Origin of the sequence: Pseudomonas reidholzensis, from assembly GCF_900536025.1 — a bacterium.
Lineage (GTDB): Bacteria > Pseudomonadota > Gammaproteobacteria > Pseudomonadales > Pseudomonadaceae > Aquipseudomonas > Aquipseudomonas reidholzensis.
On record NZ_UNOZ01000031.1, the window covers coordinates 1 to 55,199 of the forward strand.

Genomic DNA, 55,199 nt, shown 5'->3' on the forward strand with positions numbered 1-55,199 from the left:
TCTGTACCGCCCTGATAACCCCGCGAGAGCGACGAGATTCGCCAGGCGTTGCCCTGGCCCTTGATCTGGCCGTTGATCTTGATCTGGCTTGTGATCTTGATCTACTGCGACTTCAGGAGGCCGAACGGAGGTCTTGCGAAGCGAGGTGACGGCCAGGAAGGCCGGCAAGGGCTGCGGGCCAGGAAGGCCCGTACAGCCCGGTCCTCGCGGGAGCAAGACCGGAGTGAGGGAACCCGTAGCGCAGCGAAGGGCCGTATGTAGGAGCAAGCGGTTTTTGGTTACTTTTTTCCAAGAAAAAAAGTGACCCGCCGTAAGGGCGGAAGGGGCCAGTGGCCGCACCACAGCGAACGGATAAACTCGATAATCGAAACGCGCCACCACCGGCATCTATCCCAAGAATCCGTGAAGAACCCTTTTTTAGCATCTATGTTTTCCTCAATGACCACGGAGGATCACCGGGATGCAATCGGCATTAACGCTGCAAACCCCACACCTGAGCGACTACCCGAAACTGGTTCAGGTCTGGGAAGCCTCGGTGCGCGCTACCCACGACTTTCTCCCCGACGCCTACATCGTGCTGCTACGCGACAACGTCCTGGGCAAGTACCTCGACGCGGTGATGCTGATCTGCTGCAAGGACAGCCGCCAGCGCATCCTCGGCTTTGCCGGGGTCGCCAGTGGCCGGGTCGACATGCTCTTCGTCGGCCCCGAGCACCGCGGCAAAGGGGTTGGCAAGCGCCTGCTGCACTACGCCATCGATGAGCTCAACGCCCACTGCCTGGACGTCAACGAGCAGAACCCGCAGGCAGTGGGTTTTTACCTGCACGAAGGTTTCGAGATAACCGGGCGTTCGCCGACCGATGGCCTCGGCCAGCCCTACCCACTGCTGCACCTGCGCCTGAAAGCCCCTACGCTGAGCCACTGCGGCTAGGAAACCGGGCAAAGGGTACAGATTCCCAGCCCCAACCCCGTTCGGGCAGGTACAATGTCAGGTCTTCCCCTGCCTTTAGCGAATTGTCTCCATGTCTGAACCCGTACGCCTGTCCAAACGCCTCATCGAGCAACTCGGCTGCTCCCGCCGCGAGGCCGAGCAGTACATCGAAGGCGGCTGGGTGACGGTAGACGGCGTGGTCGTCGAACAGCCCCAGTTCAAGGTCGAAGGGCAAAAAGTCGCCCTGCTCCCCGGGGCCAGCGCCGAAGCGCTGGAGCCGGTCACCCTGCTGCTCAACCAGCCCGCCGGCATCGACGCCGAGACGGCCCGCGCCAGCATCGGCATGGACAACCTCAGCGAGCTGCACCGCGAGGGCGTTCGCCCGCTGCACGGTCACTTCATCCGGTTGTCCTGCGTGGCGCCGCTGGAGCGTGGTGCCAGCGGCCTGCAGCTGTTCACCCAGGACTGGCGCGTGAGCGGCAAGATCGAACGTGACATGCGCAAGCTGGAGCAGGAATACATCATCGAAGTGCGTGGCGAGACCACCCCACAGGCCCTTGAGCGCCTGGCCCGTGGTGTCACCCGCAATGACCGTGAGCTGCCCAAGGCCAAGGCCAGCTGGCAGAACGAAACCCACCTGCGCCTGGCCCTGAAGAACCCACTGCCCGGGCAGATCAGCGAACTCTGCGCCAGCCTGCGCCTGGAGATCGTCAGCATGCGCCGCATCCGTGTCGGCGGCGTGTCGATGGGCAAGACGCCGCTGGGCCAATGGCGCTACGTGGCCGCTACCGAACGTTTCTAAGCGATACCCCCGCGCCATTCGGCGCGGCTTTGAACAGGATTTGCAGCAATGAACCACAATGACGTCCTGCGCAGCATGCGCTACATGCTCAAGGTCAATGATGCCGAGATCGTCAAGATCATCGGGCTGTCGGGCCTTGCGGTGTCCGCCGAAGCAGTCGCCACCCACATGAAGAAAGAAGAAGAACCCGGCTATGTGCGTTGCCCGGATGAAGTCATGGCGCACTTCCTCGACGGCCTGGTCATCCACCGCCGTGGCCGCGACGAGAGCCGTCCGCCGCAGCCGATCGAAGTGCCCGTGACCAACAACGCCGTCCTGAAAAAACTGCGCGTGGCCTTCGAGCTCAAGGAAGACGACATGCACGGCATCCTCAAGTCGGTCGACTTCCCGGTGACCAAGCCGGAGCTCAGCGCCCTGTTCCGCAAGGCCGGCCACGACAACTACCGCCCTTGCGGCGACCAGCTGCTGCGCAACTTCCTCAAGGGCCTGACCCAGCGCGTGCACGGCTGAGTGAGCATGCAGCACACGGTCTCGCCTGTCGGCATCGTCCGCTCCTGCTTCAAGGAAAAGTTCGCCATCCCGCGCCAGCAGCAACTCGCCCCTGCGGCGCGTGGCGTGCTGGAGCTGCTGCCGCCGTTCGACCACGGCGATGCCGTGGCCGGCCTGGAGCACGTCAGCCACGTGTGGCTGCTGTTCCTGTTCCATCAGGCGCTGGAAGACAAGCCACGCCTCAAGGTGCGCCCGCCACGCCTGGGCGGCAACAAGAGCATGGGCGTGTTCGCCACCCGCGCGACGCATCGGCCCAATGGCATTGGCCAGTCGGTGGTGCGCCTCGAGGGTGTCGAGCCGGGGCGCCTGCTGCTGTCGGGGATCGACCTGCTCGACGGCACGCCGGTGCTGGATATCAAACCCTATGTGCCGTATGCCGACCGGGTCGCTGACGCCTGCAACCTGATGGCCAGCGAGGCCCCTGTGGCGATTGCCGTGGGCTGGGAGGACAGCGCCCTGCTGCAAGCCGGGGCGCATGCACTGCGCCTGGGTGAACCGCTGGTGGAACTGATCGAGCAGTGCCTCGCCCAGGATCCGCGGCCGGCCTACCAGGTGCCGCCGGTGGAGCGGGTGTATGGGGTGAAGTTCTGGGACGTGCAGGTGCGCTGGCATTACCCGCAGCTGGAGCGGATTCAGGTGCTCGAAGTGACCCTCGACAGCTGATCCAGCGCCCGCGTGGCGCACCTCCAGGCATAAAAAAACGCAGGCCAAGGCCTGCGTTTTTTTATGGGGCGTTCGCCTTACTTCTCGACGAAAGCGCGCTCGATCAGGTAATCACCCGGCTCACGCATACGCGCCGACACCTTCAGGCCGAAGCTGTCGAGCACTTCGCTGGTCTCGTCGAGCATGCTCGGGCTGCCGCAGATCATCGCACGGTCGTCCTGCGGGTTGATCGGTGGCAGGCCGATGTCGCTGAACAGCTTGCCGCTGCGCATCAGGTCGGTCAGGCGGCCTTGGTTCTCGAACGGCTCGCGGGTCACGGTCGGGTAGTAGATCAGCTTGTCGCGTACCGCCTCACCGAAGAACTCGTTCTGTGGCAGGTGCTCGGTGATGAACTCCTTGTAGGCCACTTCGTTGACGTAGCGTACACCGTGGACCAGGATCACTTTTTCGAAGCGCTCGTAGGTTTCCGGGTCCTGGATGACGCTCATGAACGGCGCCAGGCCAGTGCCGGTGCTCAGCAGGTAGAGGTGCTTGCCCGGGTTCAGGTCGTCGAGGACCAGGGTACCGGTAGGCTTCTTGCTGATGATGATCTCGTCGCCTTCCTTCAGGTGCTGCAGCTGGGAGGTCAGCGGGCCATCCGGCACCTTGATGCTGAAGAATTCCAGGTGCTCTTCCCAGTTCGGCGAAGCGATGGAGTAGGCGCGCATGAGCGGACGACCGGTCTCCTGCTGCAGGCCGATCATCACGAACTGACCGTTCTCGAAGCGCAGGCCCGGATCACGGGTGCACTTGAAGCTGAACAGGGTGTCATTCCAGTGGTGAACACTGAGGACACGTTCGTGGTTCATGTTGCTCATCTAAGGTGGCTCCTGAAGAAAGACGCAGCGCGGACCAAGCGCACAGTTGCGCGATAGTTTAGGGGTAGCGACGATATCTGTTAAATTGATTATCAAGATATGTCTTATCGGTTATATAGATATGCGATTCACTCTACGTCAGCTTCAGGTGTTTGTCGCCGTGGCCCAGCACCAAAGCGTGTCCAAAGCTGCGGGGGTGCTGGCGTTGTCGCAATCGGCGGCGAGCACTTCGATCACCGAACTGGAGCGCCAGTCCAGCTGCCAACTGTTCGACCGCGCCGGCAAACGACTGAGCCTCAATGCCCTGGGCCATCAGTTGCTGCCCCAGGCAGTGGCGCTGCTCGACCAGGCCAAGGAAATCGAAGACCTGCTCAACGGCAAGTCCGGCTTCGGCTCGCTGTCGGTCGGGGCCACCCTGACCATTGGCAACTACCTGGCCACGTTGTTGATCGGCAGCTTCATGCAGGTGCACCCGGAAAGCCAGGTCAAACTGCACGTGCAGAACACCGCGCACATTGTGCAGCAGGTCGCCCACTACGAAATTGACCTGGGTCTGATCGAAGGCGACTGCAACCACCCGGACCTCGAAGTGCAACCTTGGGTCGAGGATGAACTGGTGGTGTTCTGCGCACCGCAGCACCCGCTGGCGAAGATCGGCCGAGCCGACATCGAGACGCTGACCCAGGAAGCCTGGATCATGCGCGAGCAGGGCTCCGGCACGCGGCTGACCTTCGACCAGGAAATGCGCCATCAGCGCGCCAACCTGAATATCCGCCTCGAGCTGGAACACACCGAGGCGATCAAGCGTGCCGTCGAGTCCGGCCTGGGCATCGGCTGCATTTCCCGCCTGGCCCTGCGTGACGCCTTCCGCCGTGGCAGCCTGGTGCCGGTGGAAACCCCCGACCTGGACCTGTCCCGGCAGTTCTACTTCATCTGGCACAAGCAGAAGTACCAGACCTCCGCCATGCGCGAGTTTCTCGAGTTGTGCCGCAACTTCACCGCCGGCGTGAGCCGCAGTGACGAGATCGTGTTGCCGCCGATCGCCTAGAGCAGGATCACGCCCCAGACCAGCGCGACCATCACCAGCGACACGAACTGAGCTGCGCTGCCCATGTCCTTGGCGTTTTTCGACAGCGGGTGGCGCTCCAGCGAGATGCGGTCGATGGCCGCCTCGACCGCCGAGTTGAACAGCTCGACGATCAGCCCGAGCATGCACACGGCAATCATGATCGCCCGCTCGGCACGGCTGACCGGCAGCCAGAACGCGGTGGGCACCAGCACCACATTGAGCAGCACCAGCTGGCGGAAGGCGGCCTCGCCCTTGAAGGCGGCGCGCAGGCCGTCCAGCGAGTAGCCGGCGGCATTGAAGATACGTTTGAGGCCGGTCTGGCCCTTGAATGGCGACATGTGCGTGACTTTACCGATGAAAGCCCAGGAGGCTAGACGAGTAGGGATCAAAAAAGCGTGAAGCTGCCGGGCTTTAGCTGCTGGCAACTGATTCAAGTTGTTGCAGAAGCAGTGCCGCCTGGGTCCGCGTGCGCACCCCGAGCTTACGGAAGATCGCGGTCACGTGGGCCTTGATAGTGGCCTCGGAGACACTCAGCTCATAGGCGATCTGCTTGTTCAGCAAACCTTCGCAGACCATCGTCAACACCCGGAACTGTTGCGGCGTGAGGCTGGCCAAGCCTTCGCTGGCGGCCTTGGCTTCGGCCGAGACATCGACTTTTTCGAATGCCTGCGGCGGCCACCAGACCTCGCCATCGAGGACTTTGTGCACCGCGTCCTGGATCTCTTCGAGGGTGCTCGACTTGGGAATGAAGCCACTGGCACCGAACTCGCGGGACTTGACCACCACGGCCGCCTCTTCCTGGGCCGAGACCATCACCACCGGAATCTGCGGGTACTGACCGCGCAGCAGGACCAACCCGGAGAAGCCGTAGGCGCCTGGCATGTTCAGGTCCAGCAGGACCAGGTCCCAGTCGGACTTTTCCGTCAGGCGGGTTTCCAGCTCGGCGATGCTCGCCACTTCAACCAGGCGCACATCCGGGCCAAGGCCGAGGGTAACGGCTTGGCGCAGGGCGCTGCGGAACAGCGGGTGGTCATCGGCAATCAGGATTTCGTAAGTGGCCATCGATCTGTTGATCCTGTTCTGAGCCAGGCGCGCGAGGGGTAAATGAGGCGCCTGGCAGGCAACACAAGCCGCGAACGGCAGGGCCGCGGCCGGTATGGCACGGCGAAGTCCGGGGTAGCAGCAGCTTCGTCGTGCCCGAATCGGCGCCAAGAATGCAGAGCACGGTGCGGGTGGTCAAGCCAAAGCCCCGCCGTACTCGCCCACCCTGGCTGCCAGCCCGCTCATTATGACGCAATCCGCCGTGCCTGCCCCTTGGACTATAGGAAGGTAGCCAAACGCTGGTGGGCGTCATCCTGCAAGTCCAGTGGCAGGTGCCGCTTGGCGCTCAGGTAGTGCAGGCTGAACACGTCCAGGTAGGCATCCAGGGCCTGCGAGGCGCGTTGATCGCCCGCCAGGTCCAGGCACATGGCGGCCACTTCGGCGGTGCAGAAGTGGTCGTCACGCTTGGAGCGACGCAGGCGGTAGCGGGACATCTGCTCGGCCTCGAGGCTCAGCACCGGGAAGCGATCCAGGTACGGGCTCTTGCGAAACATCTTGCGCGCTTCGGTCCACGTCGCATCCAGCAGGATGAACAGCGGCCGCTTGCCGGGCGCCAGGCTGACCTGGTTGACCACCCGCTCCTCGGCGACGAACTCGCCAGGGAAGACGATGTACGGCTGCCACTCGGGCTGCTCGAGCAACGCCAGCAGGTTGGGGTCGACCGCTGTGCGCTGCCAGCCGAACGCCGAGGTATCCTCCACCAGGTCGGCGATCAGCCAGCCGGTGTTGGTCGGCTTCAACGGCTCGGTGTCGTGCATCAACAGGCAGACGCCCGCCTCGGCCGCGACCGTGGGTTTCAATGCACACAGGCAATGGCTGGCGATCACCCGGCACTGGGCGCAGCGCACGGCCCGCGAGCCACGCGCAATGAACGGTTTGACGCTGCGCGCCAGGCGCTCGGCGCGCAGGCGCGCTACCGCATGGCTCATGATGGCGAACCGCTGTAAGGGGCTGGAATGGACACTGCGACAACTCGACGAAAAACAGGCCGACAGTCTACCAGAGCGGTCGTCATTTGCCGTGCAGGGTGACCGTTGCGCGCTTTATAATCGAGGATTGGGCGCTCACGGAACGCCAACCGACGGCGCAGGTCAAACCGCCAGTCATCGAACCAGGAGAGATTCATGCTGCGTCTTATCGTCCCGACCCTGAGCCTGTTGCTCACCCTGCCACTGGCGGCCCAGGCGGCCTCGAAGCAGGACTACGAGCTGAGCCAGATGCTGCAGAAGGTCGCCAAGGAAAGCAGCGTCGGCACCCCGCGAGCGATCAACGAAGACATCCTCGACCAGGGTTACACCGTTGAAGGCAAAGCGCTGGTCAACCACCTGAGCGTGCGTCAGGAGCATGCCGAGCGCATGCAGTCCAACCCGGCACAGGTACGCAGCCAGCTGGGCGACAGCGTCTGCCGCAACAACGGCTACCGCAACCTGCTCTCCAAAGGTGCCGTGCTGGTCTATCGCTTTACCGTCTACAAGAGCAACCAGCCGGTCATGGACCAGGCCTTCGATGCCGCCAGCTGCACGGCGGGCAGCAAGAAGAAGAAGTGATCCTCACGCACTGAGCGTTCAACCCTCGCGGCGTGCTACTTGGCACGCCGCTGCTCTTCCTCGGCGTGCAACTCCGCCAGCAGCGCCTGCAGGTAACGCGAGTGCACCTCGCCGCTGCCGAGCCTGCGCCGGCACTCCGCCTCGAGGCTCAGGTGATGGGCCCGGGCCGCGCTCTCCAGCAGCTTGTACAGGTGCTGGTCCACCTCGATGACCAAACGATGCATGTGGCCACCTCCCGCATCGAGCCCTCTGCCCCCAGTTAACCAAAGCCGCGCAGCCGTGGTGTGCCGTCCGACCAGCGGCCTTGGCCCCTGCATGCGGCAGGATCAGGCGTCAGGGTCTAGATTGATAACCAACACCTGCGCATTTCCGGCACACCTGGCCGGCCACGCGGCGTTGCACTATCGGCACAGACAACAACAACGAGATGGACTTATCACCCCTGCACCATGGCCTTGAAGGCCTACTGCAACGCTCGGGATGCACACTCGAGCCACAGCAGCCAGCGACACACGCAGTGTCGTGGCCAGGCATCGCCATCGGCCCGGTCAGAGGTTTTGCTGCAGAAGGAGACGTTGAATGCCTTATCAACCCAATGAGCTTTTGTTCAAGCATTTCAGGGACAGCGGAATCGACCTGAGCAAGATCGACGAACAGCTGCAACAGGTCGCGCCCAACAGCGTCAACCTGCCGTTGTACCGCGACATGATGCTGACCGTCCTGCGCATGGCCCACGACGACGGCAACCGCTGGAACGCCAAGATCACCCTGCAGGCGCTGCGCGAGCTGGACCATGCGTTCCGTATGCTCGAACGCTACCGGGGCCGGCGCAAGGTCACCGTGTTCGGCTCTGCCCGAACCCCCATCGAGCACCCCATGTATGCCCTCGCCCGAGAACTGGGCGCGACCCTGGCACGCTCCGACCTGATGGTCATCACAGGCGCTGGCGGGGGCATCATGGCCGCCGCTCACGAAGGCGCGGGCGCCGATCACAGCCTTGGTTTCAACATCACCCTGCCCTTCGAACAGCACGCCAACCCCACGGTGGATGGCACCGACAAACTGCTGCCGTTCCATTTCTTCTTTATCCGCAAGCTGTTCTTCGTCAAGGAGGCCGACGGCCTGGTGCTGTGCCCGGGCGGCTTCGGCACGCTGGATGAGGCGCTGGAAGTGCTGACCCTGATCCAGACCGGCAAGAGCCCACTGGTGCCCGTGGTGCTGCTCGACTCGCCGGGCGGCAGCTTCTGGCGCGACTGCCTCGACTTCATCAGCCGACAACTCGAGGAAAACCGCTACATCCTGCCCACCGACCTCAAGCTGGTGCGCCTGGTGCACAGTGCCGACGAGGCCGTGGAGGAGATCAACCAGTTCTACAGCAACTACCACTCCAGCCGCTGGCTGAAGAATCAGTTCGTCATCCGCATGCATCATCCGCTCAGCGATGCAGCGCTGTACGACATTCAGGAGGGGTTTGCCGACCTGCGCCTGAGCGGCAAATACCACCAGCAGGCAGACACCGGTGTCGAACATGAAGTGGGCAACTACAACCACCTGACGCGCCTCACCTTCGCCTTCAATGGTCGAGACCAGGGGCGCCTGCGTGAGTTGGTGGACTTCATCAACCTGCCGGAAAACTGGGCCAAACCTCAGCCGATGCACACCACCCAGCGGGCCCGGGAAGCCCTCAAGGTCAGTTAGTAGTCATCCAGGTCTCGGCCGCTCAACAGGCGGCCGATCATCTCCATGGAAAACCCACGGTAGGCCAGAAAGCGTGTCTGCTGTGCGCGAGTGCGCGGGTCGATTGGCCGCTGCCCGGCAAACTTGCGCTGCCAGACATCCTGTAACCGGGCCGCCCAGTTCACCCCGCTTTCGCGCAGCGCCTGTTCGACATCACCACGGTCCAGGCCACGCTGACCGAGCTCCTCACGAATACGTGCGGGGCCATAGCCGGCGTTGGAACGGTAGGAAATGAAACTTTCGAGGTAGCGGGCTTCACTGAGGAGCCCTTCTTCGGCGAGCCGATCGAGCGCGGGCTCGATCAGTTCATCCGTTGCACCGCGCTGACGCAACTTGCGCGTCAGCTCCACGCGACCATGCTCGCGGCGTGCGAGCAGGTCCATGGCTGTCCGCCTGACGGCGACGGGGGTGTCGAGTACGGCGGACATGCGATCAATCAATAACCGGCTTCGGCGTTAGCCAGGTCATCCGCAGGGGCATCAGCAGCGGCGGCTTTACCCGCGGCGGCGGCAGCGCCGACGTTCAGCAGTTTTTCGCGGATCAGCCTCTCGAGCTCGGCACCAATGGCCTGGTTCTCTTGCAGGTACTTGGCGGCGTTGGCCTTGCCCTGACCGATCTTGTTGCCCTGGTAGCTGTACCAGGCACCGGATTTCTCCAGCAGGCCTTGCGACACGCCCAGGTCGATGATCTCGCCGTTGCGGTAGATGCCCTTGCCGTAAAGGATCTGGAACTCGGCCTGGCGGAACGGTGGCGAGACCTTGTTCTTGACGACCTTGACGCGGGTTTCGCTGCCGACCACTTCGTCGCCTTCCTTGACCGCGCCGGTACGGCGGATGTCCAGGCGAACCGAGGCGTAGAACTTCAGCGCGTTACCACCGGTGGTGGTTTCCGGGCTGCCGAACATCACGCCGATCTTCATCCGGATCTGGTTGATGAAGATGACCAGGCAGTTGGCGTTCTTGATGTTACCGGTGATCTTGCGCAGCGCCTGCGACATCAGACGGGCCTGCAGACCGACGTGCATGTCACCCATTTCGCCTTCGATCTCGGCCTTGGGTACCAGGGCGGCCACGGAGTCGACGATGATCACGTCGACCGCGTTGGAGCGCACCAGCATGTCGGTGATTTCCAGCGCCTGCTCACCGGTGTCCGGCTGCGAGACCAGCAGCTCGTCGACGTTGACGCCCAGCTTGCCGGCGTACTCAGGGTCGAGGGCGTGCTCGGCGTCGACGAAGGCGCAGGTGGCGCCGCTTTTCTGGGCTTCGGCGATGACCGACAGGGTCAGCGTGGTCTTACCCGACGATTCCGGACCGTAGATCTCGACGATACGGCCTTTTGGCAGACCGCCAATGCCCAGGGCGATGTCCAGGCCCAGCGAGCCGGTGGAGATGGCCGGGATGCCGGTACGCTCGTGGTCACCCATGCGCATGACCGCGCCTTTGCCGAATTGGCGTTCGATCTGACCCAGGGCCGCAGCCAAGGCGCGCTTCTTGTTGTCGTCCATTGAAATCCTCACGTGTTCGACTGGCCCTGAATGGCCTGAATAACTGTATAAGTAGCCAGTATTATTCCACAGCGAAGCGCCTGAGCAAACCCCCGTTGGTGATTTACTCGGCGCCAAGCTGTAACAAGCCGTCTAACGCGGCGATCACCGTTTGTCGGCGCACCGCTTCACGGTCGCCGTTGAAGTGTCGGCGCTCGCTGCACACGTAGCTGCCGTCGGCCCAGGCCAGCCACACGGTGCCGACCGGCTTGGCCGGCGAGCCGCCGTCCGGCCCGGCGACGCCACTGACCGCCACCGCAAAGCGCGCCCCGCTGGCCGCCTGGGCGCCGCGGACCATGGCCTCGACCACGTCCTGGCTGACCGCCCCGACCTGCCCGAAGAGCGCCTCTGGCACACCCAGCTGGCGGGTCTTCTGACGATTGGAATAGGTCACGTAGCCGGCCTCGAACCAGGCCGAGCTGCCGGCAATACGCGTGATCGCCTCGGCGATGCCGCCGCCGGTGCAGGATTCGGCGGTGCTGACCTGCGCATTGAAGCGCCGCAGGTGTTCGCCCAGGCGGGCAGAGAGAACGGTGATAGGGTCCATGGCGGGCTCCTTGCTCGGGTGCGCACTACCGTATCACCCTCAACGACGCAGGCAAGAGCTCAGCGCGTGACGGCGCGCAGATAGTCCTGACAGGCGCGCAGAGCGATCAGTCCACGGTCGCCGTCGTCGGTGATGGCGATAATTCGTCGAGCATGCGCCGGCTCAAGTCGGGCGCGTACGGTGCCATGATCCATGCCGCTGGCGCCGGAGGCGGCAGGCACTGGGGAGCAGGCGGGGTCGCGGTCGACCAGGACCGACAGGCGCAGATCGGCAGTAGCGAGGCGATCACGCAAGCGAGCCTGAGACTGTTGGGCATCGGTGAGCTCCTGGAAAAAGTGCGTTTCACTGGCTTGAAGCCGCTGCTCCAACTGTTCACGCCGGTTGCGCTCGGCAAGCAGCTGCAGCGCTGCCTGCTCGGCCTGCTGGCGCATCAGCTGCGCCTGGCCCTCGGCTTGCTCGGCGAGCTGCCGTCCGTAGCGCCAGGCCTGGAGCTGCCCGACCAACACGGCGCACAGCAGCATCGACAGCAGCCAGAGCGCTGCCCAGGTGCGGCTCAACAGAGCACCTCACGCGCCCGAGACCACAGTTTGAGGCGATCATCCAGGCCGTTGAGGCCGCCGTTGATAAGGCGGGTGATGCGATTGAACTCATCACGATCGGCCAGTGCGTTGAGCCCGCGCGAATGCCAGAACCACGCCGCCGACTCGCAGGCCCAGCGCGGCTGTTCGAGCATCTGCGGTTGCGCCAGCAGGCGCTCGTCGCCGAACAGCGCGCGGCTGCACGCTTGATAGTTGTTGCGCCCGGTGATCTGGATCAGGCCCCGGCCGCAATACAGTTGGCCATCGCCGTCGGCCTCCATGCTGTTGCCCAGGCGCAGGGCCAGGCTGCCAGTATCGTAGCGCGACAGGTAGCGATCACTGCCCAGTTCCTTGATGTAGCGCAATTGCCCAGACTCGTGGCCGACCTGGGCGAGAAAGACGGCGATACGCTTGGGGCGATCGATTGCCCAACCGGCCATGGCCGCCTTGAGCGGAGACAGAAAGGCGCCGGCCCGTGAGCCAGCGAGCGGATAAATCTGGGAGAGTTGGCGCTCGGTGAGCATGCAAGACCTCCTTGGCCTGAAAAACAAAAGACCCAGGCAAAGCCTGGGCTGGAGAAAGTGGCAGCACGAGCCAAGACAGGCTTAGGCTTTGAGTGATACCCGTTTGCCGGGTGCAGAGCCCTTGGCTTTGGCCTTGCCCTGCTTGCCGCCATTGCACTGCACGGTGGTGCGCCAGCCAGAGTTGGTGAACACCTGCTCGACCGATTCGATCAAGTACGGTCCGTCGAGGCCGGCAATGAAGCCGATGACCTCGATACTGCGTTCGGCAAACAGATCGCTGCGCCCGGGTAAGTCGAGGCGCACGCTGGCGGTACCGCGATTGAAGCTGGCCAGGCGCGCCTTGGCCGCCTGTTCGGCGGCGGCACGGTTGGGGTAGAGGTGACGGTCGGTGTACACCGGCTGGTCGCCCGCTGGCAGCTCGCCGTTGGCCAGTTCGACCACACGCAGGGCGCCACTGGCAGCGTCCTGGTGACGGGTGCGCACGGCCTTATGGGCCTGTTTGTCGTCGAGGCGAAAGTGCCATTGACTGACAGCGCTGCGGGCAATGCTGACCACCCCAAGCGGCGCGCCGCTTGCGCTGTGACCACCTTGGCGCGGCAGCACCAGCAACTGGCTGTTGGCGAGTTTGGCGGTGCAGTCGTGAAGGCGCGCCAGGCGGGTGATGAAGTTGAAATCGGACTCGCTGTACTGGTCGATGCGTTCGACCACGCGAGTCACCGGGCACACTGCCTGCCAGCCGTTGCGCGCGGCGACCTCGGCGACGATGCGTTGCAGCGCCAGCGCCTCCCAACTACCGCTGCGGGTGGTCTTGCCGCTGCCACACAGATTGCTGGCCTTACCTCGAATTACCAAGGTGTCGGGTGGGCCAGACAGCTCCACCTCATCGACCGTGAAGCGCCCCATACGGCTGAGTGGGTGGCCGGCGTAGCCCAGGTGAACGTCCAGCGAGGCGCCTCGCGACGGTAGGGCCAGTGCACCGTCGCGGGCATCTATACGCAGTTCAAAATCATCTGACTCCATGCCAGGTTTGTCGGTGGTACGTAGCAGCAACAGTCGGTCGTTAATCAGCGCGGTGATGTCATTGCCGTCGGCGACGATACGGAATTTGGGTTGCATGGGTGAGGCTCCGGAATCAGAGGCTTACGGGATTCAGTCCCACAGTTGCAGGGTCGCGCTGACTGGCGCGACTGATAGCTGGGGCAAGGCGATCAGCACGCCGCCAGGGAACGGCTGCGGCTGCTCCGCCAAGCCCTGATTTGCGGCCAGGACGGCTTCGAGCGTGCCGTTGAGATGGCCGTAATAGTGATAACAGAGGGTGTCCAGCAGGTCGCCCTCAGACGTCTTGCAGGTCTTGGCCATAGCTGACGAACTCCAGTGAGAAGCCTTGTTTGCGGGGAATACCGCCGGCCAGCAGACTGCTCTGCTCTTCCTCGATGCTGGTCAGGCACCAAGTACCGAGGACCTCGCCGTAACCGGTGGTCAGCGACAGAGGCAGCAGTTGACGACCGATGCCGCGCAGGGCCTGCAACTGGCCCAAGCCGCCTTTGAAGCCGGGAAAGATCACACCACGAATACTGATGCTCTCTTCGCCAAGGCTGACGGCCTGTTGCGCGGTGTCGCGGCGCAAGCGCTCCTGGGCGGCCCAGCGAAAGCGGGTCTGCCGGCGCAACTGATCGAAGGCGGCAGTGTCGAGGTTGAAGTAGTACGGCGCAGCACCCGTCTTGAGCGGTTGCAACACCAACAGATGAGCAAACGGCGTCACTGCCTGCGCGGCCGGGGTGGTTTGCGGTGCGAAACCCAAGGTTGCGAGTACGCCTTCGGCCGTTGCACGCACCTCACCGGCTGCCCTGCGAATGGCAGCACCGACCTTGGCCACGTGCCCGGCGAAGGCATCGATACGCTCACGCACCTGGCGTACCACACTGAGTGCTTGGTCGTATCCAGTGATGGCCTGGCCGACCCTGGCCTGGGCCGAACTGATCGCCCGCAGGGTGCGCTGAACGCGCGCAGCGATCACCGGGCCGACCAGCGGCAGGCCCTCTAGTTCGGCAGCGACGCCCTGTACATGGCTGATGGCCTGGTTCATCGGCTCGAGCATGGCATCAGCCCGCCGACGCCCGGCCTCGGTCGCCGCGACCAAGGCATGCAACGCGGATTGCAGGTGTTCCAGGTAGGTCATTGGGCCTCCTCAAAGCGCGATATGGGGTGTTTCGAGCAACTGCACCGAACGCGCCTGACGCATCAGCTCCTCGAGTTGGCGGCGCGCGATAGCCTCCAACCGTTGCAGCGTGACTGGGTCGTCGAGGCTGTTATTGACGGTGACGGGCATGTTGGCGGTGAAAGTGAACTGCTGGTTGATCGGTGCAGCAGGCGCAGCGACAGGCACCGACGCTGTGGCGGCGGTTGCCAGTGCCGGCTGTTCGGCAGGTTGCACTAGGGACCGCGCAGCTTCGCCAAGCGATGCCCGGTCCTTGGGCTTGTCGGGCGCGTTGCCAGGCTGATCCGGTTTTGTTTCAGCAGCCCAGACCTTGGCCAGCCAGCCACCGAGGTTTTCCCCGCCCATGCTGCCGAGCACACCACCGATCAGCCCGCCGATTGCCGTGCCGATGACCGGGACCACCGAACCCATCGCCGCCCCGGCAGCCGCGCCAGCCAGACCGCCAGCGAAGCCACCGACAGCAGTGCCATAGCCTGCAAGCTTCTGCTGGGGTGCGGCGGCGCTGCTGTAGGTGTCGGCAAGCTGAAGCGAGGTATCGAGCAGAGACAGCCCCGGCACACGTTTGAGAAGACCTCTGGAAATGCCGAGACGATGGCTGTCGGGGGCTAAAATCATTGTTGGGCTTGGCATGGAGGTGAAGCGGGGAGCATCGAGCGCGCCTTGCGGTAGACGCTCTTGTCTGGATACTGGGACGCCCCTGGCAACCGTTGCCGACGCGCCCAAGGTAGCCACTGAAGACGCAACAGCTTGCTGGGCAGGTGCTACCCCTTCCTCTTGTTGCGCACCAAGGTCTATGTCTTCGCCCTGCTCGACTGGCGTGGCGGATTTCTGGGCTTGACCGTTACTGACATCTATCGGCTTGGCCTTCTCCTCATACATCAAGAAGTCAAACAGTCCTCCGGTCAATTTCTTGCCCAGCTTCTCACCTGTGATCCCACCGGCCCGGACGAGGTACTCTTGAACGTGCTTGTTCTTCGACAACCTCGCGCCAAGCGCAGCACCAAGCAAACTGCCGCCAAGCTCACCTGCAGCGCCCCCGACACTTTCGGCCTTGTCCTGAGCAGGATCGTCAGACAGCAGCGCCTCAAGCGACTTGACCCCGGCATTGACGGCACCTGCTTTCCACGTGTCCTTCACAGACTCAGCCGCGCGCCGCCTGCGCTCGACCGGCACGCTCTGAGAAACCTTGTAGCCCGCACTGGCAGCGACTATACCGCCTGCCACCAGCGCCCCTGCGATCTGAATCCTTGCAGCGTTACTTCGTGGCGTGCGGGGTGCGTCGACCGATGCCGACGACGGGGGCAACGCGGGACTCGCGGCGCTGGACATCGGCAGAGGAGCGTGCCAGGCCCCCGTCAAAGCCTGTGGAGAGAGAGCAGTCAGGCCGGCGATAATACGGTCAAGGCGCAGGTACTGCTGACACAGCCGCTCGACCTCATCATGCTCCCGGCGCAACCTGGCTAGCTGGTCGTCATACTGTTGCACCCGATCCAGCGCCATGGCCCTGTCGAACTGGCGCAGCGTGGCCTGCTCCAACCCCAGGCGGATCAACTCTCCAATGATCCGCCCTGGCACAGCGCCCTCCCCCTGCTTGCGCAACTGCTGGATACGCAACCGAAGTAGCTCGAATGTGCTGCCCAGTGGCGGGTTGAAGGTGAAGCCGAGCCCAAGGGTGAGTACGTGTGTGTTCGCCATACGTTTCTCCTGGTCACGGCGAGAGCCACCAGACCATGTCGGCATACGACATGGTCATGATTTCGCTCGCGGAAAAGTTCAGCTCCTTGGCCAGCCGTTTGGCCGCCCCCTTGTGCCGGACCGGGTCAAAGCTCGTCATCCTGCACCAGGCGAAAATAGCCACTCTGCAAGCGGCTGTAATCTTTCAGGGCGAGGCCTTCGAGGTCCTTGACGCCGACATCGGCGAGCGAGGCGAACAGGTTCAGTTCACGCTGTTCGTCATCGCCAGCACCTCCGGCTTGGGCATTACGGATATCGCGCACGGTCGGCGCGCGTAGCGCCAGGCTGTCGACCTGCACGCCATTGGCTTCACTGGGGCGGGACAGGCGGACGGTGACGCGTTCTGCGCTCAGGGTCAGCCATTGCGGCGTCTTTTTCGCTTGAGCCATGGTGCTCTCCTTAAAGGCCGAGGGCGGCGCGCTGGGCGCCCAATTGATCGACACCGTCGATCACCCTTTTCATGCCCAGTGCGTCGATCTCGTAGACCAGCCGGCCATCGACTTCGAGCTTGTAGTAGGTGATAGCGACGCTGTGCTTGATCTCGGCCTTGTCGCCGGACTTCCAGTCGCCCATGTCTATTTCCTTGAGCGCGCCGCGCAGGGTGACGACTACCGGATTGATCTTGCCCTTGAGGCCCTTGAAGGCGCCGCGGAACGTGCCGTTGAAGCCACTGCCATCGGCCAGGCCGAAGAACTTCAAGGCCTCGCGGCGCACACCGCTGGTGGTGAAGGCCGCTTCCTGTTTTTCCATGCCCTGGTCCATCTCGACCGGCATGTCCATGCCGCCGGGGCGGTATTCTTCAACCTTCAGGGTCAGTTTGGGCAGGGTCAGGCTGGGTACATCACCCTGGAAACTAACGCCATCGACGAACAGGTTAAGGTTGGCCAGGGTTTCGGGAATCATTGCCATGTAGATGCGCTCCTTAAGCGACGGTATCGAGGACTTCGGTGAGCCACTGATTGGTGACTTCAACGCGGAAGTTGGGGTTTTCGGCAGGCGGCACATCGGTGAAACGGATGTTCCAGTACACCTTGCCCTGCTCAAGCTGGCTGGCGGTGTTCAACTGCGGGTCGGCGAAGACCTCGAAATTGATGATCGCGCCCTGGTTCTTCAGGTCTCGCATGAACGCTTGCAGGCCTTCGGTAACGTCCTTGACGTAGGTGGCGGTAATGGCGCGGTCGACTGCCCATTTGTGGCCGTACAGAATTGCGTCCATGACGATGTCCAGGGTTCGCACGCGGGTGACGAACGCCCATTTCGGGTCGTTCGACAGGGTGCGGTTGCCCCACAGGCGGAAGCCGTCATCGCGGATGATGGTGGCGATGTTGGCGTTGTTCAGCAGGTTGGCACGGCAGCTGTCATCGCCATCGAGGAACTCCACCGGGCGGGTTGTGCCGGTGATACCAACGAACTCCTTGTTCGATGGCGAAGCCCAGAAGCCGTACTCGCTGTCGGTCCAGGCGAACAGCCCGGCAACCCAGGCCGAGCCTGGCGTATCGACGGTAGCGTTGGCGTCGTTGTCCCAGTAGCGCACGCCTGGATCGACCAGGAATGCGCGCTTGGCGCCGAAGTTACCGGCATAGGCGATTGCAGCTTCGTCGGTGGTGTCGGGGCCATCGAGGATGGCGATACCACGCAGCTTGTCGGCCAGCGCCACCAGGCCAGTGCCGACGGCAGCGGTGGCGCTGTGTTTGGGTGCGGCGAGCAGGCGCGGCTGGGCGTTGAACCGGCTCTTGCCGTCGAGCAGCGCTTGCAGGCCGGTACGCTTGCCGTCGGCCTGGACAGTGCCGATGATCGCGGCGGTCTGCTCGGCGGCGTCCTCGAACTTGGCCACGCCGCAAGCGACGATGACCGCCTTGGCACGGGTGTAGATGGCGCGGCAGGCCTTGGTAATGGCCGCGTCCCGGCCAAACGCCGCCACCGCTTCGCGTTCGTTGGTGATCAGCACCAGGTCGTTGGGCTTGGCGGTAACGCCAGTGCCTTCGCTGAAGGTGTCGACTAGGCCGATGATCGACGACGACGGCAAGGCGATGCTACGTGCGCCGGTGTCGACGTTGGTGACGGTGACGCCGTGAAAGAATCCAGCCATGTTAACTCCAGAAATGAGAAGGCCCCGCAATGCGAGGCCAGGTGATACAGCGGATAAGAAAACGCCCCGTCAGTACGGGGCGTTATTGGGTAAGGTCGACAAGCCATTCAGGCGGCGAAGGGCGCTCAGCGATGACAGGGAATGCGTCGACAGCGGGCCAGTCTCGAAGCGCTTGCCGATGGTTGAGCAGCTCGGCATATTGCTCAGCCGTCAGCGACGTTACTCCCCCCATGTCCTGCTCATCGCGGTGACGGGTGACAACCCACTCGTGGCGGCTCAGCTCAACAGTACGCCATGCTCGCTCAGCCTTGCGCAACGCCTCATCTGTCGGGCCGGGCTGCTCCTGCAGTTCTGGACGGCCGTCATCGCCCACGACAATCACCTGCCCCGACGACTCGCCAGCTAGCAGAGCCAAGTGGCGCTCGCGGGTAATCTCCAAGCCACCGTTGTCCGACAGGCCAAACGCAAAACGCTGGACTGATTCGTCCCACTTTGCCCAGATATTCATAGTTTCACCTCAATAACCAATAGCAATCCAACGGATGTAGGCCGTCCCGCTAAATGACGTGCCGACCGAGATGTCTTCTCGCCGAGACAGGAAGCCGTTCGCGGTAAGGCTGCGCCCTTGAGATACCACCCCCGACTGCGTCATGACGCCGTCGTGGGTAAAGGTGCTCGCCAGTCCAGGCACGATGTTGAACGCCAGCGGGAAGGTAACGGTGGCCTCAGTATCAATTGTGTTCGCCAGATGAACCCCCCACTGGATCATCAGTCCGCCGAGCCACGACGGGAACTTGATGGCGTTGCTATCGCCACCTCCGGCCTTGATGAAGGTGAAGCCAAAGCGCAGCTTCGTCGGTGTAACCAGATTCACGTCTGAACCGCCCGCATCTACCTCCGCCTGACTGGCGACCGCCCCGCCCAGCAGCGGGACCCCGTTCCACTTGAGAAGGCCGGCAGCATCCATGATCAGGCGCCCCGACCTTCGAGCCGCCCAAAAGAAACCGATTCCGGGCGCGTGCTCGTCGTTGCTCTGCGCCGCGCCGACCTCTTTCGCTTCGCGGATCACCAGCGCGGTATCAGCAGCGGTCAGCCCCGCCGTAGGTGCGGCAAGCGTGGGCTGCTGGCGGCTGGCATAGTTGGCCTTGGCCACCAAGGCATCAGTAATACCGTACTCCGCCAATGTAATGCCCTTGTTCGCCTTGGCAGCGAGAGCATTGGTCATGGTGGTGGCGAAGTTCGGATCATCGCCCAAGGCCGTAGCCAACTTCCTGAGGGTGTTCAGGGCGGCTGGCGAAGAATCTACAAGTGCCGCCAGGGTCGCCTGCACAAACGCAGTAGTGGCCAGCAACGTGCTGTTATTACCCTTCGCGGCGGTCGGCGCGGTAGGCGTACCGACAAATGTCGGGCTGTCCAGGTTCGCCAGCTCGAAGGGCGCCATCCAAGTGCCATCGTTGTTGCTAGCGCGACCGAAAATGCGTTTCTGGTAAGGGATGTTGCCGATCTCGAAGCCTCTGTTTGTCGCGTAGACCATGCGCTGGACAAACATCAGACTAGGATAAGGCGTGATAGTAGACGGGTAGTAATAGTTACCCGAGGGAAGGCTAGCCACCTCTTCAAGTGTCGCCGGCAGCACACCGCCGTTCGCCGATCCCAGCCCGTACTGGTTGAGCGTGAGGCGCAAGTGCGCACAGTTCGAAAGCTGAGTGTTATTAGTCCCAAGCGGTGCCGTAGGCGCCTCCGGCAGCCCGGTAAATTTTGGGCTAGCCAATGGCGCCTTGGCCGCCAGAGCGCTGTCTGACTGGGTCTTGGTGTAAACATCGGTCAAGCCATAGCCGGCCACCGTAGTCGGATTGGTAGCCGACACAACCCGCCCGTACTTGTCGACCGTGACGCTGCGGTAAGTGCCAGCGGCCACGCCCGTGCGACCAAAAGCCATTTCGAACGACAGAGCGGTGACGCCCAGGCTGATCGTGGCATCGGTCACCAACTGCCAAGCGCTATCCGCGTTGGCGGTGCCGCGCTCGACCGGAACCAGCATGCCCGGGGTCATCTTGGCGCTGGTGTCGGCATCGAGGCAGCGCGACCAGGCGCCCCCGGCGGCGACCATGTAGAGCCCGTTATCCTTGGCGGTTTCCTGGTTCTTCACCAGCACCCGCGCACCGGCAGTCAGGGCCACCCCGTCAACCGTCTGCAGACCGCTCAGGGTGATAGCGGCCGTGGTAGCCGCCAGCACCGAATGCTTGAATTCCTGCCGGGCCAGTTCCTCAGTCACGAACTCACGGGTGGCCAGCACCACGCTTGGATCAATCTTGAGCTGTACGTTGCTGGCATTGCTGACTACCAGGCTCATGCGCACCACCTGGGTACGGCCCGACCCCTGACTCAGCAGTGGCTTGTAGGTCGGCGCGCAGTTGGCAACCGCGACCAGATCGCCGGCTTCATCGTACAAGCCAATCTCGCGGATCCAGCGCCCCCCCACCTCGGCGGGAATAACCTGCTCCGCCACGATGATCGAGGGGTTATTGTTGTCGACCTTGAGTTGGTTCAACGGCGCGCGGCGCCACTCGTTGAGCAGGGAGGGCTGGTTGGCGTTCGGTGTCGGGTCGGTGCCGTTAGCATCGCCGAGGCCCATCTGGGTGATTTTCCAGGCGGTGCCCAGAGCGTCCGCATTGGCCTGCTTCGCCGCGCCCACATTCGTGAGAATGGCGTAAAACTGTGAGTTCTGATCAACCATGTGCAATGTCCAGGGTGTCAATTGTGTGTTCGCGACCGCCCCGGCCGATGGTGCCGGTGACTTCGATATCGCGCTGCATGGGCGGGTACACCTCCAGCACGTCGCCATCGCTGATCGAAGCACCCACGTAGAAACCGCCCTTGGTTTCCAGGCTGATAGCGAGGCCGACCATGTGCCGGCTGACCGGCCGTGCGTCATCGAGTAGCGCAGCCAGTTCGCGATAGGTTTCGTCGGTGATTCCAGAATCCGAGACACCGACATTTAGCGAGAACGTGCCTGGCACGCCGTTTGGAACGGCCCGCCACCACTCCTCCACATCGATCAGGTAGCCGAACGGCTCGACCACCCGCCTCAGCGCGCCAAGGGTGCCTTTGTGCGCATGTACATAAAATGCCGAGCGAATCACCGAGCGCTTGACGCTGTCGCTCCAGTGGTCCTCCCAGCGGTCCACCGACCACGCCCAGGCCAGTTGGTAGAGCAGGTGCGGCGGGCAGTCATCGGGGCTGTAGAGTAGGCGCAGGTCGATCCTGAGGTCTTCGTCGGCCGCCTTTTCGATGGCGCGCTCAAGCGGTGTTCGGTTCAGCGGCAAAAGGCTTTGCATGTCAGCCTCCGCGCTTCAGTTCGAAGCCGCTGCACCAGGCCGCCTGGGCCTTGTTCGGACGGATGTCGGTCCAGTTGCCGAGTTCGACCCGGCTGACCCCGTCAATATGCAACTGGGCGTCGATCCCCGAACGGGCGACCTCGAGGCCCAGGCGCCTGCGCGGGTTGATCCAGGCCTGGAGGCGGCGCTGACACTCGGCAAGGATCGCCTCCGACTCGGGGCCGTCGTCGGCCATGTACAACACCGCATCAATCCGGTACGGCAAGACCTCGGCGCTGCGCACCTGCACGCGGTCAGCCACCGGGCGGATGTCATCATCGTTGAGATAGGCCGCGACCTCCGCCAGCAACTGCGGGCTGGCAATCCCGTTGCCGTTCAGGCTCAGCACAGTGACATCCACCACTGCCGGCGAGGGGCTCTCGGCGGTCGCGTCAGCGACCTGTCCCGAAGCATTGCGGGCGTGGAGGATGTAACTGTTGCGCGGGCCGGCAGTGGTCAGGCCTTCGTAGACCAGTTGCACCCGCTCGCGCAGGGCATCGTCGGATTCGAGCAGCACTTCGAGCGGCGGCACCTGAGACAAGTCCTCGGACTGGATCACCAGGCGCTGCTGGCCGACATTGGCCGCCAGCTGGTCGAGGTCGCTGCCTTGGGCGTAGGCAAGCAGCAGGGCCTTGGCGGCATCGTTGATGCGCGCCCGGTTGAGCAGTTTGCGGTAAGCGCCGACTTCAAGCAGCTTGACCACCGGATCGCTTTCCAGCTGCGCGGTCCAGCCTTCGCCCAGATGAGCACGAAAGGTCTCGAGGTCAGCCTGATACTGCGTCTCGAAATCCAGGTCTTCAAGCAGTTGTGGTGCTGGCAATTTGGAGAGGTCGACCTGGCTCATACGCTCACCTCCAGCAGCGAGTCGTCGCCCAGGTAGCGCCCGCTCAGAGCCAGGCTGACCTGGCCGCCGAGCACCGCCACGACCTTGACCCGCTCCAGTTGCAGGCGCGGCTCCCATCGGCCCAGCGCCCGCGCGACTTCAGCCTGCACGGCACTTTTCCAGCCTTCGTTGACCGGCAGGTCGATGTAACGGCGCAACTGGCTGCCGTACTCCGGGCGCATACGCCGGCTGCCCAGCGGGGTGGTGAGAATGTCTTCGACGGATTGACGAAGGTGAGCGATGCCGGTCAACGGCAGACCGGTACGACGGTCCATGCCGTTCATGGCGCATCTACGCATGCGGGGTGGCCAGCGATGGCCGAAGCGCCTGAGAGGGTTTCCATAGCGGTCTCCTGGCATAAAAAAGCCCGCATCGGCGGGCTTGTTTCAGTGTTTGTGATTAGCGGTGTTGCCGGCCGTGTCGATGATGCGGCCGCCGCCATTGATATCGCCGCTGACCCGCAGCGGCCCTTTGATCGTGACGTTGCCGCCCAGGGTGATCGTCACGGCGTCGACGTTTATGGCGCCGTCACTGACTTGCAGGGTGCTGGCGCCCACCTTGATGCGGGCGCTGCCGCTCGGCAGATGAATGTCGTAGCTGCGCGCCTGCCAGTCGTAAGTAAGTGACCCGCCGTCGTCAAAATGCCAGGCTTCGACATGGTCGCGGTTGTCTGGCGCACTTCCGGCGTTACCATACAGGCCAGGTACGAACGTGCCTTGGGCCGGCTCGCCGCTGGGGCTGACCAGTACCCCCTGCTCGCCCAGGCCAGGTGCCCGCCAGTGCCGGGCCTTGCCTGCTGCAAGGGCATGCCAGCGCAGCCAGGCGCTGGTCCAGCCGCCGCCGTCCGAGACCCGTACTCGCGCAGCGGCGAGATCCACCGCGACCACCCGGCAGGGGATCACCAGACTGGCGAGCATGCGGTCGTGCATTGCACTGGCGTAGCTCATGGCAGATCCTGCGCCGCGGTGTAGCGGCCCTCGTTGCCAGGACCGGTTTCCGGGCTGAAGCCAAGCAACAGACTGCCCGGCGGCTCGTTCGGCCAGTCCCAGCGCAACGCGCCGAGAAGTACCGGCTGATCCCAGTGCACGTTCCAGACGCTGCCGTCGAACTGGGCCTGCACGTTGCGGCTGGCCTCGACGAAGTCCAGCCCCCAATACTGCTGGCGCAACAAGTCGATCAGTTGAGCGGCCAGCACACTGCCCTGCAAGCGCGCTCCGGCTTGAGCGTTGTCAGCGCTAATATCCGCTTTGAAGCTGGCAATCAGCACCGACCGGCCATCGCGCGGGGCAGCATCCGCGGTCATGCGGACAATGCCGTGGCGCAATGCCGGTAGCGCAGCGGTGCCGCTTCCTACTGTTGAATGGGCATCGACTGACGCCAACGCGGGTATCGCCTCGCGAATGGTTGCGGTCAACGCCGCCTGTAAGGTGCTCAGCTCACTCATGGCCGGCCCTCCTGATCTCTTCGGGCTGGTCGCGCAGCCCTAGCCGCTTGGCCGCCCAGCGTTCATAAAGCCCGATGGCAACATCAGCACCGGCCATTGCAGTCAGGCAACCGAAGGCGCTGGCACTCCAGATCGACATGCCGCTGGCATACAGCAGCATCACCGTGGACACCCCGCAGACCATGCATGCCCCAGAGCGCAACGCCAGCCTGCGGGCCAGCGCCCAGCCCCGCGCCCCGGCCTTGTCGGCACGCCACATTTCGCCAGAGATGCCGCCCAGCAATGCCAGGACGATTACCAACCAGAGCGGCATTTCCAGCAACGCTTGTTGCTCGTTCGTCACTGTCCTGTCTCCTGTGTAATGCCCACCGGCAAATGCCGGCGAGTCGCTTTGCCGTTTGATTCGGCATTCCAAAAAGCCCGGCTCGCCAGGCTTTTCAGTAATGCGTTGTCCAACCGCCGGCCACGACTGGTGACGCCTTGCGGTTACGCTTCAAATTGGTGACTCCGACCGCGGCCGCCTGCCCGCCGGATAACTGTTCGTGGTGCTTTACGCTGCACACCCGGGCCAGTTGCCAACCCTCTGAACAGTTGAGGCCTGTTCATCGCTGCCTGTGTAACAACCGGTTGCTGACCGGCTTGAGACACAGGCTATGCACTAACGCATATGCAGTCAATGCATTTATTTGCATTCTTATGCGTAGGATTTTGCTTAAATGCATGAAAGCCACGTGCGCCGCTGGCCGTAGCCGTTTTCTGCGGGCGAAAAAAAAGCCCGTTCAGGGCTGGGTGAGAGCATCTAGATGTTTATGCATATCCGTTTCAGGGGGTAATGGGTGATGGACATCTCCACCGTGGCAGTCGGCGCACGCACAAAAAAACCCGCCGAAGCGGGTTTTCTAGAACACGGGTTAAATCAGCGAGCGTACATCCCCCACCAGAACACATGCCCCAGCAGGCTGATCTGCTCTTCCTGCAACTGCTGAAAGCTGTAGTCCTCGTCAGGGTGCTCGTCACGATTGAAGCTACGCAGGCGAATGCCAGTCGGCAGACGATAAACCTGCTTAACCCGCAACTGGCCATTGTGGTTGATCGCATACAGATCACCATCAACGATGTCACCAATCGAGCACTTGCCGGTGTTAACGCCGACCGTGGCCCCATCACGCAACACCGGCAGCATGCTGTTACCGCGTACGGTCACACATTTGGCATTGTCGAACTGCACACCATTATGACGCAGGCTGCGCTTACCAAATCGCAGGCAGGCGCGCTCACTTTCTTCAATGACGAATCTTCCTGATCCTGCTGCCAACTCGACCTCGCGAAGAAAGGGCACGGAAACCTCGTCGTCCTCGATCGGCGTTTCGTCGTCCCACAAGCTGATGTCACCCAGATGCGCATGGCCATGGGCCGGCTGCGCCGTTTCGCGCAAGTCGCCGAGCTCGACACGGCCACGCAACTGGTCGGTACTCACGCCGAAGTATTCGGCAATCCTGGACACGTGTTTGTCCGAAGGATCGACGATCTTCTCGCTGAGGATCCGTGACAGCGTGGATTGAGGAACGCCCGTGCGCCGGTACAGCTCCGTCGGGGACAGGCCGTGGCGGTCGAGCAGGGTTTTGAGTACGGAGGCTACGTTGCGTTTTTGCATAATGCGCATAATGCATGCGACAGGCACCAAATGCAATGCACACGCCCCCCTGCTGCGCAGGATCGCTGACGCCCCGCAAGCGAGCAAATCCCGGTACAATTGACGATTTGGCACACGCCCACCAGATCACAGCTGTAAGGCCTTTAATGACTGATCTCTCCGCACACACCCCGATGATGCAGCAGTACTGGAAGCTGAAGAACCAGCACCTGGACCAGCTGATGTTCTACCGCATGGGCGATTTCTACGAGATCTTCTACGAAGACGCGAAGAAAGCCGCCAAACTGCTGGATATCACCCTGACCGCACGCGGTCAGTCGGCTGGCCAGTCGATCCCCATGTGCGGGATCCCGTACCATTCGGCGGAGGGCTACCTGGCCAAGCTGGTCAAGCTCGGCGAGTCGGTGGTGATCTGCGAGCAGGTCGGCGATCCGGCCACCAGCAAAGGGCCGGTGGATCGCCAGGTGGTGCGCATCATCACCCCGGGCACGGTGAGCGACGAGGCGCTGCTCGACGAGCGGCGCGACAACCTGATCGCGGCCTTGCTCGGTGACGAGCGACTGTTTGGCCTGGCGGTGCTGGACATCACCAGCGGCAACTTCACCGTGCAGGAGATCAAAGGCTGGGAAAACCTGCTGGCCGAGCTCGAGCGGATCAACCCGGTCGAGCTGCTGATCCCGGATGACTGGCCGCGTGACCTGCCGGCCGAAAAGCGCCCGGGCTGCCGCCGTCGTGCACCGTGGGACTTCGACCGCGACTCGGCGCGCAAGAGCCTGTGCCAGCAGTTCGCGACCAAGGACCTCAAGGGCTTTGGTTGCGACAAGCTGACCCTGGCCATCGGCGCCGCCGGCTGCCTGCTCGGCTACGCCAAGGAAACCCAGCGCACCACCCTGCCCCACCTGCGCAGCCTGCGCCACGAGCGGATGGACGACACGGTCATCCTCGACGGTGCCAGCCGGCGTAACCTGGAGCTGGACATCAACCTCGCCGGAGGCCGCGACAACACCCTGCAGTCGGTCATCGACCGCTGCCAGACCGCCATGGCCAGCCGCCTGCTGAGCCGTTGGCTGAACCGCCCGCTGCGCGACCTGAAGGTACTGCAGGCGCGCCAGGACTCGATCCGCTGCCTGCTCGACAGCTACCGCTACGAGAAGCTGCAACCGCAACTCAAGGAAATCGGCGACCTGGAGCGGATCCTGGCGCGGATCGGCCTGCGCAACGCCCGCCCACGTGACCTGGCCCGCCTGCGCGATGCGCTCGGCGCCCTGCCTGAGCTGCAGAACGCCATGGCCGAGCTGGAGGCGCCGCACCTGGCCCGCCTGGCCGCCATCACCGGCACCTACCCGGAGCTGGCCAGCCTGCTGGAACGGGCGATCGTCGACACCCCGCCGGCGGTAATCCGCGACGGCGGCGTGCTCAAGACCGGTTACGACAGCGAGCTGGACGAGCTGCTGGCGATGAGCGAGAACGCCGGTCAGTTCCTCATCGACCTGGAAGCGCGCGAGAAGGCCCGCACCGGCCTGGCCAACCTCAAGGTCGGCTACAACCGTGTGCACGGTTACTTCATCGAGCTGCCGAGCAAGCAGGCCGAGCAGGCGCCGGGCGACTACATTCGTCGGCAGACCCTGAAGGGCGCCGAGCGCTTCATCACGCCGGAGCTGAAAGCCTTCGAAGACAAGGCGCTGTCGGCCAAGAGCCGCGCCCTTGCTCGCGAGAAAATGCTCTACGACGCGCTGATGGAAACCCTCATCAGCCATCTCGCGCCGCTGCAGGACAGCGCCGCGGCACTGGCCGAGCTGGATGTCCTGAGCAACCTGTCCGAGCGTGCGCTGAGCCTGGACCTGAACTGCCCGAGCTTCGTCGACGAACCTTGCCTGCGTATCGAGCAAGGCCGCCATCCGGTGGTCGAGCAGGTCCTGACCACGCCGTTCGTGGCCAACGACCTGGGCCTGGACAACAGCACGCGGATGCTGATCATCACCGGCCCGAACATGGGCGGTAAGTCGACCTACATGCGCCAGACCGCGCTGATCGTGCTCATGGCACACATCGGCAGCTTCGTCCCGGCGGCGCGCTGCGAGCTGTCGCTGGTCGACCGTATCTTCACCCGGATCGGCTCCAGCGACGACCTTGCAGGCGGCCGTTCGACCTTCATGGTCGAGATGAGCGAAACCGCCAACATCCTGCACAACGCCACCGACCGCAGCCTGGTGCTGATGGACGAAGTCGGCCGCGGCACCAGCACCTTCGACGGCCTGTCGCTGGCCTGGGCCGCCGCCGAGCGCCTGGCCCAGCTGCGCGCCTACACGCTGTTCGCCACGCACTACTTCGAGCTGACCGTACTGCCCGAGAACGAGCCGCTGGTGGCCAACGTGCACCTCAATGCCACCGAGCACAACGAGCGGATCGTCTTCCTCCACCATGTGCTGCCTGGGCCTGCCAGCCAGAGCTACGGCCTGGCCGTGGCCCAGCTTGCCGGGGTACCTGGCCCTGTGATCCAGCGTGCCCGCGAGCACCTGGGCCGCCTGGAAACCGCCAGCCTGCCGCATGAGGCACCGGTGGCGAAAGCCAAGGGCGAGCCACAGGCGCCGCACCAGAGCGATCTGTTCGCCAGCCTGCCGCACCCCGCCATCGACAGGCTGGGCAAGCTCGACCTGGATGAGATGACGCCTCGCCAAGCTATCGAAATGCTATATCAACTGAAGAACCTGTTATAACGGCCGCCTGCGCAAGCTGGTAGAATCCCGCGCGGTTTGCTGGTGCTGCAGGTTATTAGCCTGGCCTGCAGCCACACACCTGTGAACCGTGCTGCCCTGCAAGGAAGGGCACGCAGCCGTTGCCTGAGGAGAAAATTAGAAATGACCTTCGTCGTCACCGACAACTGCATCAAGTGCAAGTACACCGACTGTGTGGAAGTCTGTCCGGTGGACTGCTTCTATGAAGGCCCGAACTTCCTGGTCATTCACCCGGACGAGTGCATCGACTGCGCTCTGTGCGAGCCAGAATGCCCGGCCCAGGCGATTTTCTCTGAAGACGAAGTGCCTGCCGGCATGGAAAATTTCATCGAGATCAACGCCGAGCTGGCGGAAATCTGGCCGAACATCACCGAGAAGAAAGACGCCATGCCCGATGCTGCAGAGTGGGATGGCCAGACCGGCAAGATTGCCGACCTGGAGCGCTGACAGGTTCAGCGGTTCAGTTCGAGAAAGGCGGCCTTCGGGCCGCCTTTTTTGTTTGCCCGGCCGCACAGCCCAGACAAAAAAACGCCCGATGCGAAACACCGGGCGTTTTCAAAGAAGTCTGCCTGCCGGCTGGCGTCCCAGCCCTGAATCCCAGGCAAAAAAAAGGGGCGGTTTGACCCGCCCACATTTTTTCCGTAGTCCCTGCTTGTCCCAAACATCATCCTGATGAATCGCTACCTGCGATGTCCTTGGCCATCATCCTGAGAGCCTGTGCCTGTCCGTCGGCACAGTTCAGATACTAGCGATTTGAGCCGGGCAAACAATGGCAAGTTCTTGCCAATCGTTACTGCAGACACATTTCTACAAATCAATAAAACCCTTATCTATCATACGCTTACAAACAAACAACCACTGAAAACGACAATTATTTACTCACCCTTACGCCAATCTCTTACGACGCGCGTAAGCGATGTCGTACACGCGATGCAACAAGGGTGGCACTAGCAACATTTCTATACATCCCCCGCCAAGCACCCGCCCTTGATCTGGCTCTTGATGTAGCCCTTGATCTTGATCTACCAGCGACTTCAGGAGGCCGAACGGAGGTCTTGCGAAGCGAGGTGACGGCCAGGAAGGCCGGCAAGGGCTGCGGGCCAGGAAGGCCCGTACAGCCCGGTCCTCGCGGGAGCAAGGCCGGAGTGAGGGAACCCGTAGCGCAGCGAAGGGCCGTATGTAGGAGCAAGCGGTTTTTGGTTACTTTTTTCCAAGAAAAAAAGTGACCCGCCGTAAGGGCGGAAGGGGCCAGCAGCCCCACCCCACCACCCGGATAAGCCCCCAAACCGCAGATACAAAAACGCCCCGTTTCTCCCGGGGCGTCAGTCACGACACTAACTGCTTACTGGAACAACGACTCGCTGGAAAGCCCGTTCTTCTCAAGAATCTCCCGCAACCGCTTCAACCCTTCAACCTGAATCTGCCTGACCCTCTCCCGAGTCAAACCAATCTCCAGGCCAACATCCTCAAGCGTACTGCTCTCATGCCCACGCAGGCCAAACCGACGCACCACCACTTCACGCTGCTTGTCGGTCAGCTCCCCAAGCCACTGATCGATGCTCTGCGACAGGTCATCATCCTGCAGCAGCTCACACGGGTCAGTAGGACGGTCATCCGTCAGGGTATCGAGCAGGGTCTTGTCAGAGTCCGGCCCTAGCGACACATCCACCGAAGAGACCCGCTCGTTGAGCCCAAGCATCCGCTTGACCTCAGCCACAGGCTTCTCCAACAGGTTCGCAATCTCTTCGGGCGACGGCTCATGATCGAGCTTCTGCGTCAGCTCCCGCGCAGCCCGCAGGTAGACGTTGAGCTCCTTGACCACATGAATCGGCAGGCGAATGGTGCGGGTCTGGTTCATGATCGCCCGCTCTATGGTCTGGCGGATCCACCAGGTCGCATAGGTAGAGAAGCGGAAACCACGTTCCGGATCGAATTTTTCCACCGCGCGGATCAGGCCAAGGTTGCCCTCCTCGATCAGGTCGAGCAGCGACAGGCCACGATTCACATAACGGCGAGCGATTTTCACAACCAGGCGCAGGTTGCTTTCAATCATGCGCTTGCGACCGGCAGGGTCGCCTTTTTGCGAGAGGCGTGCAAAGTGCACTTCCTCTTCGGGAGAGAGCAGCGGCGAGAAGCCGATCTCATTGAGATACAGCTGGGTGGCATCGAGCGCCCGGCTGTAATCGATATACTTGTGTTGCTTGAGCGACGAGGCCGATTTGGCCTTGGTCCGAACCGAGGGTACAGCAGGTTCGTCTGACACCACATCCGTTTCCAAGACAATGCCCGTCTCCATGAGAAGAAGGTCATCGTCGATGTCAAACTCCGGCACTTCTTTACTGAGAGCCATTGTTATAGTCCTTTGCTGAGTTCGAACTCAGACTCTAGCGGCACCTTATTCCCTGGCAGCGCTGGAGCCTGTCCCCTCTACATCCAAGGAACAGGCCGGGTACAACGGTCAACGACGCGGCAAGAACTGGAGCGGATCGACGGGTTTGCCCTGACGGCGAATTTCAAAATGCAGTTTCACCCGATCAGTGCCCGTGGACCCCATTTCAGCGATAGCCTGCCCTGCCTTGACCTGCTGCCCTTCCCGAACCAACAGCCTGCGGTTATGACCGTAGGCACTGACGTAGGTATCGCTGTGCTTGATGATGATCAGCTCGCCGTAGCCCCTTAATCCACTCCCGGCGTAGACCACTGCACCACCAGACGCAGCAAAAACAGGCTGTCCCAAATCACCGGCGATATCAATGCCTTTATTCAAACTACCGTTTGAAGCAAATTTTCCAATCAGGACGCCGTTCGCAGGCCAGGTCCAGCCGCCCGCAGTGCGCTCTGCGGCGGGCACCGTGGTGACCGTGGTACCGCTCGTCGCGGGGACGCTGGCGACCGTCTTGCCGCTGGCGGAGGGCACCGGCGCAGTACCCACCGGACGGCGAATAACCGTGGTCTTGCTCGACGACGAAGGGCTCGAGACCACCGTGGTACTACCGGTCGTACCACTGTTGAAGCGGATCGCCTGACCGGGGCGAATGGTGTACGGCGCAGGGATATTGTTGCGTGCAGCCAGCTCTTTATAGTCCCAGCCATAGCGGAAGGCGATCGAGAACAGCGTGTCGCCGGGTTTGACGGTGTACTGCCCGGACGTCACGGTCGGTCGCTTGGGTGCGGCATTGTTGCGGTCGACCACCCGCGCACCGCTGGTCGAGCTGGTACTGGAGCAGCCCGCCAGCAGGGTTGCCATGGCCAGTGCAATCGCCAGCAACTGCAAACCCGATCGATCCTTGCGCTGCAGACTCATTGTGTGACCCACCCGCGCCCCCCTCATTGGTGCCGTAACCGTTATGACGAAACGAAATGCAATATTATTGCAATTATAACCGAGCCCACACGCATTGGGGTGGGCTGGGAAAAGATCCGACGCAGTTTCAGCACGTGCGTACGCCCCGCCAGATAGACAGGGCCGCGCGGCAAGAATTCGTCAGCGCTGCAAATATTCCGTGCGGCTCAGGCCAGCGGACCATTGAGCAGAGGCACGAAACGCACCGCGCCCATTACCCGCCGGGAGAATCCATGCTCCTCGCGGACGATCAGCATCAGTTGCTGCGACTCGCCGGCTGGTCCGACCGGTATCACCAGCCGCCCCCCGGGCGCCAGCTGATCGAGCAGGGCCTGGGGCACCTCGGGTGCAACCGCGGTGACGATGATGCCGTTGTACGGCGCCAGTGCCTGCCAACCGTCGCAACCATCGCCCCAGCGGAACACCACGTTGCGCAGGTTGAGCTCGACCAGGCGCTCCTTGGCCCGGTCCTGGAGGACCTTGATCCGCTCCACCGAGAACACCCGCTCGACCAGCTGGGCGAGGATCGAGGTCTGGTAGCCCGAACCGGTACCGATCTCCAGCACCTTGTCCAACGGCCCCGCCTCCAGCAACAGCTCGGTCATGTGGGCGACGATGAACGGCTGGGAGATGGTCTGGTTGTGCCCGATCGGTAACGCGGTGTCTTCGTAGGCACGATGCGCGAGTGCTTCGTCGACGAACAGGTGACGCGGCGTGCGGCGAATGGCCTCGAGCACCTTGCTGTTCGACACGCCCTCCTCGCACAGGCGCTGGATCAGCCGCTCGCGCGTGCGCTGCGAAGTCATGCCGATACCGCGGCGCTGCAGATCGTCCTGTTCGCGCATCAGAGCACGCCCTCCAGCCAGCCATCGAGCTGTTCGAAGGCGTCGTTGAAGGTGCGGTCGAGTTGCAGCGGGGTGATCGACACGTAGCCCTGCATCACCGCATGGAAGTCCGTGCCCGGGCCGCCGTCCTCGGCGTCACCGGCCACGGCGATCCAGTAGCCTTCCTTGCCACGCGGGTTGACCACCTTGGTCGGCGCCGCAGCCCGGGCACGGTGGCCCAGGCGGGTCAGCTGGAGGCCACGGATGTGCTCCAGCGGCAGGTTGGGGATGTTGATGTTGAGCACGGTACGCGGCGGCAACTGCAGGCGTGCCTGCGCCTCGACCAGGCGCCGGGCGATGTAGGCCGCGGCGGGGAGGTTGTCGGGCTGACGCGACACCAGCGAGAAGGCCAGCGAGGTACCACCGAGGAAACGCCCTTCGAGCGCTGCGGCGACCGTACCGGAATACAGCACGTCATCACCCAGGTTGGCCCCCAGGTTGATGCCCGAGACGACCATGTCCGGGGTGTCTGGCAGCAGGCCGTTGAGCCCCAGGTGCACGCAGTCGGTCGGCGTGCCGTTGAGGCTGATGAAGCCGTTGGCCAAGACCGTCGGGTGCAGCGGCCGGTCCAGCGTCAGCGAACTGCCGGCGCCGCTCTTGTCTTGGTCCGGGGCGATCACCGCGCACTCGGCGTAGTCCGCCAGCGCAGCATGCAGCGCAGCGAGGCCTGGGGCGGTAACACCGTCGTCATTGGAAATCAGAATACGCATGGGCTGTCCGTCTGCCCTGCCGGCACCAGATCGACTAGCTCGCGCACCACGACGGTGGCGAAGCATCCGGCCGGAAGGACGAATTCCAGTTGCAGGATATCAGGCTCGGGATAATGCCACGTCAGCCCGCCAATAGGGAGCCGCAGGATGCGTCGTTCGTGACTCATGCCCGCGCGCGCCAACCAGTTGCACAGTGCCAGGTGCTGCTCGCCGATGCTCGCCTCGAGCGCGCCGGTGGCAGCGCTGGTCGGCGTGGCGCCTTCGCCCCACAGCGGCCCGGTCGGGTGCAGGTCGAGGATCGCCAGGCGCGGATCGGCGCATTCCGCCTCGCCCGCGGCAAAGAAGCTGCGGCTGTCGGTGAAGGCTAGCAGATCACCCACCTGGGCACGTTGCCAGCTGCCATCGGCAACGCGCGCCGCCAGCACCTGGTTGAACAGGTAGCTGCGCCCGGCCGAGAGCAGCCGTGAACGCACGTTGCGCTGTTCCGGCAGCGCTGCACGCGCGGCCCAGTCCTGGGCGTCATGCACGTTGCCGCCGCCATGGCCGAAGCGCTGGCTGCCAAAATAGTTGGGCACACCCTGGGCCTTGAGCTGTTCCAGGCGCGCATCCAGCGCGCCATGCTCGGCCGCCAACGCGGTCAGGCGCAGGGTGAAGCCGTTGGCCGAATGCGCGCCACGTTGCAGCTTGCGCGTGTGGCGCACCTGCTTGAGCACGCGCAGGGTTTCGTCCTCGGCGCGCGACAAGTCGGGATCGGCCTTGCCTGGCAGGTGCAGGCTGAACCACTGCCGGGTCAGGGCCTGACGGTCCTTGAGGCCGGCGTAGCTGATCGAGCGCACCGGTACACCGGCGGCGCGGGCGAGCCGGCGGGCCGCTTCCTCGGTATTCAGGTCACGCTTCTCGACCCACAGCCAGAGGTGTTCACCTTGGCCGGACAGCGGGATATCGAGCACTTCGTCGACCTGGAAATCTTCGGCCACGGCCTTCAGCACGGCACTGCCCAAGGCGTCACCCGAGGCCCGCGGCCCCAGCAATTGCAGTACGTTCATCATGCGTTCAGCAACAGGGCGACCGCATGCACGGCAATCCCTTCCTCGCGGCCGGCGAAGCCGAGCTTTTCAGTGGTGGTGGCCTTGACGTTGACCTGGTCGAGCTCGACCTGCAGGTCTTCGGCGATCAGCTGGCGCATGGTTTCGATATGCGGGGCCATCTTCGGCGCCTGGGCGACGATGGTGGCGTCGACGTTGCCCACCTTCCAGCCCTTGGCCTGGACGATGGCGAGCACATGGCGCAGCAGCACGCGGCTGTCGGCACCCTTGAATTGCGGGTCGGTATCAGGGAAGTGCTTGCCGATGTCGCCCAGCGCCGCGGCGCCCAGCAGGGCATCGCTCAAGGCATGCAACACGACATCGCCGTCGGAATGGGCCAGCAGGCCGTATTTGTGAGGGATACGCACCCCACCCAAGGTAATGAAATCACCGTCGGCAAACCGGTGCACATCGTAGCCATGGCCAATACGCATAGAAAAACGCCCTGATTAAGTCAGGGCGAGATTCTACCTGCTTTGTACTACCTTGGGCGTTTGGTTTTAGGGCTGCGGCGCAGCCCCGCAACGATCAGGCCCGACCCAGCGCCGTCGCATGATGACGCAGGTGCTCGTCGATGAAGCTGGCGATGAAGTAGTAGCTGTGGTCATAGCCCGGCTGCAGACGCAGGGTCAGCGTGTGCCCGGCTTTGCGCGCGGCCTGCTCCAGGGCCTGTGGCTTGAGCTGTGTCTCGAGGAAATCATCGCGATCGCCCTGGTCCACCAGCACCGGTGGGCAATCGCCCGCCGCCGTCTCGGCCAGCAACACGCTGGCATCCCACTCGCGCCAGCGCGCGCGGTCGTCACCCAGGTAACGGGAGAAGGCCTTCTCGCCCCACGGGCAATCCATCGGATTGCTGATCGGCGAGAACGCCGACACCGACTGGTAGCGCCCAGGGTTGCGCAGGGCGCACACCAGCGCGCCGTGCCCACCCATCGAGTGACCGCTGATGCTGCGCTGGTCGGAGGCCGGGAAATGCGCCTCGACCAGGGCCGGCAGCTCTTGCACCACATAGTCATGCATGCGGTAGTGCTGGGCCCACGGCTGCTGGGTGGCGTTGAGGTAGAAGCCGGCACCGAGGCCGAAGTCCCAGGCGCCGTCAGGGTCGCCCGGCACCTGCTCGCCACGCGGGCTGGTGTCGGGGGCGACGATGATCAACCCGAGCTCGGCGGCCAGGCGCTGGGCGCCGGCCTTCTGCATGAAGTTCTCGTCGGTGCAGGTCAGGCCGCTCAGCCAATACAGCACCGGCAGCTTTTCACCCTGCTCGGCCTGCGGGGGCAGGTAGACGGCGAACACCATGTCGCAGCCGAGCACCTTGGAGTGGTGCCGGTAACGCTTGTGCCAGCCGCCGAAGCTTTTCTGGCAGGAGATGTTTTCCAGGCTCATGGCAGACCTCAGAAGTGGATCACGCTGCGGATGCTCTTGCCTTCATGCATCAGGTCGAAGGCCTTGTTGATGTCTTCCAGGCCCATGGTGTGGGTGATGAAGGTGTCCAGCGGGATCTCGCCCTTCTCGGACATTTCAACGTAGCTCGGCAGCTCGCTGCGCCCGCGCACACCGCCGAACGCCGAACCGCGCCAGACGCGACCGGTCACCAGTTGGAACGGTCGGGTGGCGATTTCCTGGCCGGCACCGGCAACGCCGATGATCACCGACTCGCCCCAGCCTTTGTGGCAGCACTCGAGGGCCGCACGCATCAGCTGGACGTTGCCCACACACTCGAACGAGTAATCGACGCCGCCGTCGGTGAGGTCGACGATGACTTCCTGGATCGGGCGGTCGTAGTCTTTCGGGTTGACGCAGTCAGTGGCGCCGAGCTGACGCGCGATGTCGAACTTGCTCGGGTTGATGTCGACGGCAATGATCCGCGCAGCCTTGGCTTTCACCGCGCCGATGATCGCCGACAGGCCAATGCCGCCCAGGCCGAAGATGGCCACGGTGTCACCCGGCTGGACCTTGGCGGTGTTGAGCACGGCGCCGATACCGGTGGTGACGCCGCAGCCGAGCAGGCAGACTTTTTCCAGTGGCGCGTCTTTCTGGATCTTGGCCACGGAGATTTCCGGCAGCACGGTGTACTCGGAGAAGGTCGAGGTGCCCATGTAGTGGAACAGCTGCTGGCCTTTGTAGGAGAAGCGCGTGGTGCCGTCCGGCATCAGGCCCTTGCCCTGGGTGGCACGGATGGCCTGGCACAGGTTGGTCTTGCCCGAGCGGCAGAACTTGCACTGGCCGCACTCTGGGGTGTACAGCGGGATCACATGGTCACCGACCGCGACCGAGGTCACGCCCTCGCCGACCGCCTCGACGATACCGCCGCCTTCATGGCCGAGGATCGACGGGAAGATGCCTTCCGGGTCGGCGCCCGACAAGGTGTAGGCATCGGTGTGGCAGACGCCGCTGGCGACCACGCGCACCAGCACTTCGCCGGCCTTGGGCATGGCCACGTCGACTTCGACGATTTCCAGGGGTTTCTTCGCCTCGAAGGCTACGGCGGCGCGGGACTTGATCATGGGAGGTCTCCAGATAGAGGGTCGATGCAATCCGCGCAGTGTAATTCACCCGTGTTTGATGAATAATCCAGCCAAAGACAAAACATTATTGCTGCACAGGGATAATCATGAGCAACCGCTGGGAAGGCATCGACGAGTTTGTCGCGGTGGCCGAATCGGGCCAGTTCACCGCCGCTGCCGAGCGCCTGGGAGTGTCTTCGTCGCATGTCAGCCGGCAGATCGCCCGCCTTGAAGAGCGCTTGCAGACGCGCCTGCTGTACCGCAGCACCCGGCGTGTAACGCTGAGTGAAGCCGGGCAGACCTTCCTGCAGCATTGCCAGCGCCTGCAGGATGGTCGCGAGGAGGCGCTACGCGCCGTCGGCGACCTGGCCAGCGAACCCAAAGGTTTGCTGCGCATGACCTGTGCGGTGGCCTATGGCGAGCGCTTCATCGTGCCGTTGGTGACCCGCTTCATGGCGCTGTACCCGCAGCTGCGGGTAGAGGTGCAGTTGAGCAACCACACGCTGGACTTGCTGCACGAGGGCATGGATTTGGCGATCCGCCTGGGCCGATTGCAGGACTCGCGCCTGGTCGCCGCGCGCCTGGCGCCTCGACGCATGTTCCTGTGCGCCTCGCCAGCGTACCTGGAGCGGTATGGCCGCCCGCACAGTTTGTCCGAACTGGCGCGGCACAACTGCCTGATCGGCAGCACGGATATCTGGGCGCTGAAGCAGGACGGTCGCGAGTTGAGTCAGCGGGTGCAGGGCAATTGGCGCTGCAACAGTGGCCAGGCGGTGCTGGACGCGGCGCTCCAGGGCATAGGGTTGTGTCAGTTGCCCGACTATTACGTGCTCGAGCACCTCAACAGTGGCGCGCTGGTGTCGTTGCTGGAGGCCCATCAACCGCCGAACACCGCCGTGTGGGCGCTGTACCCGCAGCAGCGGCACCTGTCACCGAAGGTGCGCCGGCTGGTGGATTATCTCAAGGAGGGATTGGCGCAGTTGCCGGAGTATCGGGCTGACTAGCGCGACGCAGGTTTCAGCGGCGTGCGGACCAGCGCTGGCGCAGCCACTCGAGGTCTTCCGGCCGGGTGACCTTGATGTTGTCACTACGCCCTTCGACCAGCCGGGGTGCCTGCCCCGACCATTCGATCGCCGACGCCTCGTCGGTCACGGCCACATCAGACACCAGGCACTCGGCCAGTGCCCGGTGCAACGCGCCGAGGCGAAACATCTGCGGGGTAAAGGCCTGCCAGATCGTGCTGCGGTCTACCGTGGCACTGACCCGGCCACTGGCATCGGCGCGTTTCAGCGTGTCGCGCGCCGGCACGGCCAGCAGCCCACCGACCGGATCATCGGCCAGCTCGGCCAACAACCGGTCCAGATCGCTGCGTGCCAGGTTCGGTCGTGCGGCATCATGCACCAGCACCCAGTCGCCATCCGCCGCCCCTTGGGCATGCAGCAGCAACAAGGCGTTGAGCACCGAGTCGGCGCGCTCGCGGCCACCCGGCGCACGCTGGATACGCGGATCGCTGGCACAGGGCAGGCCCGGCCAGTAAGGGTCATCCGCGGCAATGCTGACCACCACGCCCTTGAGCGTGGGATGGCCCAGAAAACAGTCGAGGCTATGCTCGAGAATCGTCCGCCCGCCCAACTGCAGGTACTGTTTAGGGCGATCGGCAGCCATGCGGGCACCGACGCCCGCAGCAGGAATCACAGCCCAGAAGGCCGGCAGCAAGGCCGTCATTTCTGCGGCAACTGGAAGAGGGTCTCGCCCTCCTTGACCATGCCCAGCTCGTGACGGGCCCGTTCCTCCACGGTCTCCATACCTTTCTTCAACTCCAGGACTTCCGCATCGAGCACGCGATTACGCTCCAGCAGCCGTTCGTTTTCGGCGTGCTGTTCGTCGATCTGCTGCTTGAGCTCGGTCACTTGCGCCAGGCTGCCGCTGCCCACCCAGAGGCGGTACTGCAAGCCACCCAGCAACAGGAGCAAGATGAGAAACAACCAATAAGGACTGCGCATCTAGATATCCAGGGTCAAAAGGCCGCCGCGCCGAAGTCTTATGGGGCTGGTGATAGCACGAAGCCTGGCCGAGGCCAGGCTTCGTCGACAGAAACCCCGTAGGAGGCGCCTGATGTTCAGTACGAACGTTCAGGCATCCTCGGCTGCTGCCTTTTTACCATCTCTTGCTTAGCCGCGAAACTCATCGCGACCACGGTACACCGCCTTGGCGCCCAGTTGCTCTTCGATGCGCAGCAGCTGGTTGTACTTGGACACGCGGTCGGAACGGCACAGCGAGCCCGTCTTGATCTGGCCAGCAGCGGTACCCACGGCCAGGTCGGCAATGGTCGAATCTTCGGTTTCGCCCGAACGGTGCGAGATCACTGCAGTGTAACCAGCAGCCTTGGCCATCTGGATGGCTTCGAGGGTCTCGGTCAGCGAGCCGATCTGGTTGAACTTGATCAGAATCGAGTTACCGATGTTCTTGTCGATGCCTTCCTTGAGGATCTTGGTGTTGGTCACGAACAGGTCGTCACCCACCAGCTGGATCTTCTCGCCGATCTTGTCGGTGAGGATCTTCCAGCCCGCCCAGTCGGACTCGTCCAGGCCGTCTTCGATCGAGATGATCGGGAAGCGCTCGGTCAGGCCCTTGAGGTAGTCAGCGAAGCCTTCGGCGTCGAACGACTTGCCTTCACCGGACAGGTTGTACTTGCCGTCTTCGTAGAACTCGGAAGCCGCGCAGTCGAGGGCCAGGGTCACGTCGGTGCCCAGCTTGTAGCCAGCGTTGGCAACGGCTTCGGCGATGGCCGCCAGGGCGTCTTCGTTGGAGGTCAGGTTCGGTGCGAAACCGCCTTCGTCACCCACGGCAGTGTTCAGGCCACGGGCCTTGAGCACCGCTTTGAGGTGATGGAAGATTTCGGTGCCCATGCGCAGGCCGTCGGAGAAGGTCTTGGCGCCAACCGGCTGAACCATGAACTCTTGAATGTCGACGTTGTTGTCGGCGTGCTCGCCACCGTTGATGATGTTCATCATCGGCACCGGCATCGAGTACTGACCCGGAGTGCCGTTGAGGTTGGCGATGTGCGCGTACAGCGGCAGGTCCTGGTCCTGGGCAGCGGCTTTGGCGGCGGCCAGGGAAACAGCCAGGATGGCGTTGGCGCCCAGGGTGGCCTTGTTCTCGGTACCGTCCAGGGCGATCATCGCGTGGTCGAGGGCTTTCTGGTCGACCGGGTCCTTGCCCAGCAGCAGCTCGCGGATCGGGCCGTTGATATTGGCAACGGCTTTCAGCACGCCCTTGCCCATGTAACGGCTCTTGTCGCCATCACGCAGCTCAAGCGCTTCGCGCGAGCCGGTGGAAGCACCGGACGGCGCGCACGCGCTGCCGATGATGCCGTTGTCGAGCAGTACATCGGCTTCCACGGTGGGGTTGCCACGCGAATCGAGAACTTCACGACCTTTGATGTCGACGATCTTTGCCATTGTTGTAAGCACTCCAGAATTGACGAAAACAACGCAGCTTAGGGAATTCGAGCCTTTCACCAGGCGAATATGCAGAGGGCAGGCCTGGGAAGGGGAGCCCCTGACCGGCAGGTCAGGGGTTGGAACGGGCGGTACTTTACCCGAGAAATGAGCGTTACGCGGTTTCTACCGTCGGAAAACTTTTCACCAGGTCGTCCAGTTGCTTGAGCTGGGCCAGGAAAGGCTCCAGCTTGTCCAGGCGCAGGGCGCATGGGCCGTCGCACTTGGCGTTGTCCGGGTCCGGGTGGGCTTCCAGGAACAAGCCCGCCAGGCCTTGGCTCATGCCCGCCTTGGCCAGGTCGGTGACCTGGGCACGGCGACCACCGGCAGAGTCGGCACGGCCGCCCGGCGTCTGCAGGGCGTGGGTCACGTCGAAGAACACCGGGTACTCGAACTGCTTCATGATGCCGAAGCCGAGCATGTCCACGACCAGGTTGTTGTAGCCGAAGCTCGAACCACGCTCACAGAGGATCAACTGATCGTTACCCGCCTCCACGCACTTGGAGAGGATGTGTTTCATCTCGTGCGGCGCGAGGAACTGGGCCTTCTTGATGTTGATCACCGCGCCGGTCTTGGCCATCGCCACCACCAGGTCGGTCTGCCGCGACAGGAAGGCCGGCAGCTGGATGATGTCGCAGACCTCTGCCACCGGCTCGCACTGATACGGCTCGTGCACGTCGGTGATGACCGGCACGTTGAAGGTGCGCTTGATCTCTTCGAAGATCTTCAGCCCTTCTTCCATGCCCGGGCCCCGGTACGAGGCGACCGACGAGCGGTTGGCCTTGTCGAAGCTGGCCTTGAATACGTAGGGGATACCGAGCTTCTCGGTAACCCGCACGTACTCTTCGCAGACCTTCAGGGCCAGGTCACGGGATTCCAGCACGTTCATGCCGCCGAACAGAACGAACGGCTTGTCGTTGGCGATCTCGATGTTACCGACGCGAATGATCTTCTGGGTCATGGGTCAGGCCTTGTTCTTCTGCACCAGTGCCGCCTTGACGAAGCCGCTGAACAGCGGGTGGCCGTCACGCGGGGTCGAGGTGAACTCTGGGTGGAACTGGCAGGCGACGAACCATGGGTGGTCCTTGGACTCGACCACTTCGACCAGCGCGCCGTCGCCGGAGCGACCGGAGATCACCAGGCCAGCATCGACCAGCTGTGGCAGCAGGTTGTTGTTGACCTCGTAACGGTGGCGATGGCGCTCGACGATCACGTCCTTGCCGTAGCAGTCGTGGACTTTCGAGTTGCCGCTGAGCTGGCATTCCTGCGCGCCCAGACGCATGGTGCCGCCCAGGTCGGAGGTTTCGGTGCGAGTCTCGACGGTGCCGGTGTTGTCGGCCCATTCGGTGATCAGGCCGACCACTGGGTGGCCGCTGGCACGGTCGAACTCGGTGGAGTTGGCGTCGGTCCAGCCCATCACGTTACGGGCGAACTCGATCACGGCAACCTGCATACCCAGGCAGATACCCAGGTACGGCACCTTGTTCTCACGGGCGAACTGCACCGCCTTGATCTTGCCTTCCACGCCACGCAGGCCGAAACCGCCCGGGACGAGGATCGCATCGGCGCCTTCGAGCAGGCTGGTGCCCTGGTTCTCGATGTCTTCGGAGTCGATGTAGCGCAGGTTGACCTTGGTGCGGTTCTGGATACCGGCGTGGCTCATCGCTTCGATCAGCGACTTGTAGGCATCCAGCAGCTCCATGTACTTGCCGACCATGGCGATGGTGACTTCATGCTCAGGGTTGAGCTTGGCGTCGACCACTTTGTCCCACTCGGACAGGTCAGCGCTGTCGCACTGCAGGCCGAAGCGCTCGGTGACGAAGTCATCGAGGCCCTGAGCATGCAGGATGCCCGGGATCTTGTAGATGGTGTCGGCGTCTTCCAGGGCGATCACCGCACGTTCTTCAACGTTGGTGAACTGAGCGATCTTGCGGCGCGACGAGCTGTCGATCGGGTGATCGGAGCGGCACACCAGCACGTCAGGCTGCAGGCCGATGGAGCGCAGCTCCTTGACCGAGTGCTGGGTCGGCTTGGTCTTGGTCTCGCCCGCGGTGGCGATGTACGGGACCAGGGTCAGGTGCATCAGCATCGCGCGCTTGGCGCCGACTTCGAAACGCAGCTGGCGGATCGCCTCGAGGAACGGCTGCGACTCGATGTCACCGACCGTACCGCCGATTTCCACCAGGGCCACGTCGGCATCGCCGGCACCCTTGATGATGCGACGCTTGATCTCGTCGGTGATGTGCGGGATGACCTGGATGGTCGCGCCCAGGTAGTCACCACGGCGCTCCTTGCGCAGGACGTGCTCGTAGACACGGCCGGTGGTGAAGTTGTTGTTCTGGGTCATGGTCGTGCGGATGAACCGCTCGTAGTGGCCCAGGTCAAGGTCGGTTTCAGCGCCATCGTGGGTGACGAACACCTCACCGTGCTGGAACGGGCTCATCGTGCCCGGATCGACGTTGATGTACGGATCCAGCTTGAGCATGGTGACCTTGAGTCCCCGCGCTTCCAGGATGGCCGCCAGGGAAGCCGAGGCAATGCCTTTCCCCAATGAAGAAACAACACCGCCCGTGACGAATATGTAGCGCGTCATGAAAAACCCTAGAAGTCTGCGTTAAAGCGGCCAGCGCCGCCGGAGAAAGCGAAGGAAGGCCGAAGCCCCCGATCACCTGCGTCAATCACAGTGCATCTCGAAAAACTGCCGCGTCTGTACAGACCAGGGTTATCCCCGGCATGGAGCTCGCTCGTCATTTTAAGAAATCAGCCCAGCAAAAAACTGCTTGGTAATCGGCAACTGCTGTGTTTTCGATGAAGCCACAGAAGTTGTATCAAGAAGGGAGGGTAGTCTACCGGAATGTACCCTTCAGCTCAAACCTTGCGCGTTCGTCGGTAACTGCCAGTCGAGCGCGCAGTCATCCTGAGCCAGTGCCGGCAGATTGGCGACGGCGAGCAAACGCTCGCCGCAATACAGCAACGGCAGGCGCGAACGCACGAAATGCGGGACCTGGCGCTCATTCAGCAGACGCTTCAAGTCGCGATGGCCACGGTCTTTCAGGGCCAGCACCTCGCCGCCCTGGCGGTAGGCGATACGCAGGTCGTGCGCCGGGGTGGCGCCGCTCAAGCGCACGCTGCCATTGCCCGGCAACGCCAGCGGCACGCTCGGGTTGGCCCACGCCTGCTCGCCGGCAACCGGTTGCAGCCAGTCACCGCTGAGCCACCAGATGCGCCCATGGCTGCGTTGCAGTTGGCCGTCCGTCAGGCGCCACAACGGTTGCGCGTCATCGGCGGCGTCGCGCAGGGTTGCCCAGCCGGCCCAATGGCGCGCATCCGGCAACCGCGTGCGGCTGCTGAGCCAGTATTGCAGGGCGTTGCGCTGACGGGCGGGTGACAGCGCCTGGAGCGCGGCCAGGGCGAGTGAATCCAGCCCTGGCCATTCGGCCGGAGCGCCCTGCCCTGCAATGGCCAGGTCGTCCCTGGCGAGCTCGTCGAGCAGGCTCAGGGCCTCACCGAGATGCCCCGCACTGCGCGCCAGGCTCTGGCTGGCTTGCGGCCAGCGCTGGCGCAGCAGCGGCAAAATGTCGCCCCGCAGGAAGTTACGCGCGAAGTGCGTGTCGGCATTGGACGGGTCTTCGATCCACGACAGCCCCGCATGCTCGGCATAGCCGTGCAATTGATCGCGCGCGAGGGCCAGCAGCGGCCTGACCAGGTGGCCCTGGCCCAACGGCCTGATCGCCGGCATGGCGGCCAGGCCACGCAGCCCGGCCCCGCGCAACAGTCGAAAGAGCAAGGTCTCGGCCTGATCGTCGCGGTGCTGGCCGGTGAACAGCACTTCACCTGGCGCAAGGAGGTCGCTGAAGGCCTGGTAGCGGGCATCGCGCGCGGCCTGCTCGAGGCTGGCGCCGGGGGCGACCTGGACGTGGATGACCTGGAGTTCGACTCCGAGGCTGTCGCACAGGGCTTGGCAATGGGCTGGCCAGGCGTCGGCGGCCGATTGCAGGCCATGATGGACATGCAGGGCACGCAAGGGGGGCGCGTCGTGGGTGCGGGCGTAGGCGGCGAGCAGGTGCAGGAGGACGGTGGAGTCCAGGCCGCCAGAGAGGGCGACAGACCAGGCGGGCGATTGCTGCCAGGGAGAAAGGGTCGAGGTGAGGTCGATCATCTTTGCCTCACTGGAGAATGCCGGGGCCGCTTTGCGGCCCATTCGCGACACAAGGCCGCTCCCACAAGGACGGCGCCGCTTTCGAGGCGTGCGCGGTACCTGTGGGAGCGGCCTTGTGTCGCGAATGGGCTGCGAAGCAGCCCCAGCGGCCTCAAGACAGAATCAGAGACCGTAGCTCATCAGGCGATCATAACGGCGCTTGAGCAGCGCGTCGTGATCGAACTTGCCGAGCATGTCCAGCTGCTCGATCAGGTCGGCACGGATACTGGCGGACATTTTCGCCGGGTCACGGTGGGCGCCGCCCAGCGGCTCGGAGATCACCTTGTCGACGATGTTCAGGCTCTTCAGGCGCTCGGCAGTGATGCCCATCGCTTCGGCGGCATCAGGCGCCTTGTCGGCGGTCTTCCACAGGATCGACGCGCAACCTTCCGGCGAGATCACCGCGTAGGTCGAGTACTGCAGCATGTTCAGCTGGTCGCAGACACCGATCGCCAGCGCGCCGCCGGAGCCGCCCTCACCGATCACGGTGGCGATGATCGGGGTTTTCAAGCGCGCCATGACACGCAGGTTCCAGGCAATCGCTTCGCTCTGGTTGCGCTCTTCAGCGTCGATGCCTGGGTAAGCGCCCGGGGTATCGATGAAGGTCAGGATCGGCATCTTGAAGCGCTCGGCCATTTCCATCAGGCGGCACGCCTTGCGGTAGCCCTCTGGGCGCGGCATACCGAAGTTGCGGCGAACCTTTTCGCGCACTTCACGGCCCTTCTGGTGACCGATGACCATCACTGGCTTGCCATCCAGGCGGGCGGTACCGCCGACGATCGCAGCGTCATCGGAGAAGTGCCGGTCACCGTGCAGTTCTTCGAACTCGGTGAAGATGTGCTGCAGGTAGTCCAGGGTGTAAGGACGACGCGGGTGACGCGCCAGTCGGGCGATCTGCCAGCTGGTGAGGTTGCCGAAAATACTTTCGGTCAGGGTACTGCTCTTGTCCTGCAGACGGGAAATCTCATCGCTGATGTTCAGCGAGTTGTCGTTGCCGACCAGGCGCAGCTCTTCGATCTTGGCTTGCAGGTCGGCAATCGGCTGTTCGAAATCGAGGAAATTCGGGTTCATAGGCATCCGTCTTGGGTCTACGGCCAGGCGGCCGGCCGGTTGATCCGTTTGGCGCCCTACCTTAAGGGATCAGGCGCATTCAGGTCGAGATTAAATTCGTCGCATTTAGCGGTATTGCAGGAAGACGTTCTCACGCCCGAACTGGTCACGCAGGGCCTGAATCAGGCCATCGGCCGGGTCAATCGACCAATCGTCGCCAAACTGCAGCATGGCCTTGGCATCGCTGCCGGTGTATTCCAGGGTGATCGGGCAGCCACCGCGATGGCGGGTGATCAGCTCACCCAGCCAGCTCAGCCGGTCGCCCTTGAGCGCATCGTGCGCGATCTTCAGGCGCAGGCTCTCGGCCAGGCGCGTGCGGGCGTCTTCCATGGTCATCACTTGCTTGACCCGCAGGCGCAGGCCACCGGAGAAATCATCGTTGCTCACCTCGCCTTCGACCACCACCATGGCGTCGGTCTGCAGCAAGGCCTGGGCCGCCATGAAGGAGTCGGCGAACAGCGACGCCTCGATGCGCCCGGAGCGGTCATCGAGGGTGACGAAGCCCATCTTGTCACCCTTCTTGTTCTTCATGACCCGCAGGGCAATGATCATCCCGGCGACCGTCTGCACTTCACGTGACGGCTTGAGGTCGATGATGCGCTGGCGGGCGAAGCGGCGGATCTCGCCCTCGTACTCGTCGATCGGGTGGCCGGTCAGGTACAGTCCGAGGGTGTCTTTCTCACCCTTCAGGCGCTCCTTGAGGGTCAGGTCGCGCGCCTTGCGGTGACTGGCATAGACGTCGACGTCCTCGGTGACCAGCAGGCCGCCGAACAGGTCGATGTGCCCGCTGTCGGCGGTGCGCGCGGTCTGTTCGGCCGACTTGACCGCCTCTTCGAGGGCCGTCAGCAGCACGGCCCGGTTACGGTCGACATTGGCCTGGTAGGCCTTGATCTCGTCGTGGAAGTACGGGCCGAGGCGGTCCAGCGCACCACTGCGGATCAGCGCATCGAGGGTGCGCTTGTTGACGCGCTTGAGGTCGATCCGCTCGCAGAAGTCGAACAGGTCCTTGAACGGCCCGCCGGCGCTGCGCGCTTCGACGATGGCCTCTACCGGACCCTCACCCACGCCCTTGATCGCCCCCAGGCCATAGATGATGCGGCCATCGGGGTCGACCGTGAACTTGAACTCGGAGGCGTTCACGTCCGGCGCGTCGAGGCGCAACTTCATGTTGCGCACTTCTTCGATCAGCACCACCACCTTGTCGGTGTTGTGCATGTCCGCCGACAGTACCGCGGCCATGAACGGCGCCGGGTAGTGAGTCTTGAGCCAGGCGGTCTGGTACGAGACCAGGCCGTAGGCGGCCGAGTGCGACTTGTTGAAGCCGTAGCCGGCGAATTTTTCTACCAGGTCGAAGATGTTCCCCGCCAGCTCGCCATCGATGCCGTTGTTGGCGCAACCCTCGATGAAACCGCCGCGCTGCTTGGCCATCTCTTCGGGTTTTTTCTTACCCATCGCCCGGCGCAGCATGTCGGCGCCACCGAGGGTGTAGCCGGCCATCACCTGGGCGATCTGCATCACCTGTTCCTGGTACAGGATGATGCCGTAGGTCGGCGCCAGGACCGGCTGCAGGCCGTCGTACTGGTAGTCCGGGTGCGGGTAGGCGAGCTCGGCGCGACCGTGCTTGCGGTTGATGAAGTCGTCGACCATGCCCGACTGCAGCGGGCCGGGGCGGAACAACGCCACCAGTGCGATCAGGTCTTCCAGGCAGTCAGGCTTGAGCTTCTTGATCAGCTCTTTCATGCCGCGCGACTCGAGCTGGAACACCGCCGTGGTCTCGGCCTTCTGCAGCAGCTCGTAGGTCTTCTTGTCGTCCAGCGGGATGAAGTCGATGTTCAGGTCGGGCAGGTCGCTCTTGGCCTGCTCACGGTTGATCGTCTCCATCGCCCACTTGATGATGGTCAGGGTACGCAGGCCGAGGAAGTCGAACTTGACCAGGCCAGCGGCCTCGACGTCGTCCTTGTCGAACTGGGTCACCAGGCCGCCGCCCTCTTCGTCACAGGCGATCGGCGAGAAGTCGGTCAGCTTGGTCGGCGCGATGACCACGCCACCGGCGTGCTTGCCGGTGCCTCGACAGACGCCCTCGAGCTTGAGGGCCATGTCCCAGATCTCGCGGCCATCCTCGTCGCTCTTGAGGAAGTCACGGAGGATCTCTTCCTGCTCGTAGGCCTTCTCCAGGGTCATGCCGACTTCGAACGGAATCATCTTCGACAGGCGGTCGGCCAGGCCGTAGGACTTGCCCTGCACCCGCGCCACGTCGCGCACCACCGCCTTGGCGGCCATGGTGCCGAAGGTGATGATCTGGCTGACCGCATTGCGCCCGTAGGCGTCGGCGACGTACTCGATGACCCGGTCGCGACCGTCCATGCAGAAGTCGACGTCGAAGTCGGGCATGGAGACCCGCTCAGGGTTGAGGAAGCGCTCGAACAGCAGGTCGTAGGCCAGCGGGTCGAGGTCGGTGATCTTCAGCACGTAGGCGACCAGCGAGCCGGCACCCGAACCCCGGCCCGGGCCGACCGGCACGCCGTTGCTCTTGGCCCACTTGATGAAGTCCATGACGATCAGGAAGTAACCGGGGAAGCCCATCTGGATGATGATATCCAGCTCGAACTTCAGCCGGTCCAGGTAGACCTGGCGCTTGGCGTCGTAATCGTCGGTGGTGTCCTTGGGCAGGATCACCGTCAGGCGGTCTTCCAGGCCCTCGTGGGACACATGCCGCAGGTAATCGTCGATACCCATGCCGTTGGGCGTGGGGAAGTCGGGCAGGAAGTGCTTGCCCAGCTGGACCTGGATGTTGCAGCGCTTGGCGATCTCCACGGTGTTGGCCACGGCGTCCGGCAGGTCACTGAACAGCTCGGCCATTTCTTCCTGGCTCTTCAGGTACTGCTGGTCGCTGTACAGGCGCGGGCGCCGCGGGTCGTCGAGGGTCCAGCCCTCGCCGATGCACACGCGCGTCTCGTGGGCGTCGAAATCGGTCTGCTTGATGAAGCGCACATCGTTGGTCGCCACCAGCGGCGCACCGAGGCGATCGGCCAGGGCCACGGCGGCGTGCAGGTATTCTTCGTCACCGGCGCGGTTGGTGCGCTGCACTTCCACGTAGAAACGCCCGGGGAACATGCCCATCCAGTCACGCAGGAGCGCTTCGGCCTCTTCATGCCGGCTGCCCAGCAGGGCCACGCCGATGTCGCCTTCACGCGCGGCGGAAAGCGCGATCAAGCCCTCGCTGGCGGGCGGGATCCAGTCACGCTGGATGATCACCAGGCCATTGCGCTGGCCGTCGACCCAGCCGCGCGAGATCAGTTCGGTGAGGTTGCGGTAACCCTTGGGGTTCATCGCCAGGAAGCAGATGCGCGACAGCGGTGCTTCCGCGTCGGCACCGGCCAGCCACAGGTCGGCGCCGCAGATCGGCTTGATCCCCGCACCCATCGCGTTCTTGTAGAACTTCACCAGCGAGCACATGTTGCTCTGGTCGGTGATCGCCACCGCCGGCATGTTCATCCCGGCCAAGGCCTTGGCCAGCGGCTTGATCCGTACCAGGCCATCGACCAGGGAAAATTCGGAGTGCACGCGAAGGTGAACGAAGGAAACCGACATGGAGGGTCCTATAGCAGAGCGAGACAACAAGCGCGGGATTGTACCGTAAATGTGCTTGGCTTAAATGTTGGGTGAAGCTATTGGGGCCGCTTCGCGCCCCTTCGCGGCGGTCCGGCGTCCCGGCAAGCCCGCCCCCACAAGGACGGCGCCGCTCTCGAAGTCAGCGCCGTATCTGTGGGAGCGGGTTCACCCGCGAAGGGCTGCGAAGCGGCCCCAATACGCCGATCAGATCAGCGAGGTAGAAACGCCTTCACGCGCTTCATAGGCTGCGCGCACTGGCGCAAACGAGCGCCGATGAATCGGCGTAGGCCCCAGGCGTGCCAGCGCCTCGAGGTGCACTGGCGTCGGGTAGCCCTTGTGCCCGCCCATCCCATAGCCGGGATAGATCAGCTCGAATGCACTCATCTCGCGATCGCGGGTGACCTTGGCCAGGATCGACGCCGCGGCGATCGCCGGCACCTTGGCGTCACCCTGCACCACCGGCGCCGAAGGCACGTCCAGCTTGGGGCAACGGTTGCCGTCGATCAGCGCCAGTTTCGGCGTGACGCTCAGGCCCTCGACCGCGCGCTGCATGGCCAGCATGGTCGCCTGGAGGATGTTCAGGCGGTCGATTTCATCGACCTCGGCGCGGGCGATACAAAAGCTCAAGGCTTTTTCGCAGATCTCGTCGAACAGCGCTTCACGCTTGGCTTCGGTGAGCTTCTTCGAGTCGTTGAGGCCAAGGATCGGCCGGTTCGGGTCGAGAATCACCGCCGCGGTGACCACCGCGCCGCAGAGCGGGCCACGACCGACTTCGTCGACGCCGGCAACCAGCTCTTCGACCAAGGTGAAATCCAGTCCCATCTGCATCTAGCGTTGCTCCAACAAGGCAAGCACCGCCTCTGCCGCCTGGTTCGAGGCGTCACGGCGCAAGGTGCGGTGGATCTGATCAAAAGATTCGGTCTGCTGGCTGCCATCGGCCACCAGCGGCGCCAGGGTCTGCGCCAGGGCTTCGCTGGTGGCGGCGTCCTGCAGCAGCTCGGGCACCAGCAGGCGCTGGGCCAGCAGGTTGGGCAGCGACACGTACGGGCTCTTCACCAGGCGCTTGAGGATCCAGTAGGTCAATGGCGCCAGGCGATAGGCGACCACCATCGGCCGCTTGTACAGCATCGCTTCCAGGGTCGCCGTGCCCGAGGCGATCAACACCGCATCACAGGCCGCCAGCGCCAGGTGCGACTGGCCGTCGAGCAGGGTCAGCGGCAGGTCGCGCCCATCGAGCATCTGCTCGATCTGCGCCCGCCGCGTCGGGTTGGCACAGGGCAGCACGAAACGCACGCCCGGCACTAGCTGGCGCAGGCGTTCGGCGGCATCCAGGAACAACGCCCCCAGACGGCCGACTTCGCCGCCCCGGCTGCCCGGCATCAGCGCGACCAACGGCCCTTGGGTCATACCCAGCTCGGCACGGGCGGCCTGGCGATCAGCGTCCAGCGGGATGGTGTCGGCCAACGGATGGCCAACGAAGCGCACCGGCACGCCCTGCTCTTCATAGAAGCGCGCCTCGAACGGCAGCAGGGTCAGCATCAGGTCGCAGCCTTCGCGGATCTTCAGCACGCGCTTCTGCCGCCAGGCCCAGACCGAGGGGCTGACGTAGTGCACGGTCTTGATCCCGGCCTGACGCAGTTTCAATTCGATATTGAGGGTGAAGTCCGGCGCATCGATGCCGATGAACACATCCGGCTGCTCGGCGATCAGGGTCTGGATCAGCAGCTTGCGGCGCTTGAGCAGCTCACGCAGGCGCCCCAGCACCTCGACCAGGCCCATGACCGCCAGGCGCTCCATGGGGAAATATGACTGCATGCCCTCGGCTTCCATCAACGGCCCACCGACCCCGATGAACCGCACGTCCGGATGGCGCGCCTTGAGCGCGCGCATCAAACCGGAGCCGAGAATATCGCCGCTGGCCTCACCCGCGACCAACGCAACGCACAGTTGGCCCATGTCAGCGTGTGATGCCGCGAGCGGAATTCTGGATCGACTGACGGAACAGCTCGACCTCGGGATGCTGGCTGGCCAGCGGGGCCAGTTCCTTGAGCGCCTCTTCGACGGTCAGGCCTTGGCGGTAGACGATCTTGTAGGCGCGACGCAGGCAGTGGATCACCTCGTCACTGAACCCACGCCGACGCATGCCTTCGAAGTTCATGCTGCGCGCTTCGGCGGGGCTGCCGAACACGGTAACGAACGCAGGCACGTCCTTGCCGATCGCGGTGCCCATGCCGGAAAACGCGTGAGCGCCGATATGGCAGTACTGGTGCACCAGGGTGTAACCGGACAGGATCGCCCAGTCACCGACGTGCACGTGGCCCGCCAACGCGGTGTTGTTGACCAGGATGCAGTGGCTGCCGATCACGCTGTCATGGCCGATGTGGGCATAGGCCATGATCAGGTTGTGGTCACCCACGGTGGTTTCCGCGCGGTCCTGGACCGTGCCACGGTGGATGGTCACACCTTCGCGGATCACGTTGTGATCGCCGATCACCAGGCGCGTGGCCTCACCCTTGTACTTGAGGTCAGGGGTGTCTTCACCAATCGAGGAGAACTGGTAGATGCGGTTGTGCTTGCCGATCCGGGTCGGCCCCTTGAGTACCACGTGAGGGCCGATGACCGTGCCCTCCCCGATCTCGACATCGGGCCCAACGATCGACCAGGGGCCCACCTCGACGCCTTCGGCCAACTTGGCCGAAGGGTCGATGATGGCCCGCGGATCAATCGAATTCATAGGGAGCGTTCCGCGCAGGTGATCTGAGCCGAGCAGACTGGCTTGCCGTCGACCAGGGCGCGGCACTCGAACTTCCAGATCATGCTCTTGCGGCTGAGGAACTTGGCCTCAAGCACCAGCTGGTCACCCGGCAGTACCGGCTGGCGGAAACGCAGCTTGTCGGACCCGACGAAATAGTACAGCGTGCCGTCTGCCGGCTTGGCATCGAGCATCTTGAATCCGAGAATCCCGGCCGCCTGGGCCATCGCCTCGATGATCAGCACGCCCGGCATGATCGGATGCGCCGGGAAGTGGCCATTGAAGAACGGCTCGTTGATGCTGACATTCTTGTAGGCACGAATGCTCTGGGCCTCGAAGTCCAGCTCCGTGACCCGGTCCACCAGCAGGAACGGGTAACGGTGAGGCAGGTATTCGCGAATCTCGTTGATGTCCATCATTTCGGGGGGAAGCCTGTAATAAGAATAGGGAGCGCAGGTGCTGACCACACGCTCCTTTTGCAATCCAAAGAGGAGCCAGCTAGCAACGGTTCACTCTTGCTCAGGAAATGGTATCAGCCTTCTGATGTCGGCTGGCCACCTGAGGTCACGGTATCGACGCGTTTTTCCAACTGCTGGAGACGCTTGGCCATCTCGTCGAGCTGACGGATGCGTGCGGCGCTCTTGCGCCAGTCGCCCAAGGTCTGCATGGCGGTGCCGGAAGAATAGGCACCCGGCTCGGTAATCGAACGGGTCACCATGGTCATGCCGGAAACGAACACGTTGTCGCACACATCGATGTGCCCGACCATGCCGACGCCGCCGGCGATGGTGCAGTGCTTGCCGATGCGGGTGCTGCCGGAGATGCCGACACACGCGGCCATGGCCGTGTGGTCACCGATCTGCACGTTGTGCGCGATCTGGATCTGGTTGTCGAGCTTGACCCCGTCACCGATGCGCGTGTCAGACAGCGCGCCGCGGTCAACGGCGGTATTGACGCCAATCTCGACGTCGTCGCCGATGGTCACGCCACCGATCTGGGCAATCTTGCGCCACACACCCTTCTCGTTGGCGAAGCCGAAGCCCTCACCACCGATCACCGCACCCGACTGAATGGTCACCCGGGCACCAATGGTCACGTCGTGGTACAGGGTTACCCGCGGGGCCAACCAGCCACCTTCACCGATCACGCAGCGCGCACCGATGAAACCGTGGGCGCCGATCACGACGTTCGCCGCAATCCGCGCCCCGCTCTCGATCACCACGCACGGGCCGACACTGGCAGTCGCATCGACCTGAGCATCTTCGGCAACCACGGCGCTGGGATGAATACCCGCCACAGCCTTGGGCTTGGGATCGAACAGGTGCGAAATACGCGCGTAAGCCAGGTACGGGTCCGCGACGATCAGGGCGTTGCCGGCAAAGCCTTCAGCGTCCGCAGCCTTGAGCAGCACCGCGGCCGCCTGGGTGTTGTCCAGGTATTTGCGGTACTGCTTGTTGGCGAGGAAGCTCAACTGCCCAGGACCAGCCTCCTGCAAGGTGGCCAGCCCAGTGATCTGCAGCGTCTCGGGGCCCTTGAGGGTAGCGCCGAGCGCCTCGGCCAGCTGGCCGAGCGTCAGGTTCAGGGTCATATCAACGGGCTTGGTTCATGCGCTCGATGACTTGGCGAGTGATGTCGTACTGCGGTTTGACATCGATCACTGCGCCGCGCTCGAGCACCAGGTCAAAGCCGCCCTTCTTGATCACTTCCTCGACAGCGCCATCCAGCTTGGGCTTGAGCTGCTTGAGCATGTCACGGTCGGCAACGGCCTTGGCTTCGTTGAGTTCCTTGGACTGGAACTGGAAGTCACGGGCTTTTTGCTTGAATTCCAGCTCGAGGCGTTCACGCTCTTGCTGCTGCATCTTGTCGCCGCCCTTGAGCAGACGGTCCTGGATGCCTTTGGCGCTGCTTTCCAGGCCTTTGAGCTTGGTCAGTTGCGGGCCGAACTTCTTCTCGGCATCGACTGCGTATTTCTTGGCGGCGTCCGACTCCAGCAGGGCCATCTGGTAGTTCAGTACAGCAACCTTCATTTCGGCGAAAGCCGGGGTGGCGACCAGCGCCGCGGCCAATACGGCCAGTTGGGTCAACTTACGCACGATGCACTCCTGGATAATCCGTTGTCGTTAAGCACGGGCCGACCTTAGAAGGTCTGGCCCAGAGAGAATTGGAACACTTGGGTATCGGCTTCTTCCGGCTTCTTGATCGGCATCGCCAGGCTGAAGCTCAGCGGGCCCAACGCGGTGATCCAGGTCACGCCCAAACCGACCGAGCTGGCCATGTCGGAGAAACCGACCTTGGCGCAATCGGGCTTGGAGCCGCAATTGGTATCGAACACGTTACCCACATCCCAGAACACGGAGGTGCGCAGCGAGCGCTGGTCCTTGACGAACGGCAGCGGGAACAGCAACTCGACGCCACCCTGGACCAGCACGTTGCCACCGAACGGCAGCGGATCCTGGTCCGGGTCGGCGAGGGTGCCAGGCTTGTTACCCTTGCTCGGCGTACTGCGTGGGCCCAGGCTGCTGTCCTTGAAGCCGCGAACGGAGTTGAAGCCACCCGCGTAGTAGTTCTCGTAGAACGGCAGGCCCGAGGTACCGCCGAAGCCGTCGCCGTAGCCCAGTTCAGTGTGCAGGCGCAGGGTGTAGTCGTTGGACAGTGGCTTGAACAGCTGGCCACGGTAGTCGAGCTTGTAGAACGACAGGTCGCTGCCCGGCACGGTGGTTTCCAGGGTCAGGCTCTGGGAGTGACCACGGGTTGCCAGCACGCCTTTGTTCAGGGTCGACTCGGACCAACCGACAGACGCCTTGAAGTTGAGGAAGTTATCGCCTTCCTTGTCGACGAAGTCGAAGATCTCGTCAACGGTGTAACGGCCGGTCTTGAGCTTGTCCTGCTGTACGGTCAGGCCGTAGGTGAGGCGCGAGG

The 55,199-nt window shown here is 63.4% G+C and carries 59 protein-coding genes and 1 pseudogene (1 of these 60 running past the window's edge); 10 read left to right on the forward strand and 50 right to left on the reverse strand.

The genetic code is table 11. The annotated features are described in order from the left end of the window. The first annotated feature begins 460 nt into the window (after positions 1-460). The 4 genes from CCOS865_RS22245 (at position 461) to tsaA (ending at position 2,945) form a co-directional block, all read left to right on the forward strand. Positions 461-931 carry a GNAT family N-acetyltransferase gene (locus CCOS865_RS22245; protein ID WP_119144879.1) on the forward strand — a complete coding sequence of 157 codons (471 nt, stop codon included), beginning with the start codon at positions 461-463 and terminating at the stop codon, positions 929-931. Positions 932-1,022: 91 nt separating this feature from the next. Next, positions 1,023-1,733 (forward strand): rRNA pseudouridine synthase, encoded by a 711-nt coding sequence (locus CCOS865_RS22250; protein ID WP_119144881.1) that lies wholly within the window; start codon positions 1,023-1,025, stop codon positions 1,731-1,733. A gap of 48 nt (positions 1,734-1,781) precedes the next feature. After that, the gene (locus CCOS865_RS22255; RefSeq protein WP_119144883.1) at positions 1,782-2,243 is read left to right on the forward strand and encodes a YehS family protein; all 462 of its coding nucleotides are present in this window, start codon (positions 1,782-1,784) and stop codon (positions 2,241-2,243) included. 6 nt (positions 2,244-2,249) lie between these two features. Then, positions 2,250-2,945, forward strand: coding sequence for a tRNA (N6-threonylcarbamoyladenosine(37)-N6)-methyltransferase TrmO (tsaA, locus tag CCOS865_RS22260; RefSeq protein WP_119144885.1), 696 nt, complete (start codon positions 2,250-2,252; stop codon positions 2,943-2,945). A gap of 77 nt (positions 2,946-3,022) precedes the next feature. Here the strand turns inward: tsaA and fpr are convergent, their stop codons facing one another. After that, positions 3,023-3,802 carry a ferredoxin-NADP reductase gene (fpr, locus tag CCOS865_RS22265; protein WP_119144887.1) on the reverse strand — a complete coding sequence of 260 codons (780 nt, stop codon included), beginning with the start codon at positions 3,800-3,802 and terminating at the stop codon, positions 3,023-3,025. A 121-nt stretch (positions 3,803-3,923) separates the two neighbouring features. Here fpr and CCOS865_RS22270 point away from each other — a divergent pair, with 121 nt between their 5' ends. Further along, on the forward strand, positions 3,924-4,850 hold the full coding sequence (locus CCOS865_RS22270) for a LysR family transcriptional regulator (protein WP_119144889.1): 927 nt from the start codon (positions 3,924-3,926) through the stop codon (positions 4,848-4,850). Here the strand turns inward: CCOS865_RS22270 and CCOS865_RS22275 are convergent. From CCOS865_RS22275 to CCOS865_RS22285, 3 genes are all read right to left on the reverse strand, one after another. Then, positions 4,847-5,209, reverse strand: coding sequence for a diacylglycerol kinase (locus CCOS865_RS22275; protein WP_119144891.1), 363 nt, complete (start codon positions 5,207-5,209; stop codon positions 4,847-4,849). The two genes, CCOS865_RS22270 and CCOS865_RS22275, sit on opposite strands and share 4 nt — an antisense overlap. 73 nt (positions 5,210-5,282) lie before the next feature. Next, positions 5,283-5,933, reverse strand: a complete 651-nt coding sequence (gene erdR / locus CCOS865_RS22280) for a response regulator transcription factor ErdR (protein WP_119144893.1) — start codon at positions 5,931-5,933, stop codon at positions 5,283-5,285. 257 nt (positions 5,934-6,190) lie between these two features. Continuing rightward, positions 6,191-6,901, reverse strand: a complete 711-nt coding sequence (locus tag CCOS865_RS22285; protein ID WP_119144895.1) for a tRNA-uridine aminocarboxypropyltransferase — start codon at positions 6,899-6,901, stop codon at positions 6,191-6,193. Between the two features lie 195 nt (positions 6,902-7,096). Here CCOS865_RS22285 and CCOS865_RS22290 point away from each other — a divergent pair, with 195 nt between their 5' ends. Then, on the forward strand, positions 7,097-7,519 hold the full coding sequence (locus CCOS865_RS22290) for a quorum-sensing-regulated virulence factor family protein (RefSeq protein ID WP_119144897.1): 423 nt from the start codon (positions 7,097-7,099) through the stop codon (positions 7,517-7,519). 35 nt (positions 7,520-7,554) lie between these two features. Here CCOS865_RS22290 and CCOS865_RS22295 read toward each other — a convergent pair whose 3' ends face one another. Beyond that, positions 7,555-7,743: a hypothetical protein gene (locus CCOS865_RS22295; RefSeq protein WP_119144899.1), complete on the reverse strand. Its 189-nt coding sequence runs from the start codon at positions 7,741-7,743 to the stop codon at positions 7,555-7,557. A gap of 355 nt (positions 7,744-8,098) precedes the next feature. On the opposite strand from CCOS865_RS22295, the gene CCOS865_RS22300 reads away from it, so the two are divergent. After that, on the forward strand, positions 8,099-9,217 hold the full coding sequence (locus tag CCOS865_RS22300) for an LOG family protein (protein WP_119144901.1): 1,119 nt from the start codon (positions 8,099-8,101) through the stop codon (positions 9,215-9,217). Here the strand turns inward: CCOS865_RS22300 and recX are convergent. The 22 genes and pseudogenes from recX to CCOS865_RS22405 all read right to left on the reverse strand — a co-directional run bounded on the left by recX (position 9,214) and on the right by CCOS865_RS22405 (position 25,856). Next, entirely contained in the window at positions 9,214-9,684 is a 471-nt protein-coding gene (recX, locus tag CCOS865_RS22305; protein WP_119144903.1) for a recombination regulator RecX, read from the reverse strand. The two genes, CCOS865_RS22300 and recX, sit on opposite strands and share 4 nt — an antisense overlap. A gap of 8 nt (positions 9,685-9,692) precedes the next feature. Next, a complete protein-coding gene (recA, locus tag CCOS865_RS22310) occupies positions 9,693-10,760 on the reverse strand; it encodes a recombinase RecA (protein ID WP_119144905.1) in 1,068 nt (355 codons plus the stop codon). Positions 10,761-10,863: 103 nt separating this feature from the next. After that, complete coding sequence (locus tag CCOS865_RS22315; protein WP_119144907.1) at positions 10,864-11,346, reverse strand: CinA family protein; 483 nt, start codon at positions 11,344-11,346, stop codon at positions 10,864-10,866. Between the two features lie 59 nt (positions 11,347-11,405). Then, a complete protein-coding gene (locus CCOS865_RS22320; protein ID WP_415842711.1) occupies positions 11,406-11,903 on the reverse strand; it encodes a lysis system i-spanin subunit Rz in 498 nt (165 codons plus the stop codon). Further along, complete coding sequence (locus CCOS865_RS22325) at positions 11,900-12,448, reverse strand: glycoside hydrolase family 19 protein (protein WP_119144909.1); 549 nt, start codon at positions 12,446-12,448, stop codon at positions 11,900-11,902. The genes CCOS865_RS22320 and CCOS865_RS22325 overlap by 4 nt, the downstream gene beginning before the upstream one ends. An 81-nt stretch (positions 12,449-12,529) precedes the next feature. Then, positions 12,530-13,564 carry a phage late control D family protein gene (locus CCOS865_RS22330; RefSeq protein WP_119144912.1) on the reverse strand — a complete coding sequence of 345 codons (1,035 nt, stop codon included), beginning with the start codon at positions 13,562-13,564 and terminating at the stop codon, positions 12,530-12,532. A 33-nt stretch (positions 13,565-13,597) separates the two neighbouring features. Then, the gene (locus CCOS865_RS22335; RefSeq protein ID WP_119144914.1) at positions 13,598-13,807 is read right to left on the reverse strand and encodes a tail protein X; all 210 of its coding nucleotides are present in this window, start codon (positions 13,805-13,807) and stop codon (positions 13,598-13,600) included. Continuing rightward, positions 13,782-14,627 carry a phage tail protein gene (locus CCOS865_RS22340; protein WP_119144916.1) on the reverse strand — a complete coding sequence of 282 codons (846 nt, stop codon included), beginning with the start codon at positions 14,625-14,627 and terminating at the stop codon, positions 13,782-13,784. Before CCOS865_RS22340 ends, CCOS865_RS22335 begins: the two co-directional genes overlap by 26 nt. 9 nt (positions 14,628-14,636) lie before the next feature. Then, positions 14,637-16,361: a hypothetical protein gene (locus CCOS865_RS22345; RefSeq protein WP_119144918.1), complete on the reverse strand. Its 1,725-nt coding sequence runs from the start codon at positions 16,359-16,361 to the stop codon at positions 14,637-14,639. A 125-nt stretch (positions 16,362-16,486) separates the two neighbouring features. After that, a complete protein-coding gene (locus tag CCOS865_RS22350; protein ID WP_119144920.1) occupies positions 16,487-16,789 on the reverse strand; it encodes a phage tail assembly protein in 303 nt (100 codons plus the stop codon). A 10-nt stretch (positions 16,790-16,799) separates the two neighbouring features. Then, the gene (locus CCOS865_RS22355) at positions 16,800-17,309 is read right to left on the reverse strand and encodes a phage major tail tube protein (protein WP_119144921.1); all 510 of its coding nucleotides are present in this window, start codon (positions 17,307-17,309) and stop codon (positions 16,800-16,802) included. Positions 17,310-17,322: 13 nt separating this feature from the next. After that, the gene (locus CCOS865_RS22360) at positions 17,323-18,489 is read right to left on the reverse strand and encodes a phage tail sheath subtilisin-like domain-containing protein (protein ID WP_119144923.1); all 1,167 of its coding nucleotides are present in this window, start codon (positions 18,487-18,489) and stop codon (positions 17,323-17,325) included. Between the two features lie 82 nt (positions 18,490-18,571). Next, positions 18,572-18,997 carry a tail fiber assembly protein gene (locus CCOS865_RS22365; protein WP_119144925.1) on the reverse strand — a complete coding sequence of 142 codons (426 nt, stop codon included), beginning with the start codon at positions 18,995-18,997 and terminating at the stop codon, positions 18,572-18,574. Positions 18,998-19,006: 9 nt separating this feature from the next. Beyond that, positions 19,007-20,428 carry a gp53-like domain-containing protein gene (locus CCOS865_RS28820; protein ID WP_415842712.1) on the reverse strand — a complete coding sequence of 474 codons (1,422 nt, stop codon included), beginning with the start codon at positions 20,426-20,428 and terminating at the stop codon, positions 19,007-19,009. Next, a pseudogene (locus tag CCOS865_RS28825) lies at positions 20,429-21,226 on the reverse strand (phage tail protein); the annotation flags it as partial. Continuing rightward, on the reverse strand, positions 21,219-21,827 hold the full coding sequence (locus CCOS865_RS22375) for a phage tail protein I (RefSeq protein WP_119144927.1): 609 nt from the start codon (positions 21,825-21,827) through the stop codon (positions 21,219-21,221). The gene CCOS865_RS22375 and the pseudogene CCOS865_RS28825, both read right to left, overlap by 8 nt. A gap of 1 nt (position 21,828) precedes the next feature. After that, positions 21,829-22,710, reverse strand: a complete 882-nt coding sequence (locus CCOS865_RS22380; RefSeq protein WP_119144929.1) for a baseplate assembly protein — start codon at positions 22,708-22,710, stop codon at positions 21,829-21,831. Further along, positions 22,707-23,033: a GPW/gp25 family protein gene (locus tag CCOS865_RS22385; RefSeq protein WP_119144931.1), complete on the reverse strand. Its 327-nt coding sequence runs from the start codon at positions 23,031-23,033 to the stop codon at positions 22,707-22,709. The genes CCOS865_RS22380 and CCOS865_RS22385 overlap by 4 nt, the downstream gene beginning before the upstream one ends. A gap of 102 nt (positions 23,034-23,135) precedes the next feature. After that, positions 23,136-23,696 (reverse strand): phage baseplate assembly protein V, encoded by a 561-nt coding sequence (locus CCOS865_RS22390; RefSeq protein ID WP_119144933.1) that lies wholly within the window; start codon positions 23,694-23,696, stop codon positions 23,136-23,138. Beyond that, on the reverse strand, positions 23,693-24,193 hold the full coding sequence (locus CCOS865_RS22395; protein WP_119144935.1) for a hypothetical protein: 501 nt from the start codon (positions 24,191-24,193) through the stop codon (positions 23,693-23,695). The genes CCOS865_RS22390 and CCOS865_RS22395 overlap by 4 nt, the downstream gene beginning before the upstream one ends. Then, a complete protein-coding gene (locus CCOS865_RS22400; RefSeq protein WP_119144937.1) occupies positions 24,186-24,536 on the reverse strand; it encodes a phage holin family protein in 351 nt (116 codons plus the stop codon). The genes CCOS865_RS22395 and CCOS865_RS22400 overlap by 8 nt, the downstream gene beginning before the upstream one ends. 573 nt (positions 24,537-25,109) lie before the next feature. Further along, on the reverse strand, positions 25,110-25,856 hold the full coding sequence (locus CCOS865_RS22405; RefSeq protein WP_119144939.1) for a LexA family transcriptional regulator: 747 nt from the start codon (positions 25,854-25,856) through the stop codon (positions 25,110-25,112). A 137-nt stretch (positions 25,857-25,993) separates the two neighbouring features. Between CCOS865_RS22405 and mutS the strand changes: the two genes are divergently transcribed. Further along, a complete protein-coding gene (mutS, locus tag CCOS865_RS22410; protein WP_119144941.1) occupies positions 25,994-28,564 on the forward strand; it encodes a DNA mismatch repair protein MutS in 2,571 nt (856 codons plus the stop codon). A gap of 141 nt (positions 28,565-28,705) precedes the next feature. Next, on the forward strand, positions 28,706-29,029 hold the full coding sequence (gene fdxA / locus CCOS865_RS22415) for a ferredoxin FdxA (protein ID WP_119144943.1): 324 nt from the start codon (positions 28,706-28,708) through the stop codon (positions 29,027-29,029). 895 nt (positions 29,030-29,924) lie between these two features. On the opposite strand, the gene rpoS is transcribed toward fdxA, so the two are convergent. From rpoS to CCOS865_RS22455, 8 genes are all read right to left on the reverse strand, one after another. Then, on the reverse strand, positions 29,925-30,932 hold the full coding sequence (rpoS, locus tag CCOS865_RS22420) for an RNA polymerase sigma factor RpoS (protein WP_119144945.1): 1,008 nt from the start codon (positions 30,930-30,932) through the stop codon (positions 29,925-29,927). Positions 30,933-31,040: 108 nt separating this feature from the next. Continuing rightward, the gene (locus CCOS865_RS22425) at positions 31,041-31,898 is read right to left on the reverse strand and encodes a peptidoglycan DD-metalloendopeptidase family protein (RefSeq protein ID WP_119144947.1); all 858 of its coding nucleotides are present in this window, start codon (positions 31,896-31,898) and stop codon (positions 31,041-31,043) included. A 194-nt stretch (positions 31,899-32,092) separates the two neighbouring features. Further along, positions 32,093-32,731 (reverse strand): protein-L-isoaspartate(D-aspartate) O-methyltransferase, encoded by a 639-nt coding sequence (locus CCOS865_RS22430; RefSeq protein ID WP_167469099.1) that lies wholly within the window; start codon positions 32,729-32,731, stop codon positions 32,093-32,095. 38 nt (positions 32,732-32,769) lie between these two features. After that, positions 32,770-33,519, reverse strand: a complete 750-nt coding sequence (gene surE / locus CCOS865_RS22435) for a 5'/3'-nucleotidase SurE (protein WP_119144951.1) — start codon at positions 33,517-33,519, stop codon at positions 32,770-32,772. Then, on the reverse strand, positions 33,507-34,565 hold the full coding sequence (gene truD / locus CCOS865_RS22440; protein WP_119144953.1) for a tRNA pseudouridine(13) synthase TruD: 1,059 nt from the start codon (positions 34,563-34,565) through the stop codon (positions 33,507-33,509). The genes surE and truD overlap by 13 nt, the downstream gene beginning before the upstream one ends. After that, on the reverse strand, positions 34,565-35,038 hold the full coding sequence (gene ispF / locus CCOS865_RS22445) for a 2-C-methyl-D-erythritol 2,4-cyclodiphosphate synthase (protein ID WP_119144955.1): 474 nt from the start codon (positions 35,036-35,038) through the stop codon (positions 34,565-34,567). Before ispF ends, truD begins: the two co-directional genes overlap by 1 nt. Positions 35,039-35,132: 94 nt before the next feature. Next, entirely contained in the window at positions 35,133-35,987 is an 855-nt protein-coding gene (gene fghA / locus CCOS865_RS22450; protein WP_119144956.1) for an S-formylglutathione hydrolase, read from the reverse strand. Between the two features lie 8 nt (positions 35,988-35,995). Continuing rightward, positions 35,996-37,108, reverse strand: a complete 1,113-nt coding sequence (locus CCOS865_RS22455) for an S-(hydroxymethyl)glutathione dehydrogenase/class III alcohol dehydrogenase (protein WP_119144958.1) — start codon at positions 37,106-37,108, stop codon at positions 35,996-35,998. Between the two features lie 107 nt (positions 37,109-37,215). Between CCOS865_RS22455 and CCOS865_RS22460 the strand changes: the two genes are divergently transcribed. Then, positions 37,216-38,112 carry a LysR family transcriptional regulator gene (locus CCOS865_RS22460; protein WP_119144960.1) on the forward strand — a complete coding sequence of 299 codons (897 nt, stop codon included), beginning with the start codon at positions 37,216-37,218 and terminating at the stop codon, positions 38,110-38,112. Between the two features lie 13 nt (positions 38,113-38,125). Here the strand turns inward: CCOS865_RS22460 and ispD are convergent, their stop codons facing one another. The 15 genes from ispD to bamA all read right to left on the reverse strand — a co-directional run. Next, complete coding sequence (gene ispD / locus CCOS865_RS22465; RefSeq protein ID WP_119144962.1) at positions 38,126-38,833, reverse strand: 2-C-methyl-D-erythritol 4-phosphate cytidylyltransferase; 708 nt, start codon at positions 38,831-38,833, stop codon at positions 38,126-38,128. Next, positions 38,830-39,111 carry a cell division protein FtsB gene (gene ftsB, locus CCOS865_RS22470; RefSeq protein WP_119144964.1) on the reverse strand — a complete coding sequence of 94 codons (282 nt, stop codon included), beginning with the start codon at positions 39,109-39,111 and terminating at the stop codon, positions 38,830-38,832. The genes ispD and ftsB overlap by 4 nt, the downstream gene beginning before the upstream one ends. Positions 39,112-39,279: 168 nt before the next feature. Continuing rightward, positions 39,280-40,569, reverse strand: coding sequence for a phosphopyruvate hydratase (gene eno, locus CCOS865_RS22475; RefSeq protein WP_119144966.1), 1,290 nt, complete (start codon positions 40,567-40,569; stop codon positions 39,280-39,282). A gap of 154 nt (positions 40,570-40,723) precedes the next feature. After that, positions 40,724-41,569 carry a 3-deoxy-8-phosphooctulonate synthase gene (kdsA, locus tag CCOS865_RS22480; RefSeq protein ID WP_119144967.1) on the reverse strand — a complete coding sequence of 282 codons (846 nt, stop codon included), beginning with the start codon at positions 41,567-41,569 and terminating at the stop codon, positions 40,724-40,726. A 3-nt stretch (positions 41,570-41,572) separates the two neighbouring features. After that, positions 41,573-43,201 (reverse strand): CTP synthase, encoded by a 1,629-nt coding sequence (locus tag CCOS865_RS22485; RefSeq protein ID WP_119144969.1) that lies wholly within the window; start codon positions 43,199-43,201, stop codon positions 41,573-41,575. 270 nt (positions 43,202-43,471) lie between these two features. Further along, entirely contained in the window at positions 43,472-44,767 is a 1,296-nt protein-coding gene (gene tilS, locus CCOS865_RS22490; protein WP_119144971.1) for a tRNA lysidine(34) synthetase TilS, read from the reverse strand. Between the two features lie 162 nt (positions 44,768-44,929). Then, entirely contained in the window at positions 44,930-45,877 is a 948-nt protein-coding gene (locus CCOS865_RS22500) for an acetyl-CoA carboxylase carboxyltransferase subunit alpha (RefSeq protein WP_119144975.1), read from the reverse strand. Positions 45,878-45,982: 105 nt separating this feature from the next. Then, entirely contained in the window at positions 45,983-49,507 is a 3,525-nt protein-coding gene (dnaE, locus tag CCOS865_RS22505) for a DNA polymerase III subunit alpha (protein WP_119144977.1), read from the reverse strand. A gap of 225 nt (positions 49,508-49,732) precedes the next feature. After that, a complete protein-coding gene (gene rnhB / locus CCOS865_RS22510) occupies positions 49,733-50,356 on the reverse strand; it encodes a ribonuclease HII (protein WP_119144979.1) in 624 nt (207 codons plus the stop codon). Then, positions 50,357-51,484 carry a lipid-A-disaccharide synthase gene (gene lpxB / locus CCOS865_RS22515; RefSeq protein ID WP_119144981.1) on the reverse strand — a complete coding sequence of 376 codons (1,128 nt, stop codon included), beginning with the start codon at positions 51,482-51,484 and terminating at the stop codon, positions 50,357-50,359. A 1-nt stretch (position 51,485) separates the two neighbouring features. Beyond that, complete coding sequence (gene lpxA / locus CCOS865_RS22520; protein ID WP_119144983.1) at positions 51,486-52,262, reverse strand: acyl-ACP--UDP-N-acetylglucosamine O-acyltransferase; 777 nt, start codon at positions 52,260-52,262, stop codon at positions 51,486-51,488. Then, positions 52,259-52,699 (reverse strand): 3-hydroxyacyl-ACP dehydratase FabZ, encoded by a 441-nt coding sequence (gene fabZ / locus CCOS865_RS22525; protein ID WP_101317259.1) that lies wholly within the window; start codon positions 52,697-52,699, stop codon positions 52,259-52,261. Before fabZ ends, lpxA begins: the two co-directional genes overlap by 4 nt. Before the next feature lie 113 nt (positions 52,700-52,812). Continuing rightward, on the reverse strand, positions 52,813-53,868 hold the full coding sequence (gene lpxD, locus CCOS865_RS22530; RefSeq protein WP_119144986.1) for a UDP-3-O-(3-hydroxymyristoyl)glucosamine N-acyltransferase: 1,056 nt from the start codon (positions 53,866-53,868) through the stop codon (positions 52,813-52,815). Position 53,869: 1 nt separating this feature from the next. Continuing rightward, a complete protein-coding gene (locus CCOS865_RS22535) occupies positions 53,870-54,373 on the reverse strand; it encodes an OmpH/Skp family outer membrane protein (RefSeq protein ID WP_119144988.1) in 504 nt (167 codons plus the stop codon). A 44-nt stretch (positions 54,374-54,417) separates the two neighbouring features. Further along, positions 54,418-55,199: the end of an outer membrane protein assembly factor BamA gene (bamA, locus tag CCOS865_RS22540; protein WP_119144990.1), read on the reverse strand. Its footprint extends 1,567 nt past the window's final position; the window shows 782 of its 2,349 coding nt (coding positions 1,568-2,349); its start codon lies off the right edge, out of view; the stop codon is at positions 54,418-54,420.

Coding starts and splice junctions, on each gene's coding strand:
- CCOS865_RS22250 (WP_119144881.1), top strand. CDS start 1,023: ATGTCTGAACCCGTACGCCTGTCCAAACGCCTCATCGAGCAACTCGGC.
- CCOS865_RS22365 (WP_119144925.1), bottom strand. CDS start 18,997: ATGAATATCTGGGCAAAGTGGGACGAATCAGTCCAGCGTTTTGCGTTT.
- CCOS865_RS22245 (WP_119144879.1), top strand. CDS start 461: ATGCAATCGGCATTAACGCTGCAAACCCCACACCTGAGCGACTACCCG.
- CCOS865_RS22455 (WP_119144958.1), bottom strand. CDS start 37,108: ATGATCAAGTCCCGCGCCGCCGTAGCCTTCGAGGCGAAGAAACCCCTG.
- CCOS865_RS22405 (WP_119144939.1), bottom strand. CDS start 25,856: ATGCGCATTATGCAAAAACGCAACGTAGCCTCCGTACTCAAAACCCTG.
- CCOS865_RS22330 (WP_119144912.1), bottom strand. CDS start 13,564: ATGCAACCCAAATTCCGTATCGTCGCCGACGGCAATGACATCACCGCG.
- ispF (WP_119144955.1), bottom strand. CDS start 35,038: ATGCGTATTGGCCATGGCTACGATGTGCACCGGTTTGCCGACGGTGAT.
- mutS (WP_119144941.1), top strand. CDS start 25,994: ATGACTGATCTCTCCGCACACACCCCGATGATGCAGCAGTACTGGAAG.
- tilS (WP_119144971.1), bottom strand. CDS start 44,767: ATGATCGACCTCACCTCGACCCTTTCTCCCTGGCAGCAATCGCCCGCC.
- CCOS865_RS22285 (WP_119144895.1), bottom strand. CDS start 6,901: ATGAGCCATGCGGTAGCGCGCCTGCGCGCCGAGCGCCTGGCGCGCAGC.
- CCOS865_RS22335 (WP_119144914.1), bottom strand. CDS start 13,807: ATGGCCAAGACCTGCAAGACGTCTGAGGGCGACCTGCTGGACACCCTC.
- lpxA (WP_119144983.1), bottom strand. CDS start 52,262: ATGAATTCGATTGATCCGCGGGCCATCATCGACCCTTCGGCCAAGTTG.
- tsaA (WP_119144885.1), top strand. CDS start 2,250: ATGCAGCACACGGTCTCGCCTGTCGGCATCGTCCGCTCCTGCTTCAAG.
- CCOS865_RS22270 (WP_119144889.1), top strand. CDS start 3,924: ATGCGATTCACTCTACGTCAGCTTCAGGTGTTTGTCGCCGTGGCCCAG.
- recA (WP_119144905.1), bottom strand. CDS start 10,760: ATGGACGACAACAAGAAGCGCGCCTTGGCTGCGGCCCTGGGTCAGATC.
- surE (WP_119144951.1), bottom strand. CDS start 33,519: ATGCGTATTCTGATTTCCAATGACGACGGTGTTACCGCCCCAGGCCTC.
- CCOS865_RS22300 (WP_119144901.1), top strand. CDS start 8,099: ATGCCTTATCAACCCAATGAGCTTTTGTTCAAGCATTTCAGGGACAGC.
- CCOS865_RS22275 (WP_119144891.1), bottom strand. CDS start 5,209: ATGTCGCCATTCAAGGGCCAGACCGGCCTCAAACGTATCTTCAATGCC.
- CCOS865_RS22375 (WP_119144927.1), bottom strand. CDS start 21,827: ATGCAAAGCCTTTTGCCGCTGAACCGAACACCGCTTGAGCGCGCCATC.
- CCOS865_RS22255 (WP_119144883.1), top strand. CDS start 1,782: ATGAACCACAATGACGTCCTGCGCAGCATGCGCTACATGCTCAAGGTC.
- CCOS865_RS22325 (WP_119144909.1), bottom strand. CDS start 12,448: ATGCTCACCGAGCGCCAACTCTCCCAGATTTATCCGCTCGCTGGCTCA.
- dnaE (WP_119144977.1), bottom strand. CDS start 49,507: ATGTCGGTTTCCTTCGTTCACCTTCGCGTGCACTCCGAATTTTCCCTG.
- CCOS865_RS22460 (WP_119144960.1), top strand. CDS start 37,216: ATGAGCAACCGCTGGGAAGGCATCGACGAGTTTGTCGCGGTGGCCGAA.
- fpr (WP_119144887.1), bottom strand. CDS start 3,802: ATGAGCAACATGAACCACGAACGTGTCCTCAGTGTTCACCACTGGAAT.
- CCOS865_RS22350 (WP_119144920.1), bottom strand. CDS start 16,789: ATGGCTCAAGCGAAAAAGACGCCGCAATGGCTGACCCTGAGCGCAGAA.
- CCOS865_RS22345 (WP_119144918.1), bottom strand. CDS start 16,361: ATGGCGAACACACACGTACTCACCCTTGGGCTCGGCTTCACCTTCAAC.
- truD (WP_119144953.1), bottom strand. CDS start 34,565: ATGAACGTACTGCAATTGCTGGGGCCGCGGGCCTCGGGTGACGCCTTG.
- CCOS865_RS28820 (WP_415842712.1), bottom strand. CDS start 20,428: ATGGCTTTTGGTCGCACGGGCGTGGCCGCTGGCACTTACCGCAGCGTC.
- kdsA (WP_119144967.1), bottom strand. CDS start 41,569: ATGACCCAGAAGATCATTCGCGTCGGTAACATCGAGATCGCCAACGAC.
- recX (WP_119144903.1), bottom strand. CDS start 9,684: ATGTCCGCCGTACTCGACACCCCCGTCGCCGTCAGGCGGACAGCCATG.
- CCOS865_RS22315 (WP_119144907.1), bottom strand. CDS start 11,346: ATGGACCCTATCACCGTTCTCTCTGCCCGCCTGGGCGAACACCTGCGG.
- erdR (WP_119144893.1), bottom strand. CDS start 5,933: ATGGCCACTTACGAAATCCTGATTGCCGATGACCACCCGCTGTTCCGC.
- CCOS865_RS22395 (WP_119144935.1), bottom strand. CDS start 24,193: ATGAGTGAGCTGAGCACCTTACAGGCGGCGTTGACCGCAACCATTCGC.
- CCOS865_RS22500 (WP_119144975.1), bottom strand. CDS start 45,877: ATGAACCCGAATTTCCTCGATTTCGAACAGCCGATTGCCGACCTGCAA.
- CCOS865_RS22360 (WP_119144923.1), bottom strand. CDS start 18,489: ATGGCTGGATTCTTTCACGGCGTCACCGTCACCAACGTCGACACCGGC.
- rnhB (WP_119144979.1), bottom strand. CDS start 50,356: ATGCAGATGGGACTGGATTTCACCTTGGTCGAAGAGCTGGTTGCCGGC.
- rpoS (WP_119144945.1), bottom strand. CDS start 30,932: ATGGCTCTCAGTAAAGAAGTGCCGGAGTTTGACATCGACGATGACCTT.
- eno (WP_119144966.1), bottom strand. CDS start 40,569: ATGGCAAAGATCGTCGACATCAAAGGTCGTGAAGTTCTCGATTCGCGT.
- CCOS865_RS22485 (WP_119144969.1), bottom strand. CDS start 43,201: ATGACGCGCTACATATTCGTCACGGGCGGTGTTGTTTCTTCATTGGGG.
- CCOS865_RS22380 (WP_119144929.1), bottom strand. CDS start 22,710: ATGAGCCAGGTCGACCTCTCCAAATTGCCAGCACCACAACTGCTTGAA.
- lpxD (WP_119144986.1), bottom strand. CDS start 53,868: ATGACCCTGAACCTGACGCTCGGCCAGCTGGCCGAGGCGCTCGGCGCT.
- lpxB (WP_119144981.1), bottom strand. CDS start 51,484: ATGGGCCAACTGTGCGTTGCGTTGGTCGCGGGTGAGGCCAGCGGCGAT.
- fabZ (WP_101317259.1), bottom strand. CDS start 52,699: ATGATGGACATCAACGAGATTCGCGAATACCTGCCTCACCGTTACCCG.
- CCOS865_RS22340 (WP_119144916.1), bottom strand. CDS start 14,627: ATGACCTACCTGGAACACCTGCAATCCGCGTTGCATGCCTTGGTCGCG.
- CCOS865_RS22290 (WP_119144897.1), top strand. CDS start 7,097: ATGCTGCGTCTTATCGTCCCGACCCTGAGCCTGTTGCTCACCCTGCCA.
- fghA (WP_119144956.1), bottom strand. CDS start 35,987: ATGAGCCTGGAAAACATCTCCTGCCAGAAAAGCTTCGGCGGCTGGCAC.
- CCOS865_RS22385 (WP_119144931.1), bottom strand. CDS start 23,033: ATGAACGGCATGGACCGTCGTACCGGTCTGCCGTTGACCGGCATCGCT.
- CCOS865_RS22430 (WP_167469099.1), bottom strand. CDS start 32,731: ATGACTTCGCAGCGCACGCGCGAGCGGCTGATCCAGCGCCTGTGCGAG.
- ispD (WP_119144962.1), bottom strand. CDS start 38,833: ATGACGGCCTTGCTGCCGGCCTTCTGGGCTGTGATTCCTGCTGCGGGC.
- CCOS865_RS22355 (WP_119144921.1), bottom strand. CDS start 17,309: ATGGCAATGATTCCCGAAACCCTGGCCAACCTTAACCTGTTCGTCGAT.
- ftsB (WP_119144964.1), bottom strand. CDS start 39,111: ATGCGCAGTCCTTATTGGTTGTTTCTCATCTTGCTCCTGTTGCTGGGT.
- fdxA (WP_119144943.1), top strand. CDS start 28,706: ATGACCTTCGTCGTCACCGACAACTGCATCAAGTGCAAGTACACCGAC.
- CCOS865_RS22295 (WP_119144899.1), bottom strand. CDS start 7,743: ATGCATCGTTTGGTCATCGAGGTGGACCAGCACCTGTACAAGCTGCTG.
- CCOS865_RS22390 (WP_119144933.1), bottom strand. CDS start 23,696: ATGAGCTACGCCAGTGCAATGCACGACCGCATGCTCGCCAGTCTGGTG.